Origin of the sequence: Roseomonas indoligenes (assembly GCF_017813365.1) — a bacterium.
Taxonomy (GTDB): Bacteria; Pseudomonadota; Alphaproteobacteria; order Acetobacterales; family Acetobacteraceae; genus Roseomonas; species Roseomonas indoligenes.
The window spans coordinates 374,790-429,928 of sequence record NZ_JAGIZA010000003.1; the positions used below are offsets into that span (position 1 = coordinate 374,790).

Sequence of the window (55,139 nt, forward strand, 5' to 3'; positions counted from 1 at the left end):
GGGGAGCCGATGGCGCTTGCGGGGATCTGGGAGGGATGGAAGGACCCGGAGGGGCACTGGCTGCGGACCTATTCCATCATCACCACGGAAGCGAATCCGAAGCAGGCGCCCCTGCACCACCGGATGCCGGTGATCCTGCCCAGGGAGGCCTGGGGGGGCTGGCTAGGGGAGGAGGAGGCCTCGGTGGAGACCCTGCTGGGGCTGCTGCGGCCCTGCCCGCCGGAGTGGCTGGCCTGCTGGCCGGTGAGCAAGCGGGCGAACAAGGTGTCGGAGAACGATGCGACGCTGATCCTGCGCGACCGGGAGGTATCGGCACCGCCGGGGCTGGATGACCCCTCCCCCTACGGGGGGTGAGGGTCCGAAGGTCGCCAGGCCTGTCCCGTGCGTGCTGCCATCCCCGGCGGTGTTGTGGCGGGGATCAGGCCGGCCGCCAGGGGTTGCGCGGGCGGCTGAGGGTTGGAGGGACAGCCGACCGTTGCGGCGGGCTTTTCCGGCCGGGTTGCGGCCGCGCCCGAAAGGCGCGGCCGCGTCCGCTCGGCTCAGTAGCGGGTCCGCTGGTCCGTGCTGGAGGGGAGCGGGGCGCCGCGCATCGGCTCCGTGCCGATATCCGGGACGGTGCTGCTGCGGTTGACGGCGCCGCTGCTGCCGGAGGACAGCGGGGCGCCGCGCATCGGCTCCGTGGTGATCGCCGGGGCAGGGCCGGAGACGGGCGCCTGGGAGCCGACCGGCAGCGGGGCGCCGCGCATCGGCTCGGTGGTCGGCGCAGGGGGCGGGACGGCGTTGGCGCAGGCGGCGAGGGTGGCGAGCGCGGCGATGGCCGTGACCCGCAGGAGCGCGCGTGAGTGGTGCATTGGGGGGGCTTCCCTGTGTTGTCCAGCGCCAGCTCGATCGCAGGCGCTGCGGTCAGCCTAGCTGATGTGCGGCGGGGTTCTTGTATGATTCGGGCGCATTTCCCCCAATTAATGACCGATCTTTAATGAAATCAGCTGCCCCGGTAGGTCGAGTAGGACCAGGGGGAGAGGAGAAGGGGTACGTGGTAGTGCCCCTGTCCTTCCCGCAGGCCGACGTTCAGGACCACCGTGCCGAGATAGCCGGGGTCGGCTCCGCGGGCGGCGAAGTAGGGGCCGGCCTCGAAGCGAAGCTCGTAGCGGCCGGGGGCGAAGGTCTCGGGGGGAAGGAGCGGGGCGTCGGTGCGGCCATCGGCGTTGGTGATCGTGCGGACCAGCCGCCGCGGTTCGGGCTCCATGCGCCAGAGCTCGATCGCCATGCCCTCGGCAGGGATGCCGGCGGCGGTGTCGAGGACGTGGGTGGAGAGGGCGGAGGGCTTCATGTCCGTCACTCCGCCACCAGGGCCGTTGCGGCGCCGGGAAGCTCCTGGGGGATGTCGCTCGTCAGCTCGGGCTCGTCATAGGTTAGGAGGTCCTGGAGGTGGAATTCGGCGTCTTCCTGCCAAAGGCGGCGGCAGATGCCGTCCACGAGGCGCGTGGCGCCGTACTTCATGCCGGAGATGCTGGCGCCGGAGAGACCCATCGAGGCGGTGGAGCCGTAGTTGATGATGTGGATGTGGTGCAGGAAGGGTGCGGCGCCCGGGGTCTTCTCGCGCAGGGAGAAGTCGTCGCGCAGGTAGGGGCAGGCGCCCAGGGCCGGGAATTCCAGGCCCTTGGGCGGGGTATAGGCATCGCGCCAGAGAAGGACGTGTGCCGCGAAAGGAGCGAGTTCCGGGCGGAGGGAGAGGTCGAAGGCGGTGCCGGTGCCGACGATGACGTGGTCGGTGCGGTGCTCCGCCCGGGGGGTGGTCACGACGACCTCGGCGCCCTCCTCCCGCACGGCGGTGACTGGGCTGCCCATGTGCAGCTCGAAGCGCGGGTCCTCGGCCACGCGGTTCCAGGATTCCTGCGGCGGCGGTTGGTTGAGGGCGAAGATGTGCTGCATAAAGCGCCAGCGCAGGGCGTCCGGCAGGCTGTAGAGCTGGCCGAGGAAGCCGGACTGCTCCATCCAGCGGAAGGGATTCACGCGCGGCATCTGGCGGCGGCGGACGAGCATGGTGGCGTGGGCGGCGCCGGCTTCCAGCGCGGTGGCGAGGTTGTCGAAGGCGGAGGCGCCGGCGCCGACGACGAGGATGCGCTTCCCCATCAGCGCCTCGAAGTTCACATGGCCGGAGGTGTGGGAGACGCGGGCGGGCGGCAGCGTGTCGAAGGGCGCCGGGATGGACCAGCCGCCCATGCCGTCCATCCCCGTGGCGAGGACGAGCTTGCGGGCGCGGATCACCGTCTCGCCCCCCGGGGTGGAGAAGGTGAGTTCGAGGGGCGCGCGGGCCTCGGTGCGGCCGATCCGCAGCAGGCGGTGGCCGTGGGCGACGGGGAGGTTCAGCGTTTCCTCCAGCCAGTCCAGGTAGCGCTGCCAGTCCACGCGGCCGATCTTGTGCAGGTTCTCCCAGGCGGCCTCGCCGTCCCGCGCCGTGAAGAAGGCGCGCGGCGTCAGGGCGGGGATGCCGAGGTCGGGGCCGGTGACGTGCTTCGGCGTGCGGAGGGTCCGCATGCGGGCGAAGGTGGTCCAGACGCCGGTGCCGCCCTTGGGCGCGGCGTCGAAGACCCGGACGCGCTGCACCCTTTCGCGCAGGAGGCCGTGGGCGGTGGCGAGGCCGGTCTGGCCGGCGCCGATGATGGCGACATCCAGCACGCCCTCGCCGCGCGAGGGGACCCAGGGGTGGCGGGGGTAGTCGAGGAGGCCGAGCTGGCGGCGGACCTCGGACGCGAGGGCGGCGAGGGCTTCGGGGCCGGGCGCGGGTCCGCCCATGGGCTGGGGCGCGGTCTGGGCTGGCTTGGCGTCCGGCATGGCGGCTCCCGGAGGGATCTTCTGGGGGTTTTTCTGGGTCGCGGAGCGATCCCGGCTCGGCACCGGGGTTTGCAACGGCTTAGCACGTGGCGTGCCGCCTTGCGGCAAGGACTGGGTTACCGTGCCTCTCGCGAAATCGGTGGGGCGGCGGGTTGATCTTAGGGGGGACGGCGCCGCAAATGCCGGGCGTCCCCTGCCATGGAAGGTTCCCGATGAGCGCCAGCACCGCCCCCAACCTGATCGCGGCCGTGAGTGAGGCCCGGCAATGGGACCGGCTGATGGAATTGGCGAAGCTCGGCGCCATCACCGGCACGGACGGGTCGCCGGGGGTGAACCGGGCCTGCCTGACCCCGCTGGACCGGGAGGCGCGGCGGCTGGTGATCTCCTGGGCGGAGGGGCTGGGCCTGGCCGTTTCGGTGGACGAGATCGGCAACCTGTTCCTGCGGCATGAGGGAACGGATCCGGCGGCTGCCCCGGTGCTGACGGGCAGCCACATGGACACCCAGCCCAATGGCGGGCGCTTCGACGGAATCTGGGGCGTGATCGCGGCGCTGGAGGCGGTGCAGGCGATCCGCGAGGCGGGCGTGCAGACCGTGCGGCCGATCGAGGTGGTGGCCTGGACGAACGAGGAGGGCGGGCGCTTCGCGCCGGGCTGCATGGGGAGCATGGCCTATGCGCACTACAAGCCCGCCACGGCCTGGGACGCGGTGGCGGACCATGAGGGGGTGACCTTCCGCCAGGCGCTGGACGAGCACCGCAAGGCGGAGGCGGACCTCTCCCACCGTCCGCTGGGGGGCAAGCCCTTCGCTTATCTGGAGGCGCATATCGAGCAGGGGCCGCGGCTGGAGGCCGAGGGGAAGGATATCGGCGTCGTCACGGGGATCCAGGGGAGCCGCTGGTTCATCGTGGAGGTGCGGGGGGAGACGGCGCATGCCGGGACCTCCCCCGTCTCCACCCGGCGGGACGCGGTGCAGGACATGGTGCGGGCGATCAACGCGCTGAACGCGCTGATGACGGACCCGACGGACGTGCTGCGCTTCACGGTGGGGCAGATCGAGGTGATGCCGAACACCTCCAACACGGTGGCCGACGTGGCGCGCTTCACCATCGACTTCCGGCACCCTGACAAGGAGCTGCTGATCGCCAATGGCGACGCGATCGAGCCGACGATCCGCAGCGCGGTGAAGAGCTGCGACGTGACGGTGACGGAGCGGTTCCACGCGCTGCCCGTGGAGTTCGACCCGCTGGTGACGGATGCGGTGCAGGCGGCCGCCGACGCGCAGGGGCTGGCATCCCTGGCGCTGCCGAGCGGGGCCTTCCACGACGCGCAGTTCATGGTGCCGCTCTGCCCGACGGGGATGATCTTCGTGCCCTGCCGCAAGGGGGTGAGCCACAACCCGGCGGAGTATTCCACGCCGGGGCAGCTGGCGGCGGGGGCGCGGGTGCTGGCGGCGGCGCTGGTGGACCTGGCGAACCGCTGAGGCATCTTGCGGGTCCCCGGGCCGTTGGACCGGGATCGGTGGAAGAGAGGATCTGGTCCATGAGCCGCATCGGGCTTCTTGTGGCGAGCGCGGCGCTGCTGGTGCTCTCGGCCTGCGGGCCGGTGGTGGCAGACCGGACGAATGAGGGGACGAACCCGCTGCGCCGGGACCCGAGCACCAGCCGCCTGCTGAACGAGACGCCGACGACGATCGACAGCAACCGCGGCGCGCCGCTCTGAGCGGTGAGCATGAAAAAGCCGGCGGCCCTGTGGGGGCGCCGGCTTTTCGGGCGGCCTGAAGGAGGGCGGCCTACTTCGGTGCGAGCACCATGATCATCTGGCGGTTTTCCAGCCGGGGCATGGATTCCACCTTCACGGCCTCCGCCATCTCGTTGCGGATGCGCTCCAGCACCTTGGCGCCGAGGTCCTGGTGGGCCATCTCGCGCCCGCGGAAGCGCAGGGTGACCTTCACCTTGTCGCCTTCCTCGATGAAGCTCTTCATCTGCCGCATCTTCACTTCGTAGTCGTGGTCGTCGATATTCGGACGGACCTTGATCTCCTTGATCTCCACGACCTTCTGGCGCTTGCGCGCCTCGTTCGCCTTCTTCTGCTGCTCGTACTTGAACTTGCCGAAGTCGGTGATCTTGCAGACGGGCGGATCAGCGTTCGGGCTGATCTCCAGCAGGTCCAGACCAACCTCATAGGCACGGGCCAGCGCGTCGCGCGCGGTCATCACGCCGATCATCTCGCCGTCCTGATCGATCAGCCGGACCTGGGGCGAGCGAATCTCCTCGTTTACCCGCGGTCCGTCGCGGGTCGGGAGGCTGTTGGGCATTGGGCCTCGGGCCAGGGGTAGTCTCCTGTTGTGGTGTAGGGATGGAGTTATGGTGCGCGGCGGCGGCGTCTGCAACCGTCGCGCAGAGAGGTCAAGCCGGTTTTTGCGACCGGCGGGGCGGGAGCGGGCTTGTTACGCGCCCGCACCCGTGGCCGAAGCCTAGGCTTCGGCCGTGGTCGCGAAGCTGCCGGCACGGTCCGGCGGGGCGGATTCCGCGACCAGGCGGGCGATGGCCTCCGCCAGGGGCAGGGTTTCCTGCTCGCGGCCGGGGAGACGGCGGAGGACAAGGTTGCGCTCCTCGGCCTCGCGCCGGCCGACGACGGCCAGGATCGGGACGCGGGCCTCGATGTGCTCGGCGATCTTGCGGTTGATCTTCTCGTTCCGGATGTCGGTGCTGGCGGCGATGCCGGCGGCGCGCAGGGCCTCGGCCACCTCCTCGGCATAGGGGGCGGCATCGTCCACGATGCTGGCGACGACCACCTGGACGGGGGCGAGCCAGAGGGGGAAGCGGCCGGCATGCTCCTCGATGAGGATGCCGAGGAAGCGCTCGAAGCTGCCGAGGATGGCGCGGTGCAGCATGACCGGGCGGTGCTTGGCGCCGTCCTCGCCGACGTACTCGGCGTCCAGGCGCTCCGGCAGGACGAAGTCGACCTGGAGGGTGCCGCACTGCCAGTCGCGGCCGATGGCGTCGCGCAGGACGAACTCAAGCTTGGGGCCGTAGAAGGCGCCCTCCCCCGGGTTCAGTTCATATTCCACGCCGGCGGTGGCGCAGGCTTCCCGCAGGGCGCCCTCGGCGCGGTCCCAGGTCTGGTCGGTGCCAGCGCGCTTCTCCGGGCGGTCGCTGAACTTCACGCGGAAGCTCTCGAAGCCGAAGTCGCGGTAGATGGAGGAGAGGAGCGCGACGAAGCGGACCGTCTCCGAGGCGATCTGGTCCTCGGTGCAGAAGATATGGGCGTCGTCCTGCGTGAAGGCGCGGACGCGCATGATGCCGTGCAGGGCGCCGCTGGGCTCGTAGCGGTGGCAGGCGCCGAATTCGGCCATGCGGAGGGGAAGCTGGCGGTAGCTGCGGATGCCCTGGTTGAAGATCTGCACGTGGCAGGGGCAGTTCATGGGCTTCAGGGCGAGAACGCGGTCCTTCTCGGACTCGTCCTCCACCGTGGCGATGAACATGCTCTCCCGGAACTTTTCCCAGTGGCCGGACTCGATCCAGAGCTTGCGGTCCACGAGCTGGGGGGTGCGGACCTCGTCGTAGCCGGAGGCGTCCAGGCGGCGGCGCATGTAGTCCTCCACCGTGCGGTAGAGGCGCCAGCCCTTGGGATGCCAGAAGATGCTGCCCGTGGCCTCTTCCTGCAGGTGGAAGAGGTCCATCTCCTTGCCGATGCGGCGGTGGTCGCGCTTCTCCGCCTCCTCCAGCATGGTGAGGTGGGCTTCGAGTTCCTTCGCGTCGCGCCAGGCGGTGCCGTAGATGCGGGAGAGGACGGGGTTGCGGTGGTCGCCGCGCCAGTAGGCGCCGGCGACCTTCTGCAGCTTGAAGGCGGCGCCGATGTCGCCCGTGCCGCGCATGTGCGGGCCGCGGCAGAGGTCCAGCCAATCGCCCTGGCGGTAGATGCTGATCGTCTCGCTCTCGGGCAGGTCGCGGATCAGCTCGGCCTTGAAGCGCTCGCCACGGCTCTCGAAGAAGGCGATGGCCTCCTCGCGCGGCCATTCCTCGCGCTCGAACTTCGCGTTGCGCGCGATGATCTCCCGCATCTTGGCCTCGATGGCCGGGAAGTCCTCGGGCGTGAAGGGCTCGTTGCGGGCGAAGTCGTAGTAGAAGCCGTTCTCGATGGCCGGGCCGATCGTGACCTGGGTGCCGGGGAAGAGTTCCTGCACGGCCTCCGCGAGCACGTGGGCGGCGTCGTGGCGGATCATCCCGAGGGCCTCGGGGTCCTTGCGGGTGATGAAGCGGAGGCGTGCATCGGCCTCAATGGGGACTGAGAGGTCCTTGAGGGCGCCGTTCACCTCCATGGCCAGGGCGGCCTTGGCGAGGCCGGGGCCGATGGACGCGGCCACGGTGGTGCCCGTGACAGGACCGTCGAAGGATCGAACGGAACCGTCGGGCAGCGTGATCGCGGGCATGGGGGTGGCTTGGCCTGACCTGTAGGGAAATGGGGTCGGGAGAGGTGGCACCGCCCTTCCCCGGGGTCAAGCGCGCCGCGGGCGGGGCTGGGGTGCCGACCGGACCGGGGAATGTCCGTGCCCAGCACGCGGCGTCGGTGGCGGCCATCCGACGCAGGTGAGTTTAATGCCAATATTGATTCGAAATCGAAATCAAATCATCCTCGCCCGGGCGTTCCGGGTAGCGCCGGACGGAGCTTCGGAGATGACGCCACGTGCGATGCGTCGCTGCCGGCTTCGGGTCGCCCCTTCGGGAGATCACGCTGACCCCGACGCGATCAAAGGACCGATCCCATGGCCGTAAACCTCGACAAGGCGCTTTCCTGGATGAACGCCAACGAGAGCGAGGAGGTGATGCTCCGACGGCTACAGGGGAACATCCTGAAGGGCCATGGGAGGCATCACACGGTCAACGTGTTCTTCCGGATCGATGCCGGACGGCGGGCGGAGATGCGGGCAGCCCTGCGGAGCATCGCCCGCGACCACATGATCAGCGCCCTCGACCAGCTCGACGAGGCCAGACAGTTCCATGCGGGCGGGCCGCCCGGAGGAGCTTTCGTGGCCACCATGCTGTCCGCGACCGGCTATGCCGCGCTGGACGTCGCCGCCGGCCGCGTGCCGGCCGACCCCAGCTTCCGGAAGGGCATGAAGGCCGCGCAACTCGGTGATCCGCCGGTGGAATCCTGGGACGCGGCGTTCCGCGGCCAAGTCGACGGGATGATCCTGATTGGCGGCAGGTCACCCGAGGAGGTCGCGCCGAAGCGGGTGGCGATCGTCGCGCTGCTCCGGGGCGCCGGGGGCAGCATCCTCGCCGAGCAGAAGGGGAAGGCCATCTTCGACGAGCGCGGCGAGGGTATCGAGCACTTCGGCTATGTCGATGGCCGGAGCCAGCCACTTCCCCTTCTCGAGGACTTGGCAAGGGAGGGGCACGAGGGCGGCCTGGACGAATGGAACCCCCACGCCCCACTCGGCGTGGCGCTCGTCCCGGATCCGGGCACGGACGACGGGGTGAGCTTCGGCAGCTACTTCATCTTCCGCAAGCTTGACCAGGACGTGCTGGGTTTCAAGCGCCGCGAGCAGAAGCTCGCCACCGCCCTGGGGCTGACGGGCGGGGCGCGGGAACTGGCCGGGGCCTATGCGGTGGGGCGGTTCGAGGACGGCACGCCGGTCACCCTGTCGGGCACGGCCCGAGGCGGCACGCCGCCGAACAACTTCAACTACGACCAGGACCGTGCCGGGGCGCGCTGCCCGTTCCACGCGCATATCCGGAAGACGAACCCGCGGGGGACCGGCGGCTTCGAGGAGCCCGGGGACGAGAGGAAGCACCTGATGCTACGGCGGGGGATTCCCTACGAGGACGTTCCCCGCAAGGTGGAACCGAAGGACCTGCCGGACGTCGAGTCCGAGGGGGATTTCGAGGCGCAGGTCGCGCCGAAGCTTCCTTCGCGCGATGTGGGCCTGCTCTTCATGGCCTATAATCGGGACCTCGCGGACCAGTTCGAGTTCACGCAGGTCAACTGGGCGAACAACCCGGATTTTCCGCGTAACGGTCTTCCGGAGATGCTGGACGCGCTCATCGGGCAACCGGCCGGATCGGGGCTGAAGCAGTCCTGGCCGCGACGGTACGGCGACCATGCGGCCGGGACGATCCAGTTCAGCTTCGCCGACTTCGTTACGATGCGCGGGGGAGAATATTTCTTCGCACCCAGCCTGACCTTCCTGCGGCACCTCTGACGGGGCGGCGATGACGCAGAAGCTGCGGGCGGGGGTGGGGGACGACCGGCGGGCGGGGTGACGCCCGCCGGGCTGCCCGGGCGTCAGTCCCGGAATACGACCGTGCGCGAGCCGTTCGGCAACACCCGGTCCTCGAGCCACCAGAGGAGTGCGCGGGAGAGGACGCGGCGTTCGATGTCGCGGCCCTGGCGGACGAGGTCGTCGGGCGTGTCGTTGTGGGAGATGCGCTCCACGTCCTGCTCGATGATCGGGCCTTCGTCGAGGTCGGCGGTGACGAAGTGGGCGGTGGCGCCGATGAGCTTCACGCCGCGGGCATGGGCCTGGTGGTAGGGGCGCGCCCCCTTGAAGCCCGGGAGGAAGGAGTGGTGGATGTTGATGCAGCGGCCGGAGAGCTTGGCCGCCAGCCCGTCCGACAGGATCTGCATGTAGCGGGCGAGGATCACGAGCTCGGCGCCGGATTCACGGATGACGCGCCAGACCTCCCCCTCCTGCTCCAGCTTCGTGGCCTTGGAGACGGGGAGGTGGTGGAAGGGGACGTCGGCGAAGTCGAGGTGCTGGTAGGTCTCGCGCGGGTGGTTGGAGACAATGCCGACGAGGTCCATCGGAAGCTCGCCCAGGCGCCAGCGGTAGAGGATGTCGGCCAGGCAGTGGTCGAACTTCGAGACGAGGACGATGACCTTCCGGCGGACGGCGCGGTCGCGGAGCGTCCAGTCCATGCCGAAGCGGGAGGCGACGCCTTCCAGGTCGGCGCGGAGGGCGGGGAGGTCCAGCGCGTCCTCCGGGTGGTCCAGGGTGATGCGGGCGAAGAAGCGGCGGCTTTCCGCGTCGTCGTACTGCTGGGCTTCCCGGATGTTGCCGCCCCGCTCGAAGATGGTGGTGGCGACGGCGGCCACGATGCCCGGGCGGTTGGGGCAGGTGAGGGTCAGGACGTATTCGGGCCGGATCTTGGATTCGGGGGGCATAGCGGACCTTGGGCGGACCTGTGGGCTGGGTGCCGGCGGGCCGGCGCGACAGCCCCTTGCCACCAAGGCGGAGATCGGGCCAGCCCCCATCGGGCGCGACGCCGGCCCGGACCGTTCCCGTGCCGGCCCAGGCCCCTGCCCTGCCCCGGCCGGGTCAGCCCGTGGTGACGTATTCCTTCAGGGCCTCGGCCTCGCCCACGGCCGCGTCGATGCGCGCCTTCACGAGGTCGCCGATGGAGACGATGCCGACCACCCGATCGCCGTCCAGCACGGGGAGGTGGCGGACCCGGCGGTCCGTCATCAGTTCCAGGGCCGTGGTAATGGGGGTGTCCGGGGTCACGGTATGAAGAACCTTTGTCATCGCGTCGGCGGCGGTGAGGCTGTCCACCGTGGCCTCGTCCTCCGCGAAGAGGCGGACGATGTCGCGCTCGGACAGGATGCCGAGGGGCGGGCCCTCGCCGCCGCGGACGAGGACGGCGCCGATGCGGTGGCGGACCAGGGTCCGGGCAACCTCGGGCAGGGACTGGCCGGCCTCGACGGTGGTCACCTCGCGCCCCTTGTTCCGCAGAATGGATGCGATCGTCATGACGTCCTCCTCTGGCGATGTGCCCTGGGAGGATGGTGTCATGACGGGGACGTCACGTTACAAGTGGAAACGTCCCTGTTCACCTCCGCTTGAACCCGGCGTCAGGCCGGAACGGGCGCCGGCTTCTTTGCGTCCGTGCCGGTGAGCTGGGTTTTCACCAGCTCCGCAAAGCGACCGCCCTGGGCGACCAGGTCCTCGAAGGTGCCGCGCTCCGCCACGCGGCCGAGTTCGAAGACGAGGATCTCGTCGGCGTCGCGGATGGTGGAGAGGCGGTGGGCGATGATGAAGGTGGTACGGCCGGCCATCAGGACCTTCAAGGCCTTCTGGACGCGGGCCTCCGTGGCGGCGTCGAGCGCGCTGGTGGCCTCGTCCAGGATGAGGATCGGGGGATCCTTCAACAGGGCGCGCGCGATGGAGAGGCGCTGCTTCTGGCCGCCGGAGAGAGAGGTGCCGCGCTCGCCGACCGGGGTGTCATAGCCCTGGGGCTGGCGGGTGATGAAGTCGTGCGCCTCCGCCATGCGGCAGGCCTGCTCCAGCTCCTCCTGCGTGGCCTCGGGGCGGCCGACGAGGAGGTTCTCCCGGATGGTGCGGTTGAAGAGCATGGCGTCCTGAAAGACCACGCCGACGTTGCGGCGCAGGCTTTCGAGGGAGATGTCGCGCAGGTCGTGGCCGTCGATGGTGACGCGGCCCTCGATCGGGTCCCAGAGGCGCTGGAGGAGGGACATGGCGGTGGACTTGCCGGCGCCGGTCTGGCCCACCAGGGCGACGGTCTTGCCGGGCGGGGCCTCGAAGGAGACGTCGTTCAGGATCTTGCCGCCGCCGGGATAGCCGAAGGCGACGTGCTCGAAGGCGACATGGCCGGCGGTGCGGCCGAGGTCCACCGCATCCAGCTTCTCCGGGACGGAGGAGCGGGTGTCGAGGACGCCGAAGACCTCTCGCAGGCCGGGGACTTGCATCAGCAGGCGGGAGACGAAGCCGACCGCGCCTTCCAGGCGGCCGATAAGCATGGTGGCGAAGCCCATGAAGGAGACGATCTCGCCGACCGTGGCTTCCCCGCGCATGTGCAGCCAAGTGCCGAGGACGAAGATGGTGATGACGGAGATGGTGCTGGCGGAGCGGGTGAGGACGGAGACGACCGCCCACCAGTTCAGCACGGGGAACTGGTGATCCAACACCTGGCGCATGATGTCGCCGAAGAGCTTCGCCTCCGCGGCCAGACGGGTGAAGGACTGGACGACGACGACGTTGGAGAGGGCGTCCTGCGCGTTGCCGGCGAGCTGGGATTGGAAGCCCTCGGCCTTCTCCTGCGCCTCCTGCGTGCGGGAGACGACGAAGGCGGCGACGACGATGAAGACGACCACCAGGGCCAGCAGCACGAGGGCGAGGCGCCAGTTCATCAGGAAGGTCAGCGGCAGCAGGACGAAGCCGGTGATGAAGGTGGTCAGGTGCTCCCGGAAGAAGGAGAGCCAGATGGCGAAGAGGTGGTCCGTGCCGACCAGCATGATCTTCATCAGCCGCCCTGAGGCCGTGTCCCCGTGGAAGGAGAGCGGCATGGCCAGGACGTGCTGGAAGTAGCGGTGCATCACGGCCAGCCGGTTGCGGTGCGCCATGCGGTCCGCGAGGAGGGAGACGGCGACGTTGGCGGCGATGCCGGTGATGCCGACCGCGCCCCAGACGACGAGGAGAGCGGTGGCCTGGCGCCAGACGATGTCCTGCGGCTGGCGGTCCGCGCCGGAGAGGACATCGACCACGCGGCCGAAGAGGACGGGCTCCAGGAATTGCAGGCCGGCCAGGGCGAGGGCCGCCAGCGCCAGGCCGATCGCCACCCACTTGTCCGGGGCGAGGAGCCCGAGCACGCGGGCATAGGTCCGAAGAAAGCCCATGCTGGTCCGTATCCTCATCGCAGTCAGTTGGGGCGGCCGGAGGCGCAACGCCGCAGCCGGGGAATCGGATGCAGGCGCGGGAAGAGGGATGCGCGGGGAGAGGCCGGTGTCCAGCAAAGCCTTTGTGGGGTGCGACGGGCCTTGCCACGGCGTAGGAGGCTGGGGCACCTCTTGCGCGCCGGCCGCGACTCGAAGAGGGGCAGCAGACCCCCGCGCGCGGCCGCTTCAGGAGGCCGTCCATGACCCTGTCCCGCCGCGCGGCGCTGGCTGCGCCCGCCCTTCTTCTTCCAGCCCTCTTGCGCCCTTCCCGGGCCGGTGCCCAGGGGGCCTATCCCTCGCGACCCGTGCGTGTGGTGGTACCCTTCACGCCCGCCGGGACCACGGACGTGGCGGCGCGGATCGTCTCCGAACGCCTGCAATCCCGGCTCGGGCAGCCTTTCACGGTCGAGAACCGTGCGGGCGCGGGCGGGAATTCCGGGTCCGACCTGGTCGCCAAGGGTGAGGCGGACGGATATCTGCTGCTGATGCAGACCGTCTCCTCCGGGGCGATCAACTACACCCTTTATGGCGACCGCATGCCCTACCGGCCGGACGACCTGACCGAGGTGGGGCTGGTGATCCGGGTGCCGAACGTGATCTTCGTCACCAATTCCCTGCCGGTGAGGACGCTGCGGGAGCTGGTGGCTTATGCGAAGGCCAATCCGGGCAAGCTGAACATCGGGTCCTCCGGCGTCGGCACCTCGCTCCATGTCACGGGGGAGCTGCTGAAGATGGAGGCGGGGATCCAGATGTCGCACGTGCCCTTCCGGGGCGCGGGGCCGATGATGGCGGAGGTGATGTCCGGGCGGGTGGAGGTGGCGGTGGACAACCTGCCCTCCGCCATCGGGCATATCCGGGACGGGCGGCTGCGGGCGCTGGCGGTGACGACCGCGAGCCGGACCCCTGCCCTGCCGGACTGCCCGACCACGGCGGAGGAGGGCTATCCCGGCGTGGAGGCGACGGGGTGGTTCGGCTTCCAAGCCCCGGGGCGCACGCCGCGCCCGATCGTCGAGAAGCTTGGCGCCGAGATCGACGCTATTGTGAAAGAACCGGCCACCAAGGCCCGCCTGGCGGACCTGGGTGGCATGATGCCGGGGCTGACGCCCGACGGGGGCACAAGCCCGGCCGCCTTCACCGCCTTCGTGCGGACCGAGATCGCCAAGTGGGGCGATGTGGTCCGGCGATCCGGTGCAACCGTGGAGTGAGAGTTATGACTGTCGGTTCCGCTGGCCGTTCTCCTGGCCGTTCCCCGGGCCTTTCCATCACCCGCCGGGGCGCCCTTCTGGCGGTGCCGGCCCTTGCCGCGCCTTCCCTGGCGCGGGCGCAGGGGAACGTGGCGGGCTATCCTTCCCGCGCCATCCGCATGATCGTCCCCTTCCCGGCCGCCGGGGCGACGGACCTGACCGCGCGGGTGGTGTGCGAGCGGATGGCGGCGATCCTCGGGCAGCCCGTGGTGATCGACAACCGGCCCGGCGCGGGCGGGAATATCGGGACGGAGATGGTCGCGAAGGCGGAGCCGGATGGCTACACGCTGCTGACCTTCACGATCGGCACGGCCAGCATCAACCAGTTCCTCTACACGAAGCTGCCCTTCGACCCGAACAAGGACCTGACGAGCGTCGCGCTGATCAACGAGGTGCCGAACGCCGTTGTCGTCGGCGCGGACAGCCCGTTCAGGACCTTCCAGGACCTGATGGCGGCGGCGAAGGCGAAGCCCGGCGACATCAACTTCGCCAGCCCGGGGAACGGGACCTCCGGGCACCTCTGCGGGGAGCTGCTGAAGTTCAAGACAGGGGTGAACATCACCCATATCCCCTATCGCGGCACCGCCTCCATCATCCCGGACGTGATGGCGGGGCGTTGCGACGTGGCAATCGACAACCTACCGGGCTACCTGCCGCACCTGACGGCAGGACGGATGCGGGCCCTGGCCGTGACCGCCGGCACCCGCTGGCCCGCCCTGCCGAATGTGCCGACCGTGAAGGAGTCCGGGGTGCCGGACTTCGAGGCGGTGGCCTGGTTCGGGTTCCAGGCGCCGGGGCGGACGCCGAAGCCGATCGTGGACAAGCTGGCGGAGCTGGTGACGCGGATCGTGGCGGAGCCGGCGGTGATCGACCGGCTGCGGGAGATCGGCAGCACGCCGAAGGCGCTGGGGCCGGAGGCGCTGGACCGCTACATCGCGGCCGAGAACGAGAAGTGGCAGGCGGTGGTGAAGCAGTCGGGCGCGCGGCTGGACTGATTGCCGGGAGAGAGGGCGGGATCGCCGGCGGCGATCTCGTCTTTCGGCAGGAGGCTGCCAGGACGGCGCTGGATGCCGGGCCTTCGGGACCCGCGCCTTTCTGAACCTCTGCGGACCTCGTCACAGGGTCCTGCGACCGCTTACCCTTCCGGATGGTCTTTGCGAGCTTTCTTCAATGTCTTGCCCGGGATAGCCGCGTACTCCTCGAGATATTGCCGGCCCTCACCCAGCAGAAAAACCCGGTCGCCGATGACCTTCACGGACTTTAGCAGGCCTAACGCCTCCGCCATTCGGTGGACAGAGGAGAAGACACATCTCACGGGTGGCACGCCGGCCATGAAATCGTAGTAGCCGTCGGTGTAGGCCCACTGACTTTCGGAACCGCGCCGGTGGAGGATCATCATAATGGAACCGGAAAACGCGGCGATATGATGTGCGCCGCCGCCCTGCGCGGTGACGAAGTGATAGCAGCGGCTATAAAGAACGTTTTTGAAGGTATTCAGATCCTGCAGGCCGCCCTGCTGCCGATGCCGGGTATAGAGATCGTCGAAGCTGATGATGTCGGGATATTTTTCGAGAAGCGCCCGGTCCGGAAAAATTTGCATCTCGTTCGCGTCAGTGCTGAAATTATTATCGATCGTCCCCATCCCATGGCGGATGTAAACGATCGTGAAGCTATCGCTTAGCACCTTGAACGCTTCTTCCAGCAGCCACAACCTGAGGAAATTGATGGGCCTTGCGCCCCACTCGACATTATACTTGTTGTGGATGATCAGCAGCGGCTTTTCCCGAAGATTTAGATCCGGCAAGAGCGGCAGGGCCTGGAACTTCTTCCGGAGATCCGGATAAACCAGGAATGGCGATTTGCCGCGGCCATCGAAGTCATGTTCGTCTTTTACGGGCATCCATTCAGGGCGCGCAGTCGGCGCCACCCAGGATCTTTTTTCGGGCTTTTCGATCAGCCGGCCTATCTTCATATCGTCGTAAAAGCACTTCATGCCTGCGTAGGTTACGACGGTACGGTTCCGCAAGAGGCCGACCTGCGACAGCCAATTGCAGAACGGCGTAAACAGGATGAGTTCCGCCCCAAATTCCCCGGTGTATTCCAGAGATGCCGGAAGATTTGCAATCGCGTCGAACGTATATTCAGGACCCAACCTCGTACCTTCCGACATGAGCGGCCTTCCCGTTCGACGGCCCAACCCTTATCCGCGGCACAGCGATTCGACAAGCTTGCGCAAGTCCCTGTTATTGTTCCGATGTAGAGCAGCGGCCTTTTGGGCCTGTCGAGCCGGATGCTCCAATTACCGCAGTTGGTCAGACAGAATGCTTGAAATAGACTGCCTGGATCGGCAACCAAATCGCGTCGAGAAATCCACCTCTGGCGTTCACCGGCTGGCCGCTCGTTGACGTTTCAGCTTCCGTCTTGCCAGAGACTGCAACTTGGCGACGTCCTCGGGCGTGAGCTTCTCTGCATATCGAGAGGCAATCGAGAATGTCCACCTGGGATGACGCGCGAGGCAGGCGTAAGCAAGGCCACGAATTCGGTTCGGATTTGCAGCCAATGCTGCCCGTACAACCCTTCGGACTATCAGATCGTCCAATGAGCGGCAGGCATTGAGCAGAGCATTTGCTCCCGCCGTGCTGGCGAAGGCCAGGACGGTCTCGTGGCCGGTGAATGGCACGGGAACCCGACGCAGTTCGCTGGCCGCCCTCATTACGCGCTCACCATGCGCCGTGTCGCCTCGGTGGCCTGGATCGAAGAGAATGTAACCAGGAGCCAGGCAGTCGCCGGAGGATATGGCCATCCCCGAATGCAGCGAAGGGCGAAAATGCCGGGTATATCTTGGATCCTCCCGCCCGACATCGGCCTTGTTGATCGACGACTGGGGAGAAAGGGCCACGATCGTCGTTAACCCGAGCAGGTCAGCGTATTTCACCGCGCCGTAAGCGCCCATGGAGAAGCCATATCCAACGCGCTCGGCGTATCCGGCCAAAACACTCTCAAGGTTCTCTGCCAGGACCTCCATGCTGGCTCTCGGAAACCAGTTAGGCTGTTTGGCCACAATGCCTATGGCAGCCAGATCCGACTTTCGAGCCAGAGTGTCTCCCCAGAAACGCCTGCCATCCGCGACAAAGCTCATCTCGCTGAATGTCAGGAGAAGGTAGTCGCTACCTCCCTCCAAGTAGAGCGCCTGTATGTGTTCGTCATCGTGAAGCAGTTTCGCCGGCTCTCGCTGCATCACGCCCTTGCTCGACTCCAGCCAGAGAACCTGATTGGTCACAGGCGGTCGGTCAACGCATGCGGGTTGAACCTCCACATCCCGAGCGTGGGGGAGGACTGCCACCTTAAACCGCCCCAAGGCGTGGGTCGGGTCGGTGACCGCGCGGTGCTTGGCCCCGGAGTGTGGCGCAACCCTCTACCCACAGTTCCGACGGGGAGTGCGGGATTGCTCTGACGCCTTCGCGCGTTTTCACTCCTCCCAGGGGGTCGTTAGGGCAGGACGCCTGTCGCGAATAACCCATGTTGTTAACTAGAACGACGGTCGGCTCACGAAAAATGTAATTTCAATCGAGTGCCGGAATCACCTAGGTTGCCGTTGGTCCACTCTTCCGGAGTGACCGCGGCATCCGGGGGGCCACCCCGGCTGGGGCGGAGTTGTCAACCGTGACGGTGGCTAGCATGAGGGTGAAATGACGTCGAGCGACCCTGGCCCGCTATATGACTGGCGCGAAGAGCTGGACGCTTTGCTGGAGGAACTGGTCGGCCGCTTCAACGAGCGGGATCTGGAAAGGGTCCTGCTTCGGGATGTCGGACTGGCGCTCATCCAGCGATTGGCGGCCCGCGAGGAGGTGGATGCCGTGGCAGCGGAATGGCGGGAACGCTGGCGGGAGACTGTGCGGCTGGAAAAGCTGCCGATGCACAGGCCGAACTAGGGTCTGCCGGGCCTTGGGTGGTGGGCGTAGCGGTCCCGCGGGACCGTCGCCAAGTAAGATGTTTCGGGCTCTGGATTGCCGCGGGCTGGCCTGATCCGTGTCATGGTGTGGGCTGGCCGGTCCTCGGATCGCGGTCCTCGCAGGGCATGGCGGCCGGGGCATGTTCGGCCGGTCCGGTCAGAATTCGGCGTCAACCTCCAGCTCGTGGATCGGCGGTTCCGGCTCTTCCTGGGCGGCCGCGACCCATTCGGCCATGGGAGCCCATTCCATGATCGTCCGCGCATAGGCGCCGGGGGCGCCGTCCAGACGCACGTCGTAGGTGAGGAAGCGGGTGACGACGGGGGCGTACATGGCGTCCGCGACCGTGGGGTGCTGGCCCATCAGCCAGGGGCCGCCCCAGTGGCCCTGGCATTCCCGCCATATGGAGAGGATGCGCTCGATATCCGCGCGCGGGCCGGACCAGATGCGGAAGCCCGGGCGATGGGCGCGGAGGTTCATGGGCAGCGAGGCACGGAGGGCCTGGAAGCCGGCATGCATCTCGCCGGCGATGGAGCGGCAGCGGGCGCGGGCGGCGGGGTCGGCGGGGAGCATCCGGGCTTCGGGGAAGCGCTCGTTCAGGGTTTCCGCGATGGCGGTGGTGTCCCAGATGCGCAGGCCATCCATCAGCAGGCAGGGAATGCGGATGGAGGAGGACTGGAGGAGGAGTTCGGCCCGGACGGCGGGGTCGTCCAGGTTCACCGCCTCGACCTCGACCTTCAGCCCTGCCAGGTGGCAGAGCAGAAAGCCGCGAAGCGACCAGGAGGAATAGTTGCGGCTGCTGATGAGAAGCCGGGGACGGTCCATGTCGCGTGTCCTCTCCGCCCCTTCTGCCGGGCGCGGGGTGTTCATGCCAGAACCGTTCCAGCCCGGCCACATGGCGGCTGGGCCGGGTATGGGCGGGCTTGAGGCATGCATGCAGCGGGATTCATCAGAGATTGACCCGGACCGTGCGACCTCTCACCATCAAAACCCGCGATGCCCTGGGCCGTTCCACACCTATGCGCCTGATACACACGATGCGGCCGGTATGATCTACCAGATCTGGCAGGCGCAGCAGGACCTGCAATTTCCCATGCGGGCCTTCGCCGAGAGCGCCGGGCGTATGCTCCGGCAGTGGGAGTCGGTGACGAACTCCGTGCCGCTGGCTGCCCCTTTTGTTCGCACGGCGGGCGCGGCGATGGAGCTGATCGCCCATTCGCGCACCACCCATACCCGGCCGGATTACGGCTTCCGCTCCGTGCAGGTGGGCAATCGGGCGGCGGCGGTGACGGAGGAGGTGGTGCACGAGACCCCCTTCGGCACCCTGCTGCGCTTCGCCAAGGACACGCCGGTGCAGCAGCCGCGGGTGCTGGTGGTGGCGCCGATGTCCGGGCACTTCTCCACCCTGCTGCGGGGGACGGTGGAGACGCTGCTGCCGGACCACGACGTGTACATCACGGACTGGGTGAATGCGCGGGACGTTCCCCTTTCGGCCGGCGAGTTCGCCTTTGACGACTTCACGGACCACATCATCCGCTTCCTCGAGGTGATGGGGCCGGGGAGCCACGTGCTGGCGGTGTGCCAGCCCGCGCCGGCGACCCTGGCGGCCGTGGCGGTGATGGCAGAGGCGCGGAACCGGGCGACGCCGGCGAGCATGACGCTCATGGCCGGGCCGGTCGATACGCGGGTCCACCCGACGAAGGTGAACGACCTCGCGAAGTCCAAGCCGCTCGACTGGTTCGAGACGAACCTGATCGGGACGGTGCCCGAGCGCTATGCCGGCGCGGGGCGGCGGGTCTATCCGGGGGCGGTGCAGTTGCAGGCCTTCATGTCCATGAACCTGGCCCGGCACATGAAGGCGCACCGGACGCAGTTCGAGAACATCGTGGCGGGAAAGGTGGAGGAGGCGGCGGCCCACCGGCGCTTCTACGACGAGTATTTCGCCGTGATGGACCTGCCGGCGGAGTACTACCTGCAGACCGTGCAGCGGATCTTCCAGGACCACGACCTGCCGCGGGGTGAGCTGACCCACCGGGGGCGGCGGGTGCGGCCGGAGGCCATCCGGCGGACGGCGCTGCTGACGGTGGAGGGGGAGCGGGACGACATCTGCTCCATCGGGCAGACCATGGCGGCGCTGGACCTCTGCCCGAATATCCCGCTGGGGATGCGGCACCACCACCTGCAGACGGGTGTCGGGCATTACGGTGTGTTCAGCGGGCGGCGCTGGGCGACGGAGGTTTATCCGCAGGTTCGGGCGATGATCCAGGCCAACAGCTAGGGGAGTGCGCGGGGTTAGTCCCCTCCCCTGCGGCGGCTTAGGGGCGGCGTAATTCCGCCGTCAGGAGCAGCCTGCTATAGGTGCGGTCACGACCGGCCTGTCCTTCGTGAGTCCCGGAGGGCCCACGATCCCCCGTTCCGGCCCGGCCTTCCCGGAGAGAGACCCTAGCCATTGCCCGAGCCAACCGCCCCGCGGCGCTGGACCGAAGCCGAGCGGCTGGCCGCGCTGGAGCGGACCCAGCTTCTCGATACCCCGCCGGAGCAGGCTTTTGACGACCTGGTGCGTCTGGCGGCAGAGTTGACGGGCGCGCCGATGGCGGCGATCCACCTGGTGGACCGGGACCGCCAATGGGCCAAGGCTGAGACGGGGCTGGGCGCGCGGGAGATGCCGCGGAGCGCAGCCATCTGCCCCACGGCCATGCTGGACCCGGAAGGGCTGGTGGTGCCCGACGCCTCCCTGGATCCGCGCTTCGCGGATAGCCCGGTGGTGAGGGGCATGCCGGGGATCCGCTTCTACGCGGGGGTGCCGCTGCAGTTCGAGGGAGTGCCGATCGGGGCGCTCTGCGTGCTGGATACCGCGCCGCGCGAGGGGCTGGACGGGCGGCAGAGCTTCGCCCTGCGGGCCCTGGCGGCGCAGGTGAACAGCCAGATCGCGCTGCGCCGCGCCCTGGCGGACCGGGACCGGGCCGAGCGGCTGCACCGCCAGACGCTGAACAGCGCGGCGGACTACGCGATCATCTCCATGGACATGGATGGCCGGGTGATCGGGTGGAACACGGGCGCCGAGAACGTGCTGGGCTGGAGCGAGGCGGAGATGCTCGGCGAGGACGGGCGCCGCATCTTCGTCGAGGAGGATCGGCGGGCCGGGCGGCCAGAGGAGGAGATGCGGACGGCGCTGGTGAAAGAACGCTCGCCGGACGAGCGCTGGCACCTGCACAAGGACGGGTCGCGCTTCTGGGCGAGCGGCGAGATGATGCCGCTGCGGGACGCCGATGGTGGGCATGTCGGCTTCGTGAAGGTCCTGCGGGATCGGACGGGGCAGCGGCTGGCGGCCGAGGCGCTGGAGGCGGTGAACGAGCGCTATCGCCTGGCGGCCCGTGCGACGAATGACGCCATCTGGGACTGGGACCTGCAGCGGAACGAGGTGGGGTGGAATGAGGCGCTGGGCTCCGCCTTCGGCTGGCGGCCGGAGCAGGTGGAGCCCACGGGGGAGTGGTGGATCGGGAATATCCATCCCGAGGACCGGGCGCGGATCGACGGGAGCATCCACGCCGTGATCGACGGCGGCGGGACGAGCTGGTCGGGGGAGTACCGGTTCCGCCGCGCCGATGGCAGCTACGCCGCCGTGCTCGACCGTGGCTACGTGACGCGGGATGCCGGTGGGACGCCGGTGCGGATGATCGGGGCGATGCTGGACCTGACGGCGCGGGCGGAGGCGGAGCGGGGGCAGCGCGAGGCCGAGGAGCGGCTGCGGCTGGCAGCCGATGCAGCGCGGATCGGGACCTTCGACTTCCGCGTGCGAGAGGGGGTGCTGAACTGGGATGACCGCTGCCGGGAGCTGTTCGGCCTGCCGCCCGGCGTGCCGGTGAGCTACGAGGGCAGTTTCCTGGCGGGGCTGCACCCGCAGGACCGCGCGCGGGCGGATGCGGCGGTGCAGCGGGCGCTGGATCCCGCGGGCTCGGGGCATTTCGAGGCGGAGTACCGGACGCTCGGGATCACCGACGGCGTGGAGCGCTGGGTTTCGGCGAGCGGCGAGGCGAGCTTCCGGGACGGGGCGCCGGTGCGGCTGATCGGGACGGTGCTGGACATCTCCGCCCGGAAGCGGGCCGAGGAGGCGCTGCAGCGGCTCAACGCGACGCTGGAGCAGCAGGTCGCGGAGCGGACGGCGGACCGGAACCGGCTATGGCAGCTTTCCGCCGACATCGTGATGGTGGCGCGGTTCGACGGGACGGTGACGGCGGTGAACCCGGCCCTGACGACGATGCTGGGCTGGGCGGAGGGGGAGCTGGTCGGGCAGAGCTTCCTGTCGCTGGTGCATCCGGAGGAGGAGGCGCGGGTGCGGGAGGGAATGGCCGGGCTGCGCGGGGGCGGCGCGCCGTGGCGATTCGACATCCGCGTGCGGGACCGCGAGGGGCGCTACCGCTGGATCGCCTGGGCGGCGGTTCCAGGCGGCGGCCTGGTCAATGCCGTGGGGCGCGACGTGACGGCCGAGCGGGAGGCCGCGGAGGCGCTGGCGCGGGCGGAGGAGAGCCTGCGCCAGAGCGCGAAGATGGAGGCTGTGGGGCAGCTGACCGGCGGCATCGCGCACGACTTCAACAACCTGCTGACGGGCATCACCGGTTCCCTGGAGCTGCTGGGGACGCGGATCGCGCAGGGGCGGATGAAGGACGTGGACCGCTACGTGACCGCGGCGCAGGGGGCGGCGAAGCGGGCGGCGGCGCTGACGCACCGCCTTCTCGCCTTTTCCCGCCAGCAGACGCTCGATCCCCGGCCGACCGAGGTGAACCGGCTGATCGCGGGGATGGAGGAGCTGGTGCGGCGAACGGTGGGGCCGGAGATCGCGGTGGAGGTGGTCCCGGCCGCGGGGCTGTGGCCGACGCTGGTGGATCCGAACCAGCTGGAGAACGCGCTGCTGAACCTGTGCATCAACGCGCGCGACGCCATGCCCGAGGGCGGGCGGATCACCATCGAGACGGCGAACCACCGGGTGGATGAGCGCGGCGGGGCCGAGCGCGGGCTGCCGGCGGGGCACTACGTCGCGCTCAGCGTGAGCGACACGGGCACGGGCATGGCGCCGGAGGTGGTGGCCCGGGCCTTCGAGCCCTTCTTCACGACGAAGCCCATGGGCCAGGGCACGGGGCTCGGCCTCTCCATGATCTACGGCTTCGTGCGGCAGTCCGGCGGTGGGGTGCGGGCCTATTCCGAGCCGGGCCAGGGGACGACCATGTGCCTTTACCTGCCGCGCCACGACGGCGAGACGGAGTTCGAGGTCGAGGCGGCGCGACCCGACCTGCCGCGCACGGGCGCGGGTGAGACGGTGCTGGTGGTGGACGACGAGGCCACCGTGCGGATGCTCGTTGCCGAGGTGCTGGAGGAGTTCGGCTACGCGGCGGTGGAGGCGGCGGATGGGTTTTCCGGGCTGAAGGTGCTGCAATCCGACCTACGCATCGACCTGCTGATCACTGATGTCGGCCTGCCCGGCGGGATGAACGGGCGCCAGCTGGCGGATGCGGCCAGGGCGTTGCGGCCGGCGTTGAAGGTGCTGTTCATCACCGGCTATGCCGAGAACGCGGCGCTCGGGAACGGGAGGCTGGAGCCGGGCATGCACGTGCTGACCAAGCCTTTCGCGATGGAGGCGCTGGCCACCCGCATCCGCGAGGTGATCGGCGGCGCGTGATGCGTGCGCGGCGGGATTGGGGCGGGGCTGGCCATGATCCGGCCGCCTTGCCGCATGATGCTTCCCGCCGGGCGCCGTGGAACGGAACCCTGGCACGGCCGTTTCTTTCTGTGCCGACTCTGTTGATTGGGAGATGAATGTGACGCGGACCAACGTGGCGCGCCTCGACGTGAAGCGCTTGGGCAAGTCCTGTCTGCTGGCGTTGGGGCTGGCCGGCTCGCTGGCCGCCTGCACCAACCCCTATGATCCCGGCCAGCGGGCGCTGGGCGGCGCGGCGCTCGGCGCGGGCGGCGGCGCGGCCCTGGGCGCCATTGCCGGCGGTGGCCGTGGCGCGGCGATCGGCGCGGTGGCGGGCGGCGCGCTCGGCGCGGTGACCGGCGCGGCGACGACGCCGCAGCCGGCCTATGGCTATGGCTACGCCCCGGCTCCGGTCGCGGTGGCACCGGCGCCCGGCTACTACTACGCGGCTCCGCCGCCGCCCCCGGCGCCGGGGTACTACTACTACCGGTGACAGGGTAAGGACCGTTGCCGGCGGCGCCCCGCGGGGCGTGGCCGGCGGGGCGGGCTGCGGGAGGTCCCACGGACCCGCATGACCCCGGCGGGGCGGCAGCAGTGCCGCCGCGCCGAGCGCTTATCAGGGGCGCCGAACTGCCCCTTGCGGCTGCAGCGCCTGCGCCAGCCTCACCAGCGATACGAACTCTGCCCGCCTGCCATCCGCATCCTCGCCGCGCGCACCGGCGGCCACGGCCTCGGCCTGCGGCAGTCCCCACTCGCCGAGGTAGCGGGATCGGCGGAGCGCCTGGGCGAAGCCGGCGACGGCGGTGGCGAAACGCGCATCGACGGAGGCGTCCTCGAAGCGCGTCAGCGCGTCGGCGGGCGTGACGGCGCGCTCGATCAGGCGGCTCCGCGCCTCGCCCGGCAGCTTGTAGCGGATCCGCAGGAAGGCCAGTTCCGCGCTTCTCCGGTCCGTGGCCGCGGGCCGGCGGGGGTCGGCGTAGCGGAGAGGCTCGATCGGGGCGGCGGCTTCCGCGCCGGCCGGCACAAACTCGTAGAGGGCGGTGACTGCGCGGTCCGAGCCGACCTCGCCGGCGTCCACGCGGTCATTGTTGAAGTCCTCCCGGCGCAGGGCGCGGGTCTCGTAGCCGATCAGGCGGTACTGGGAGACCTGGGCCGGGTTGAACTCCACCTGCAGCTTCACGTCGTCCGCCACGGGCACGATATTGGCCGAGAAGTCCTCCACCAGCGCGCGGCGCGCGTCCTCGAGATTGGCGGCGTAGATGGAGATGCCGTTGCCCGCCTTGGCGAGCGTGTTCAGGGTGCGGTCGTTGAGGTTGTCCAGCCCGACGCCGAGGGTGGTGAGGTAGACGCCGGTGCGGCGCCGGGCGGTGATCAGCTCCTCAAGCGCCTGCGGGCTGGAGGGGCCGAGGTTGAAGTCGCCGTCGGTGGCGAGCACCACGCGGTTCACCGCGCCCGGGTCGAAGTTCTTGGCCGCCAGCTCGTAGGCGGTCTGCAGGCCCTGGGCACCGCCGGTGCCGCCGGCCGCGTTCAGCGCAGCCAGGGCGGCGCGGATTTTCTCCTGCCGGTCGCCGGGCACGGAATCGAGAACGGTGCGGGAGCCGTTGGCGTAGGTGACGAGGGAGATCCGGTCCTCCGGGCGCAGTTGTGGGAGGAGAAGGCCGAGGGCCTTGCGAACCAGCTCCAGCCGGTCCGGCGGCGACATGGAGCCGGAGACGTCGACGAGGAAGACGAGGTTCAGCTTCGGCCGCGCGGCCCGGAGCGCGGCATAGGTCCTCAGGCCCACCTGCAGCAGCCGCTTCGTGGCGTCCCAGGGCGCGGGGAAGACGGACACGGTCGGCTCGAAGGGGCGTTCCCGAGACGACGGGGCGGCATATTCGTAGCGAAAGGCGTTGACGAACTCCTCAGGCCGGATGGCCTGGGCGGGCGGCAGGTAGCCCTCGTTGATCGCGCGCTTCGCCACGGCGTAGGACAGGGTGTCCGCGCTCATGGAGAAGGTGGAGACCGGCTCCTGCGCGACGAGGACGTAGGCGCTTTCCTCCGCGTTGCTGAAGCGAGACGGGTCCGGCAGGGCCGAGCTGTCGGAGGCGCGGACCGACCGGAGCACTATGGGACGGGCCGGTGCGGGCACGGCGGCCGGGAAGGATGGCGCCGGGGTCGGTGCGGGCGCCGGCATGGCGACCGGCGCCGCGCGCCCGGCGGATGATGCCGTCCCGGGCGGGCCGCCCTCGCAGGCCACCACCCCCAACAGGGCGGCGAGTGCCACCCGATCCCATGCCTTCACGCCGCTTCGTCCCGGTCCTTCGGGTGCGTATCGGCCGCGTGGTCGCGGTCGCGCCGATCACCCCGTTCGGCGGCAGCTTCGTGCGGGGTGACGCCGGAATTATGGCGGGTGCGGGATGTTCAGCCGTTGAAGGTGTCGCACTGGCGGATGTCGCCGCTGTCCAGCCCGCGGCGGAACCAGGTGGCGCGCTGGCGGGAGCTGCCGTGAGTGAAGCTCTCCGGGCTGATCCGGCCACCGGTGACGCGGTCGTCGCCGACGGCGGCGGCGGCGTTCAGGCCTTCCTCGATGTCGCCCTGCTCCAGGATGTGGCGGGCGCGGTTCGCCTGGTTCGCCCAGACGCCGGCGAAGCAGTCGGCCTGGAGTTCCACGCGGACCTGGAGCTGGTTGCGCTCCGGGCCGTCGGCGCGGGCCTGGGCCTGCTGGACCTGGGGCAGGACGCCCAGGAGGTTCTGGACGTGGTGGCCGACCTCATGCGCGACGATGTAGGCGGAGGCGAAGTCGCCCTGGGCGCCGAGCTGGCGCTGCAGGCGGGCCATGAATTCCAGGTCGATGTAAACCTTGCGGTCCTCGGGGCAGTAGAAGGGGCCGGTCTGGGCCTGGGCGGCGCCGCAGCCGGAGCGGGTGGCGCCGGAGAAGAGGACGAGGACGGGCTCCTCGTAGCGGCGGCCGAGGCGCTGGAACTGGTCGTTCCAGACCTGCTCCGTCTCGCCGAGGACCTGGGCGATGAAGCGGCGACCGCCATCCTCGGAGGAGGCGGAGCCGTTCTGGGGCTGGGGTTGCGCCTGCGGCCGGCTCTCGGCCTGGCGCGGGGCGCCGCCGCCGAAGGAGCCAGGGTCGAAGCGGCGCTCCTGCGGGGCGGGCTGCGGCGGGGGGGCGCCGTCGCCGCCGCCGAGGATTACGGAGGGGTCCACGCCGAAGAGAAGGCAGACGACCAGCAGGACGACCCCGCCGATCCCGCCCACGGCGATGCCGCCGCCGCGCCCCATCCCGCCACCGCCGCCGAAGCCCCCACCGAAACCTCCGCCTTGGCCGCGGCGGTCTTCGACGTTCTGGCTCTCGGGTCCGTCGAGGCGCATGGGGCGGCCCCCTCCTGAGTTATGGGCGCACGGCCAACGCGGGGTCAGGACCGGGAGTTGCGGCGGGATGGTGGCGCAGCTGCGCTCTCGTCGCGCGGGGCCGGAGGGCGGGGCTCCAGGAAGAGTGCCCGAGGTTGGGGCCCTAAAGGGCGCAGCCCTGGCGCCGAGGGGGAAACGCCAGGGCTACATCCGGCGCGGGAGGGGCGCGCCGGGAGGGTCAGGAGAGGGGCTGGGGGTTCAGGCGACGGTAAGCTTCACGTCCACGTTGCCGCGGGTGGCGTTGGAATAGGGGCAGACCTGGTGCGCCTTCTCGACCAGCGCCTCGGCCTCGGCGCGGGGGAGGCCCGGCAGGTTGACGGTGAGCTCGGCGGTGATGCCGAAGCCGCCTTCCGCGCGCGGGCCAATGCCAATCTCGGCAGTGACGGTGGTGTCGGCCGGGACCTTCGGGCCGCCCTGGGTGGAGACAAACTTCATGGCGCCCAGGAAGCAGGCGGAGTAGCCGGCCGCGAAGAGCTGCTCGGGGTTGTTGCCGGGGCCGCCGGCGCCGCCCAGCTCCTTCGGGGTGGCGAGGCGGACGTCGAGCGCGCCGTCGGCGGTGGTGGACCGGCCATCACGGCCGCCAGTGGCAGTGGCGCTGGTGCGGTAGAGGACGTTGACGGACATGGCTGTCTTTCCCTGGCGGCACCGCACCGTGCGGGCCCGCCGACGCGGTTTATATCGCGCGATAAAGGATCGCTGGCGACTGTTCCAAACGCATGGTCGCCATGCGTTAGATCGCGGGCAAAACCTTCGCTCGCGATATTAAAAGGTGCCGTTTCCCTTCCTCCCCCTCTTCTGGTCGTCCATGAGCGATTCGCTGCCCCGCCCGGCCGAGCTTCTGTGCTTTTCCGTCTATGCCGCCGCCCATGCCATGAACCGGGTCTACAAGCCGCTTCTGGACCCGCTGGGGCTCACCTATCCGCAGTACCTCGTGATGCTCACACTCTGGGACGAGGACGGGCAGACCGTCGGGCAGGTGAGCGAGCGGCTTTTCCTGGAATCCAGCACGATCACGCCCCTGCTGAAGCGGCTGGAGACGGCGGGGCTGCTGACGCGGGAGCGGGACCGGGCGGATGAGCGCGTGGTGCGGGCGCGGCTGACGGAGGCCGGGCGGGCGCTGCGGGAGAAGGCCCTGGGAATTCCCGCCTGCATCCTGGGCGCGACCGGGCTGGACATGGCGGCGGCGGTGCGGCTGCGCGACGACGTGGAGCGGCTGCGGCACTCGCTGGAGCGCGCGGCGGGCGAAGAACCGCCTTCCGGCGGCCCGTCCTAGCCTCTCCCCTCCCCTTCCAGGATGGCGGCCAGGCCCTCGCGCCAGCTCGGGTAGCGCCAGTCGATTCCGAGGGCCGCCTTTGTGCGGGCATTGGCGATCCGGCGGCTCTCCGCCCAGAAGGAGAGCGCCATGGGCGACATGGACGCGCGCGCGGTCTCGAAGGGGATGGCGGGCGGGACTGGCAGGCCGAGCATGCGCGCACCGGCCTCGGTGACCGCCGCGCTCTCCGCGGGCTCGTCGTCGGCCAGGTGGAGCACGCGGATGCCGGGCGGTCGCGGGCTGGACGCTGCGGCGAGGACGGCGCGGGCGATGTCGTCGCGGTGGATGCGGCCGAAGGCATGGCCGGGCTTGATCGTGCGGCGGGCGGTGCCGGCGCGCAGGTCGTCCAGCACGGAGCGGCCGGGGCCGTAGATGCCGGCGCAGCGCAGCAGATCGACGGCGGCACGGTCGGCGAAGGCTTCCCATTGCCGTTCCGCGGCGCGGCGCCGGATCGAGCGGGGCTGGGCGGGGGTGGGTTCGGTGGTTTCATCCACCCAGGCGCCGCCGCGATCGCCGTAGACGCCGGTGGTGGAAAGATACCCGATCCAGCGCAGGGGAGCCCCGGCCAGGGCTGCGGCATGGGCGGCAAGGACGGGATCGCCGTGCTCACCCGGTGGGGCGGTGACGACAAGGTGGGTGGCGGCGGCGAGGGCCGGGGCGGCTTCGGCGAAGGGCAGCAGGCGGATGCCGGGCGGAGGGGCCGCGGCGGGGTTCCGGGCGGTGGCGCTGACGCGCCAGCCAGAGGCGGCGGCGAGGGCCGCTATGGCGCTTCCCGTGTAGCCGAGGCCGATGACGAGCAGGTGGCGGTCCATTCCTCCTCCATGGCGGCTGCTGCGGGCGGCGGCTAGATTGTCGGGATGCGATTCGCCCCCCGCAACCTTCTGCTGGGCGCCGCCGTGGTCGCGCTGGTCCTGGCGCTTGGGGGTGCTTGGTGGTGGACCACGCCCGAGCCCGAGGGGCCCCCGCCCCCCGTGCCGGAAGCTTCGGAGGAGGTGCTGCCCCTGCCGCCGGAGCCACCGCGCGTGGCCGACAGCCCGGAATACGAGGAGTGCCTGGGCAAGCTGCGGGACGACGCGCAGGGCGCGCTGGCCTTCGCCGAGTCCTGGGAGTCCCGGGGCGGCGGGGATGGAGCACGGCACTGCTCCGCCCTCGCGCTGCTGGCGCTGGGGGAACCGGAGCGGGCGGCCTCTCGCCTTGAGAACCTGGCGGGGCGGGCCGCGGCGGGGCCGGCGGCGCGGGCGGCGGTCTATGGGCAGGCCGGGCAGGCCTGGATGGTGGCGGGGCAGGCCCTGCGGGCGAGCGGCGCCTTCACCCTGGCCCTGGCGCTGACGCCGAACGACCCGGAGCTGCTGGTGGACCGGGCGATCGCGGCGGGGATGCTCGGGCGCTTCGCGGATTCCCTGGCGGATGCCGACCGGGCCCTGGCGCAGGACGCGCAGCGGGCGGAGGCCTGGGTGTTCCGCGCCGCGGCCTTGCGACACATGGATCGCGGGCAGGAGGCGCTGCGCGACATCGAGCGGGCGCTGCAGATCGAGCCGGGGAGCCCGGAGGCGCTGCTGGAGCGGGGAATCCTGCGGCAGCTGCAGGGCGATTCGGCCGGGGCGCGGGCGGACTGGGAGAGCGTGGTGGCGAACAGTCCGGACAGCGCGGCGGCGGACCTCGCGCAGCAGAACCTGGCGCTGAACGCGGCGGGGCCGGCGCGGCGCTAGACGATCCGGATCAGAAGTCCAGGTCGGCGTAGTGCTGCGGCGGCGTGAGGCCGGAGACGCGGTCGGCGAGGACGGGGCGGAAGGACGGGCGGGACTTCACGCGGGCATACCAGTCCTTCACCGCGTCGTTCAGCGACCAGTCCACGTCGCCGATGTAGTCGAGCGTGGAGAGGTGGGCGGCGGCGGCGAGGTCGGCGAGCGAGATCTGGGATCCGGCGAGCCAGGCGCGTGTTTCCGCCAGCCAGCCGATATACTCGATATGCGGCTTGATGTTGGCGTAGCCGGCGCGCAGCGCGGAGGCATCGGGGTTGCCGAGGCCGAGGGTGCGCTTCAGCTGCTTCTCGAAATAGAGGTTCCGCGTGACCTCGCGGTCGAACTTCATGTCGAACCAGGAGACGAGGCGGCGGACCTCGGCACGCTCCGCATGGGTGCGGCCCATCAGGGGCGTGTCGGGATAGGCCTCGTCGAGATATTCGCAGATGGCGTGGCTCTCGGCGATGACGAGGCCGTTCTCCTCCTCCAGCACCGGGACGGTGCCGGCGGGGTTCATGCCCAGGAACTCCTCGCGCCGCTCCCAGATGCGCTCCGCGCGCAGCTCGAAGGGAATGCGCTTCTCGTGAAGCGCGAGCCGCACCTTGCGGCAGAAGGGCGAGAGCGGGATGTGATGGAGAATGCGCACGGTACCGTGTTTCTGCCACCGGGCCGGTCGCGCGGCAAGGCAGAGGGCGGATGAAGAGCGGCGCCCAAATCCTTGTTGCGGTTAACTTTGCCCCTGGCGTGACAGGAACGTCACGCAGGGCTGCGGGAGGCCGGCCGGTCGGGGCCGGCCTCCGCGCGCGGGCTACTCCGCGGCGAGGAGCTGGTCGCTCATCGGCTGCGGCAGGAGCTTGGCGTAGTCCTTCGGCACGACGTGCCAGAAGGCGTTGCGCTCCTCGTTCCAGTCGTTGAGGAGCCGGGCGGCGAGGCGCGAGCCCGTCTCCGCCACGTGCCGGGCGATGAGGCTCCGCAGGATCCCCTCCCAGTGGGAGGAGGCGAGGCGGGACCAGAGGAGGGTGTCGGGGTTCAGGCGGTGCTCGAAGGTGCGGTCGGCGTCCCAGACGAAGGCGTGGCCGCCGGTGAAGCCCGCGCCGAAGTTGTCGCCGACGGCGCCGAGGATGACCACCGTGCCGCCCGTCATGTACTCGCAGCCGTTGGCGCCGATGCCCTCCACCACGGCGGTGGCGCCGGAGTTGCGGACGGCGAAGCGCTCACCCCCCTGCCCTGCCGCGAAGAGCTCGCCCGCCGTCGCGCCGTAGAGGACGGTGTTGCCGACGATGGTGTTCTCCTCCCAGACGAAGTTGGCGCTGGGGCCGGGGCGGACGGTGATGGTGGCGCCGGACAGGCCCTTGCCGACATAGTCGTTGGCGTCGCCCAGCACCTCCAGCTTCAGGCCACGGACGCCGAAGGCGCCGAGGGACTGGCCAGCGGAGCCGCGCAGGCGGACCGTGAGGTGACCGGGCTGCAGGCCGGACATCCCGAACTGGCGCACGATCATCGAGCTGGTCTTGGTGCCGATGGCGCGGTGCGTGTTCTGGATGTTGTACTGCAGCTGCATCTTCTCGCCGCGCGAGAAGAGGGCGGCGGCGTCGCGGATCATGTCCGCATCCAGCGTCTCCGGCACCTCGTTGCGGCCTTCCAGCGTGCAGTGGGCAGGGTGGCCGCCGGCATCGGCCTGGACCAGCAGCGGGTTCAGGTCGAGGTCGTCCAGGTCTTCCGCGCCGCGGGAGACCTGCTTCAGCAGGTCGGTGCGGCCGATCACGTCCTCCAGCTTGCGGAAGCCGAGGGAGGCGAGGATCTCGCGCACTTCCTCCGCCACGAAGGAGAAGAGGGAGATCACCTTCTCCGGGCTGCCCGTGAACTTCGCGCGCAGGGCTTCATCCTGCGTGCAGACGCCGACGGGGCAGGTGTTGGAGTGGCACTGCCGGACCATGATGCAGCCCATGGCGACGAGCGAGGCCGTGCCGATGCCGAACTCCTCGGCGCCGAGCATGGCGGCGACCACGACGTCCCGCCCGGTCTTCATGCCGCCATCCGTCCGCAGCTTCACGCGGTGGCGGAGGCGGTTGAGGAGCAGGACCTGGTGGGTCTCGGAGAGGCCCATTTCCCAGGGGAGGCCGGCATACTTGATGGAGGTGACGGGGGATGCGCCGGTGCCGCCGGAATGGCCGGAGATGAGGATGGCATCGGCCTTCGCCTTCGCCACGCCCGCCGCGATCGTGCCGATGCCGCTGCGCGAGACGAGCTTCACGCAGACGGTCGCCTCGGGGTTGATCTGCTTCAGGTCGTAGATGAGCTGGGCCAGATCCTCGATCGAGTAGATGTCGTGGTGCGGCGGGGGGGAGATGAGCGTCACGCCGGGGGTGGAGTGGCGCAGCTTGCCGATCAGTTCCGTGACCTTGAAGCCCGGGAGCTGCCCGCCCTCGCCGGGCTTGGCGCCCTGGGCGACCTTGATCTCGATCTCCCGGCAGTTGTTCAGGTACTCGGCGGTGACGCCGAAGCGGCCCGAGGCGATCTGCTTGATGGCGGAGTTGGCGTTGTCGCCGTTCGCGCGGGGCTTGGCGCGCGCGGGGTCCTCGCCGCCCTCGCCGCTGTCGGAGCGCGCGCCGATGCGGTTCATGGCGATGGAGAGGGTCTCGTGCGCCTCGGGCCCGAGGGCGCCGAGGGAGATACCGGGCGCGAGCAGGCGCTTGCGGATCTCCGTGATGCTCTCGACCTCCTCCAGCGCGATCGGCTTCACGGCCGGGGCGCGGAAGTCCAGCAGGTCGCGCAGCGCGACCGGGGGCTGCTGGCGCACGGCGTGGCTGTAGCGCTTGAAGGTCTCGTAGCTGTCGCTGTCCACCGCCTTCTGCAGCAGGTGGATCAGGCTGCCCTCGAAGGCATGGGCCTCGCCGCGGCGGCGGAGCTTGTAGAGGCCGCCGACGGGGAGGACGACGGTGCTGGGCTCCCAGGCCGCCTTGTGCATGGCCAGCACGCGCTGTGCGATGCCGGTGAGGCCGATGCCGGAGATGCGGGACTGGGTGCCCGGGAAGAACTCCGCGACGAGCGCGCGGGAGAGGCCGATGGCCTCGAAGTTCATGCCGCCGCGATAGGAGGAGAGGACGCCGATGCCGATCTTCGACATTGTCTTCAGCAGGCCCTTGTCGATGGCCTTGCGGTACTTCTCCACGCACTCCTCGAGCGACTTGCCGGGGAAGAGGCCGCGGCGGTGGCGGTCCGCGATGCTCTCCTGCGCGAGGTAGGCGTTCACCGTGGTGGCGCCGGCGCCGATGAGGACGGCGAAGTAGTGCACGTCCATGCATTCCGCGCTGCGGATGTTGAGGCTGGTGAAGGTGCGCAGCGAGTGGCGCACGAGGTGGGTGTGGACGGCGCCGACCGCGAGGATCATCGGGATGGCGGCGCGCTCAGCGCCCTGCGCCTCGTCGGAGAGGATGACGTGGGCGTTGCCGGAGCGGACGGCCTCCTCGGATTCGCGGCGGATGCGCTCCAGCGCGCGGCGCAGGCCGGCCTCGCCGTCAGCCACGGGGAAGGTGCAGTCCACCTCCGCGGCCGTGCGGCCCATATAGGCGCGCATGGCCGCGAATTCGGCGTTGGACAGCACGGGGCTGTCCAGCATGAGCATGTCGCACTGGGTCGGGTCCTCGTCGAGGATGTTCCCGAGATTGCCCAGGCGAGTTTTGATGGTCATCACCCGCGTTTCGCGCAGGCTGTCGATCGGCGGGTTGGTGACCTGCGCGAAGGCCTGGCGGAAGTAGTGGTGCAGCCCGCGGTACTGGCGGGAGAGGACGGCGATGGGCGTGTCATCGCCCATCGAGCCGATGGCTTCGGCCCCGTCCTCCACCATAGGGTGCAGGATGGCCTCCAGGTCCTCCAGCGTGAATCCCATGGAGAGCTGGCGGCGGCGGAGGGACTCGCCTTCCAGCGTCGCGGCCTCGGCGCTGTGGGACTTGACGATCTCGTCGATGCGCGTGGTGCGCGCGGTCCAGTCGCCCCAGGGCTTGCGGCCGGCGAGCAGGTCCTTGAGCTGGCCGTCGTCGTAGAACTGGGCCTCGTTCAGGTCCACGCCGATGCACTGGCCCGGGCCGAGGCGGCCGCGGGCGAGGATGCTGTCCTCGGGGAAGCGGACCATGCCGGTCTCGCTGCCGACGACGAGCATGCGGTCCGCGGTGATGGTGTAGCGCATGGGGCGCAGGCCGTTGCGGTCCAGGCCGGCGACGACCCAGCGGCCATCGGTGGCGGCGATGGCGGCCGGACCGTCCCAGGGCTCCATCACGGCGTTGCAGTAGAGGAAGAGGTCCCGGTGCGCGGCGGGCATGGTGGCGTTGCTGCCGATGCTCTCGGGGATGAGCATGGCCTTCGCCATCGGCGCGTCACGGCCGGCACGCACCAGCAGCTCGAAGACGTTGTCGAGGCTGGCGGTGTCGGAGTTGCCGGCCTGGATGACGGGCTTCACGTCCTCCATGTAGGCGTCGAGCGAGGGGTGGGAGAGCCGGGTCTCGTGGCTCTTCATCCAGTTCTGGTTGCCGTGCACCGTGTTGATCTCGCCGTTATGGGCGAGGGTGCGGAAGGGCTGGGCCAGGCGCCAGGTGGGGAAGGTGTTGGTGCTGTAGCGCTGGTGGTAGATGGCGAAGCGCGAGACGAAGCGCGGGTCCAGCAGGTCCGGGTAGAAGACCGAGAGGCTCTCGGCCAGGAACATGCCCTTGTAGATGATGGACCGGCAGGAGAGCGTGCAGAGGTAGAGATCGGGGATCTGCGCGGCGATGGACTGCTTCTCGATCCGGCGGCGGATGACGTAGAGGTCGCGCTCGAAGACCTCCTCGTCCCGCTGCTCCGGGTCGTAGATGAGGATCTGCTCGATTTCCGGCCGGGTGGCGTTGGCCTTCTCGCCGATGCAGGTGACGTCGATGGGGACCTGGCGCCAGGAGTAGATGCCGTAGCCGGCGTTCAGGACCTCCGTCTCCACGATGGAGCGGCAGCGCTCCTGCGCGCCGAGGTCGGTCTTGGGCATGAAAACCATGCCGACGCCGATGCGGCCGGGGCGCAGGCGGTCGCCGCCATGCTCCACGACCTCCGCGAAGAAGTCCTGCGGGATCTCGACATGGATGCCGGCGCCGTCGCCGGTCTTGCCATCGGCGTCCACGGCGCCGCGGTGCCAGACGGCCTTGAGGGCGTTGATGCCGGCTTCCACCACCTCGCGGCGGGCGCGGCCGTCCAGCGCGGCGACGAGGCCGACGCCGCAGGCATCGTGCTCGGTGATGTCGATATGGGCGGCGTCGCGCAGCAGGGCGGCGTTCGCGGCCTGGGCGGCGAGGTAGGCGGGGCCGTTGAAGGTCTCGGTCATGGCGTGCGTCCCGGCGGGGGAATGAGGACGGAGGGAGTGGCGGCGGGAGGCTTCGGCATTCATCGCCGCAGGCCTTCCCGTTCGATGCCGCGGGTGATCTCGGGGCGGTTGGCCTGCATCATCTCGCTGATCCAGCCCTCGACGGCGGCCTCCATGGCGGGGTCGGCGCGGGAGATGCCGGCGCGGACGTTCTCGTGCGCGCCGGTGCGGGTCCGGTCCACGACGTCCTGGAGTTGCTCCGGGGTGAGGGTGCTGGTGAGGATATCCAGCAGACGCTCCTCCAGTGCCGGACGGTTGCGCTGGAAGATCGGAAGGACGGTGCTGTCGGCCAGCCGCTCGGTGGCGGCTCGGTCGTGGCCGCGCTCGACGAGGGAGTTCACGAAGGACTCGCGGAAGGAGTCCCAGAAGGTCTCGAAGACGCCCTCGATGAAGCCGGTCCGGAGGTTTTCGCGGGCAGCGGCGCGGACCCCTTCGGGAGCGGAGGCGCTGCTGTTGCCGGGCGCGGGAGAGGTATCGCCGGTGGGGGCGGGCTTGCCGGACGGCGCGGCACCGGCCGCGGCAGGGGGTACGGGGTCGGGCTTGCCGCTCCCGGCGGCGGCGCCGGTGGCGAGGGCGGCGACCGCGAGGAACGCGAGGGCGACGGGGCGGGCGCGGAGCATCAGGGGCTACTCCGCGGCGCGGGCGACACTGTCGCGCGCCGCGACGTACTCGGCGATGCGCTCGGCGGCGTCGCGGCCGTCGCGGATGGCCCAGACGACCAGGGAGGCGCCGCGGACGATGTCGCCGGCGGCGAAGACGCCGGGGAGGCTGGTCTGCATCGTCTTGCGGTCCACGGTGAGGGTGCCCCAGCGGGAGACCTTCAGCGCGGGCTCCTCGAACATGCCCGGCAGGTCCTCGGGGTCGAAGCCGAGGGCCTTGATGACGAGGTCGGCGCCTTCCACGAAGCTGCTGTTCGGGATCGGCTCCACCTGCTGGCGGCCGGTGGCGTCGGGCAGGCCGAGATGCATCTTCGTGACGCGGACGCCGGTGACCTTGTCATCCCCCTCGAAGCCTTCCGGCGCGGTGAGCCAGGCGAAGCGGACGCCCTCCTCCTCGGCGTTGTGCACCTCGCGCATGGAGCCGGGCATGTTGGCCTTGTCGCGGCGGTAGAGGCAGGTGACGGAGGCGGCGCCCTGGCGGATGGAGGTGCGGAGGCAGTCCATGGCCGTGTCGCCGCCACCGATGACGACCACGCGCTTGCCCTCAGCATTCAGGGCGCCGCTGTCGAATTCCGGCACCGCGTCGCCCAGGCCCTTGCGGTTGGAGGCCGTGAGGAAGGTCATGGCGGGGATGACGCCGGCGAGGTGTGAGCCGGGGACCTCGATGTCGCGGGCCTTGTAGACGCCGGTCGCGATGAGGACGGCGTCGTGCTTCTCGCGCAGTTCGGCGACCGTGACGTCGCGCCCGATCTCGCAGTTCATGTGGAAGGTGATGCCGCCTTCCTGGAACTGCGCGGTGCGGCGGGTGATGACATCCTTCTCCAGCTTGAAGTTGGGGATGCCGTAGATCATCAACCCGCCGGCGCGGTCGTAGCGGTCGTAGACATGGACCTGCCAGCCGATGGAGCGAAGGCGCTCGGCCGCGGCGAGGCCGGCGGGGCCGGCGCCGATGATGCCGACGGAGTGGGACAGCTCGCGCGGGGGCTTGGGCGGCTTGACCCAGCCCTTCTCCCAGGCGGTGTCGTTGATGTAGCGCTCCACCGCGCCGATCGTGACGGCGTCGAAGCCCTTCTCGATGACGCAGTTGCCCTCGCAGAGGCGGTCCTGCGGGCAGACGCGGCCGCAGATCTCGGGGAAGGTGTTGGTGGCGGAGTTGACCTCGTAGGCCTCCTCCAGCCGGCCTTCGGCGGTGAGCTTCAGCCAGTCCGGGATGTTCTGCTGCAACGGGCAGTGGACGGAGCAGAAGGGCACGCCGCACTGGGAACAGCGGCTGGCCTGCTCCGAGGCGCGGGCGGGGTCGAAGCGTGCGTAGATCTCGTCGAAATCCTCGCGCCGGACGGTGGCCGGGCGCTTCTCCGGCGTCTGCTGGGAGAGGCGGACAAACTGCAGCATGCGCTCGGCCATGGCGCGGTCCTTGCTTCGATGGAACGAGTCCATCCGTGCGATGGGTGGACGTGGTGGGGCCTTGCGGCCCTTTCGCGGCCTTTTGCCACGCCGAATAACGTTCCGCGAGGCAAAAACGCGACATCGGTCAGGATGGATGTCCTTTTGGCACTCAGGTTTCCGCCACGGGTGATGCGATTGGATCTCAACACGGGTTATTAGGTCCGATTCGGACCTAGTGCCAGGGAGGACCGCTTTCGACGCTGGGTGACGAAAACACGACTGGGGCGCCTTGACGGGTCTGCCGGGCCCTCATAGAAGGCCGCCCACGCCGCTGGACATCAGAGGCGGCCGGCCCCCTTGCCCAGGTGGCGGAATTGGTAGACGCGCTGGCTTCAGGTGCCAGTGACCGCAAGGTTGTGAAGGTTCGAGTCCTTTCCTGGGCACCACTCTCCCGCCGGTTGCGGGAGACATCGCCGGCGGAGCGGCCCTGAGTATGAGGGAGACGCTCTTCATGCCGAATGCCGCCATCCATCTTCACAGGCACGACCTGCCGGACGGGCTTCTGCTCGGTCCCGTGGTGGCCGTCGATACCGAGACGATGGGGCTGGACCCCCGGCGGGATCGGCTCTGCCTCGTGCAGCTCTCCTCCGGCGATGGCACCGCGCATTGCGTGCAGATCGTGCCGCCATCCCTCGGCGGACGCGGGGCGGATTGCCCGAACCTCAAGGCGCTGATGGCCGACCCCGGGACGGTGAAGCTGTTCCACTTCGCGCGATTCGACGTGGCGATGCTGCGGCACGCGCTGGGGGTGGAGTGTGCGCCGGTGCGCTGCACGAAGATCGCCTCGAAGCTCGTGCGGACCTACACGGACCGGCACGGGTTGAAGGACCTCTGCCGGGAGCTGCTGGGGGTGGACATTTCCAAGCAGCAGCAGAGCAGCGACTGGGGGGCGGCGGAGCTTTCCCCGGAGCAGCTGGCCTATGCGGCCTCGGACGTGCTGCACCTGCACGCGCTCTGGGCACGGCTCGAGGGGATGCTGCGGCGGGAGGGGCGGATGGAACTGGCGGAGGCGTGCTTCCGCTTCCTGCCGGCGCGCGGTGCGCTGGACCTGCTGGGCTACTCGGAGACCGACATTTTCGCGCACTGAAATTGCGGCACAAGCTGGCACGATTCTTGATAGTTGGCCCTGCTCATCCGCGTTGACCACTCCGGCAGGCGGCCCCATACAGGGGGCGTGACCCTCCGTGCCACCCTGCCTGCCAAAGCCGCTCGTCCGGAAGGGGCCCCGGACCTCGATGGGGCGCGCCCTGTTGGCATGGGGGCGGATGCCGAGGCGGAGATGCAGGGCTGGGACGACCGGCCGGTCCCCTCCCGCGCGCGGCGGCCCTATACGCGCGGCTCCATGCTGCGTCGCCGATGGGCGGTGCGGCTGCTGAAGTATCTCCTGCCCGCGGGGGCGCTGGCGCTGCTGGCCGCGATCGTGCTGTGGCCGGAGTTCGAGCGGACGGGGGAGAATGCGCGGCTCTCCTTTCGCCGCATGAGCCGGGCCGCGCCGGAATCCGTGCGGGTGGTGGACCCGCGCTACCAGGGCGTGGACGAGCAGGGACGCCCCTATAACGTGACGGCCTTCACGGCGATCCAGCAGGGCAGCACCAATGTGGTGGACCTGGAGGCGCCGCGCGGCGACCAGATGCTCTCGGGCGGGGGCTGGATGCTGGTGGAGAGCAAGACGGGCCGCTTCGACCGGGATGCGAACATCCTGGACATGAAGGGCGACGTGACGATCTGGCAGGATGACGGGACCTTGATCGAGACCCAGGAGGCAAGGGTGGACGTGAAGGGCGGCAATGCCGAAGGCGACCGCCCGATCGCGGCGCAGGGCACCTTCGGGACGGTGACGGGAGACGGCTTCCGGCTGCGGGACCGGGGCGCGGTGGTGATCTTCACCGGGCGTGCCCGCGCGGTGCTGGAGGGCGGCCAGTGAAGGATTGTGTGAGGGATGGCGTGAGCGGCTTCGCGGGCGCGGGGCGGAGCGGGTTCGACGGCGCACGGCGCCTGACGCTCGCGGCCTTGGTGATGGCGCCTTTCGCCGGGATTCCCCTGGGAGCGGTGGCGCAGCCGCTGGACCTTTCCGGCGGCGGGCCGGTGGAGGTGACGGCGATCGACGGGATCGAGTGGCGCCAGAACGAGCAGGTGGTGGTCGCGCGCGGCAGCGCGAAGGCCGTGCGCGACGGCGTGACGGTGGATGCCGCGCGCCTGATCGCCCGTTATCGCCCGCGCGGCGGGGCGGCGGCGCAGGCCGCCCAGGCGGCGCAGGGATCGGGCGGGGAAAGCCCGCTCTCCGGCGGCGAGATCTGGCGGCTGGAGGCCGAGGGCGACGTGCGGATCAGCACGGAGACCGACAAGGCGCAGGGCGACCGGGCCGTCTACGACATGGATCAGGCCGTGATGGTGCTGACCGGGCGCGATCTGCGGCTGACCACGCCGAACGACACCATCACCTCCCGCGACACGCTGGAGTACTGGTCCCAGCGGCGCATGGCGGTGGCCCGTGGCGCGGCGAAGGTGGTGACGAGCGACAACCGCCAGATCACCGGGGACACCCTGGTGGCCTACTTCCTGGAGAACGCGCCGGCGGTGCAGCCCGTGGCGGCGCGGCCCCCGGCGGCGGCCCCGGCGGCCGGCGCGGTGCGCGTCCCCGGCGGGGGTGCCGCCCCTGCCCCCGGCACGGCCCGCCGCGTTCCCGGCGAGGGATCGAAGCTCGACCGGGTGGAGATCTTCGGCAATGTCGAGATCCGGACCGAGACCGAGGTCGTGCGGGGGGACCGGGCTGTCTACAGCCCGGTGACGGGCATGGCGCGGGTGCTGGGCAGCGTGCGGATCACGCGCGGGCAGAACCAGCTGCAGGGGCAGGAGGCGATCGTGAACCTGCGAAGCGGGATATCGCGCCTGGTCTCCGCGCCCGGGCAGCGGGTGCAGGGGCTGGTGCTGCCCAATTCCGGTCAGGAGAACGCGCCCGCCGGCGGCGGCGCGGCGCGGCCGGCGCAGCCCGCGCAGGGGCGGCCGCGATGAGCGGGGCGGTGATGGCCGGGGAGGCGACCCGGGCGCCTTCCACCGATTCCGGGCTCGTCGCGCGCGGTCTGGGCAAGCGGTACAAGAAGCGGCCGGTGGTGAAGGGCGTTTCCCTCTCGCTCCGGCGCGGGGAGGCGGTGGGGCTGCTAGGGCCGAACGGCGCGGGCAAGACCACCACCTTCTACATGATGACCGGCCTGGTGCGGCCGGACGAGGGGCGCGTGTTCCTGGACGGGCACGACGTGACGATGCTGCCCATGTATCGCCGCGCGCGGCTGGGGCTGGGCTATCTTCCGCAGGAGGCCTCGATCTTCCGGGGGCTGTCCGTGGAGGACAACATCCGCGCGGCGCTGGAGGTGGTGGAGCCGGAGCGCGAGCAGCGGGAGACGATGCTGGACTCCCTGCTGGCGGAGTTCGGCATCGCGCATCTCAGGCGGGCGCCGGCGCTGGCGCTTTCCGGCGGCGAGCGGCGGCGTTGCGAGATCGCGCGGGCGCTGGCCACGCACCCTGCCTATATCCTGCTGGACGAGCCGCTGGCGGGCATCGACCCCATCGCGGTGGGCGAGATCCGCGACCTGGTGAAGCACCTGAAGAACCGCGGGATCGGCGTGCTGATCACCGAGCATAACGTGCGGGAGACGCTGGCCATCATCGACCGCGCATACATCCTGCATGACGGGCAGGTGCTGATGGAGGGCGAGCCGGAGGAGATCGTCGCGAACGAGGCGGTGCGCCGCGTCTATCTCGGCGAGAAGTTCAGCCTGTGACGGCAGCGGGAGGCACCATCCCCGACGGGGCGGTTCCCCTGCCCTGCCCCGCGCGACCGACGGCTGCATGCGCGGAGCGCGCCGCATAGATGGTCTCGCTCGCGCCTCGGCTGGATTTCCGCCAGACGCAGCAGCTGGTGATGACGCCGCAGCTGCGGCAGGCGATCAAGCTGCTGCAGTCCAGCAACCTCGAGGTCTCCGCCTTCGTGGAGGAGGAGCTGGAGCGGAACCCGATGCTGGAGCGGGAGGAGAGCAGCGCGCCCGCCGAGCCGGTCCAGGTGGAGCGGGACTCCTTCGAGGCGGCATCCGCGACCACCATGGGGGAGGACGGGACGGGGCCGCTGGAGGCGGACTGGTCCTCCTCCTACGAGAGCGGTGAGGCGCTCTATCCCTCCTCCCGCGGAGCGCGGGCGGATAGCTGGGACGAGGACGGGCGCAGTCTGGAGGAGATCGCGGGGGAACGGCCCCGGTCCTTGCGGGAGCTGCTGACGGAGCAGGCGCGGCTGGCCTTCGGGGATCCGAAGGAGCGGCTGATCGCGGGGCAGCTGATCGCGCTGATCGATGGGGCGGGGCGGCTGACGGTGCCGGATTCGGCCATCGCGGATGCGCTGGGCTGCGATGTCGGGCTGGTCTTCGGCGTGCGCTCGCGGATGCAGCGCTTCGAGCCGACGGGGCTGTTCTGCGCGGACCTGCGGGAATGCCTGGCGGTGCAGCTGGCGGAGCTGAACCGGCTGGACCCGGCGATGCAGGCGTTGCTGGACAACCTGGAACTGCTGGCGCGGCGCGACACGGCGGGGCTGCTGCGCGTCTGCGGGGTGGATGCCGAGGACCTTTCGGCCATGGTGGCCGAGATCCGGCGGCTGAACCCGAAGCCGGGCGTCTCCACGGATGGCGAGCAGGCGCCGCTGGTGGTGCCGGACGTGCTGATGCGGCGCCTGCCGGACGGGACCTGGCTGCTGGAGCTGAACCCGGAGACGCTGCCGCGCGTGCTGGTGAACCGGGGCTTCCATGCCACTTGCCAGACCGGGGCGCGGACGAAGGAGGACAAGGCCTTCGTGGCGGAGAAGCTGCAGGCGGCCAACTGGCTGGTCCGCAGCCTGGAGCAGCGGGCGAACACCATCCTGCGCGTGGCGGCCGAGATCGTGCGCCGGCAGGAGGGGTTCTTCCGCCACGGGGTGGGGCATCTGCGGCCGCTGATCCTGCGGGACGTGGCGGACGAGCTGGGGATGCACGAGAGCACCGTCTCCCGCGTCACGGCGAACAAGTACATGGCGACGCCGCGCGGGACGCTGGAGCTGAAGTACTTCTTCACCACGGCGATCGCGGGGACGCGGGGCGGCGAGAGCTTCTCGGCGGAGGCGATCCGGCACCGGATCCGGGACATGGTGGATGCGGAAACGGCGGAGGATGTCCTTTCCGACGACGCCATCGTGGAGCGGCTGCGGGCGGAGGGGGTGGATATCGCGCGGCGCACGGTGGCGAAGTACCGCGACGCGCTGAGGATCCCTTCCTCGGTGCAGCGCAAAAGGGAGAAATCGGTCCCCGTTCTCTGAATCGCCCCCTTTAAACCACGTTAACCGGGCCTCAGGTCAGTTTGGTTACAAGGTCATGTAAGGGAGTTGCTCCATGCACATCACGGTCGCCGGCAAGGGCGTTGAGACCGGTGAGGCGCTGAAGACCCATGTGACGGACGGGCTGACGCAGGTCACCCGCAAGTATTTCGACCATGCCATCGATGCGCATGTGACCTTCCGCAAGGATCGCGCCTTCTTCGCCTGCGACATCAACCTGCGCGCCGGGCGCGGCCTGAACATGCGGGCAGAGGGCGAGGGCACGGACGCGCACCGCGCGTTCAGCGACGCCGCCGAGCACATCGCCAAGCGCATGCGCCGCTACCGCCGCCGCATGAACGAGCATTCCCGGAGCATGGCGGAGGAGCGCGAGGTGCCGCTGGAGCCGGCGCGGGATGTGGTGCTGCGCCCGGAGGAGGATGAGGACGACGCGGCGGAGGCGGCCGCCCCCGCCACCGACGGGGTGGTGTCGCCCGACAGCTACACGGACGGGGCCGTGGTGGCGGAGCGGCTGACGGAGATCAGCCGGCTGACCGTGCGCGAGGCGGTGATGCGGCTCGACCTTTCCCAGGAGCCGGTGCTGATGTTCCGCAATCGGGAGAACGGCGTGATGAACGTGGTGTACCGCCGTGCGGACGGGCATGTGGGGTGGATCGACCCGCGGAAGGCGTGACTTTCGGGGATTGGGAGGTCTTCCCCCCCTCCCCCGGGCCACCCTCACGCCACGCGGCGTGAGGGTGCCAGGCTCCGTCCGGTGACCCAGGCGAGCGTCATGGCCGCGAGGGCCATGGCCAGCCGCACCGGGTCGGGGAAAACGGGGACGAAGGCCGCCACGAGGCCGGCGGTTCCGAGGATGACGCGCGGCACCGGCCCGATGGACGAGACGAAGTAGCCCGCATAGGCGGCGGTGATCGCGACGAGGGCCGCGACCTGGATCGCTGTGGCGAGGAGGATCTCGTAGAGCCCGCCGCGCATCATGATTCCGGGGTCGTAGATGAAGGCGAAGCCCACGGTGAAGCCGGCGATGCCCAGCCGCGTGCCGTGCAGGGCGGTGATGGTCGGTCCTGACTTGGCGATGGAGGCGGCGGCGAAGGCGGCTGCCGCGACGGGCGGGGAAACATCCGCCAGCACGGCGAAGTAGAACAGGAAAAGGTGCGCGGGCAGCACGTCCACGCCCATGGCGATGAGTTGCGGCACGCCGATGGCGGCGGCGATGATGTAGCTCGGGGTGGTGGGCAGGCCCATGCCGAGCACCAGCACGGTGAGCGCGAGCAGGACCAGCAGGATTGGCAGGGAGCTGCCCGCGAGATCCTTGATGATGCCGCCGAAGGCAACGACCATGCCGGTGGCGGTGAGGGCGGAGACGACGATGCCGGCGCCGGCGATCGCGACGGCGAGCGGCGCCATGGTGAGGCCGGCATTCACCAGGCTGTCGAAGATCGTGCGCGGCGTCATCCGCGTGCGGCCGCGCAGCATGGAGACGGCGACCATGGCGACGGTGGCGCAGAAGGCCGCGAAGTTGCCGGACCAGCGCTCCATCATCAGGTAGACGAGCAGCGCCATGGGGAGGACGAGGTGGGTGTCCGCCAGAACCTCGCGCCAGGGCGGGATCTCCGCCTTCGCCATCGGGGCCATACCCGCCCGCTTCGCCTCGAAATGCACGGCGCAGAGGATGGCGAAGTAGTAGAGGACGGCGCCGAGCGTGGCGGCGACGACGATCTCGCCGTAGGGGATGTTCGTGATCTCGGCCATGACGAAGGCGGCGGCGCCCATGACGGGCGGCATGATGGCGCCGCCGACGGAGGCCGCGCTCTCGATCCCACCGGCGACGGCGGGCCTGTAGCCGATCTTCTTCATCAGCGGGATCGTCATCGCGCCTGTCGTGATGACGTTGGAGACGGAGGAGCCGCTCATCGTGCCGAAGAGGCCGGAGGTGATGACGGCGACCTTCGCCGGGCCGCCGGTGAAGCGGCCGGCGGCGGCGGCGCCGAGATTGCTGAAGAGCCGCCCCGTGCCGCTGCCGCCCATGAAGGAGCCGAAGATGATGAAGACGGCGATGGTGGTGGCGACGATGCCGGTAAGCGGACCGTAGACGCCGCCGGCAGTGGGAACGAGCCAGGAGGCTTCGAGGATTTCCTCCACCGAGAAGGGGCGCGTGTTCAGCACGCCCGGGAGGAGGTGGCCGAAGGCCATGTAGGCGAGGCTGATGATCACCATCCAGGCGAGGCCCGGCTCCACCGCACGCCGCGTCGCTTCCAGCAGCGTGACGATGCAGAGGATGGCCATGCCGGACATGACCGGCGTCCACTCGTCCACGTACTCCATGCGGTCGGAGACGGCGCCGGCGTTGATCCAGACCCAGACATGGGGCGCGGCGGCGGCGGCGAACCAGAGCCAGTCCGCGAGGGTGGGCTTGTCCGCCGGGGCCTTCTTCCCGGCGGGCCAGAGGAGGAAGATCGGCGGGACGAAGGCGAGCAGGTGGAAGGCCCGCATGGCGATCGGCTCGGGGAAGCCGACGCCACCGAAGTAGAGATGAACCGCCGCCGCGAGGGCGAGCCAGGCCGATAGGATCGGGCCCAGCGGCCCCTTCAGCGTGCGCAAGTCGGTGTCCTCAGGCCGGCGGCATCACGCCGGCCTCGCGGTAGGCGCGGGCGGCACCGGGGTGCAGCGGCGCGCCGGCATACTTCCAGGCCACCTTCGGGTCGTAGGCGGCCATGGAGGCGTGGATCTGCGTCATCCGCGCGCCGGTCGCGCCGATGAGCACCTTGGTGAGCTTGTAGGCGACCTCGTCCGGCACCGTCTCATGCACCACGATCACGCTGTCCATCGTCGTCACCGGCACGTCGGCGGATTGCAGCGTGGGGTAGGCAGCGGCGGGGATGATACCCTGGTTGTAGGCGTAGGTGTCGATCAGGTGCTTCCGCACGTCCTCGGGGAAGGCCACCAGCTTCGCGGTGCGGCGGCCCTGGCCGAGTTCGGTGAGAATGGCCGCGGGCTTGGCGAGGGCGAAGTAGACGCAGTCCACCTGCCCGTCGCCGAAGGCGGCCGCGACGTCGTTGTAGGAACCGTTGAGGTAGGTGCCGCCATTCGCGCGAATCTGCTCCGGCGAGGTGCCGTAGAACTTCAGGATGCGCTGCAGAGTCATCTCGTCGGTGGAGGAGCGCTGGGGGCAGCCGATGCGGAGGCCGCGCTGCGTCAGCAGGGCGCGCATGTCGTCGCTGCCCTTGTCCGTCGCGCGGACGAGGTTGTGCTCGGTCGGGGAGTAGCCGGTGCCGAGGGTGCGGATCTTGTCGTGCTTGGCGCGGTAGGGTTCTTCCCCGCGCACCGCGGCGGCGGTGAAGGCATCGATGCCCCAGCCCATCTGGGACTGGCCGTTGTTGATGCGGGTGGGATTGGCGAGGCCGCCGCCGGGGACGACGCGGATCTGCAGGTCGGCCTCGTCCTTCGCCAGGGCCGCGATGCCGGCGCCCATGGTGTACCAGCCTCCGCCGAGGGAGCCCGCCACGAACTCGAAGGTCTGCTGGGCGGAGGCGGTGCGGATGAAGGGCATCGCCAAGGCGCTGCCGAGCAGGAGGCGCCGGTTCACGACGGGACGAAGGATCGGGAGCATCGGGGCCTCCAGGGGGCGGGTCTGTGTCGGGCGATGTTGGGGCCGACGGCGCTTCAGCCGCAATGGGCCTGCAATGGGCGTGCCGCTCCCGGAGGGGTTCGTCAGCAGGGCTGGGCGAGGAAGACGCGGGAGGGGGTGACGAACTCCTCCTGCGCCTCGACCGTCAGGATCTCCCGCGCGCCGGCTTCCGAGGTGCGGCGGAGCAGGCCGTAGATCGAGGAGGAGGCGGCGGAGAGGGCAAGGCGCGGGTCGCCCCAGCGCAGGCGGTGGAAAAGGAATAGGGCGGCCATGGCGTCGCCGGCGCCGTTGATGGAGATGGGCAGGCGCGGCGTGCGGAGACGCCAGAAGGAGCCGCCCTCGGCGACGAGGAGGTCCACGGAATCCTCCGGGGTGTCCTCCACCTGGAGGCTGGTGACGAGGACGGTGGTGGGGCCTTTCGCCTGGAGAGCGGCGGCGGCGGTCTTGGCGTCGCCGAGCGAGGAGACCTGCCGGCCGGTGAGCCATTCCAGTTCGAACTGGTTCGGCGTGACGATCGTGGACTGGGGGACGGCGCGGTCCCGCATGAATTCGGGGATGCCCGGGCGGACGAAGATGCCGCGCCCGACATCGCCGATCACCGGGTCGCAGCACCAGATGGCGGCGGGGTTCACGGCGCGGACGCGGGCGGCGGCACCGAGGATGGCCTCCCCGATCGCGGCATCGCCCATATAGCCGGAGAGGACGGCATCGCAGCGGGCGAGCACGCCGCGCTCCTCGATTCCCTGCACCAGGTCGTTGATGAGGTCGGCACCGAAGACCTGACCGCGCCAGGCGCCATAGCCCGTGTGGTTGGAGAACTGGACGGTGTTCAGCGCCCAGACCTCGGCGCCGAGGCGCTGGAGCGGGAAGACGGCGCTGGCGTTGCCGACATGGCCGTAGGCGACCCAGGACTGGATGGAGAGGATGTTCATCGCGGCATCCGCCCCGCCGGAGGCCCGGAAGAAGCCGCCCGGGCGGGGAACGGGGACGGCCGATCCGTCCTAGAGCAGATCGCGCCGCGCCGGAATCGCCGGCGCGGCGTATTTCTGATCAGGCGGTGCGCCCGCCATCGACCGGCAGCAGGACGCCGGTGATGAAGGAGGAGGAGTCCTCGGCGAGCCAGACGCAGGCATTGGCGATGTCGGCGGGGGTGGAGAGGCGGCCGATGGGGATGGTGGCGAGGAAGCGGCCGCGGTTCTCCGGCGTGTCCTCCACCCCCATGAAGGCGGAGGTGAGGCCGGTGACGCCCATGACCGGGCAGACGGCGTTCACCCGCACGTTGTCCTTCGCCCATTCCTGGGCGAGGGATTGGGTGAAGACGTTCACCGCGCCCTTGGTGCCGTTGTACCAGGTGAGGCCGGGGCGCGGGCGGAGGCCGGCGGTGGAGGAGACGGTGATGAAGCTGCCGCCGCCCCGGGCTTTCAGGGCGGGGTAGGCCGATTTCGCCATCAGGAAGACGGACTTCACGTTGATGGCGAAGACCCGGTCGAACTCCTCCTCCTCGACGTCGAGTGAGGGCTGGTTGCGGTAGGTCCAGCCGGCGTTGTTCACGACAATGTCGAGGCCGCCGAGGGCGGAGACGGTGCCTTCCACCATGGCCTGGATGTCGGCGGCGCGGGCGACGTCTCCGCCGAGCGCGATCCCGCCGATCTCATCGGCGACGCGGCGGGCGCCCTCCAGGTTCAGGTCGGCCACGGCCACCTTCGCGCCCTGGGCGGTAAATTCCCTGGCAATTCCCTCGCCGAAGCCGGAGGCGGCGCCCGTGACGAGCGCGACCTTGCCTTGCAGGCGCCCCTGCTGACCCATGTTCCCGTTTTCCCAGCCGTTTCCGGCGGCAGTCTGGGAAGGGCGGCCTGGGGGGTCAATGCGCCGGCGGCGCGGGGTGGCCGTTCGCATTCCGGTTGCGCCGGCGGCCAGGGGCAGGTAAACGCGCGCCCTCGCGCTTCCGGTCGGCATCGGCGGCGCCACAAGCCATGGAACCCGCCCGATGAAGTCCGATATCCATCCCGACTACCACGAGATCAACGTGATCATGACGGACGGGACGACCTATAAGACCCGCTCCTGCTACGGCCAGCCGGGCGACACGCTGCGCCTGGACATTGATCCGAAGTCCCACCCGGCCTGGACCGGCGTGCAGCGCATCGTGGACACGGGCGGCCAGATCGCGAAGTTCAACAAGAAGTTCGCGGGCATCGGCGCGCGCAAGGGCTGAGCTGCTGCCGCTGCAAGGCTGGCATGCACATACTGCATACTAAGGAGGGCTCCGGGGCTTGAAGCTCTGGAGCCCTTTTCTCATTTATCGGCTGTCAACGGCGCCCGTACGGGGCCGGTGACGCGAGGCGAGCGGTCGCACGGCCCGATCGGGGGTGCACAAGCCGCAAGCCATTGCAAACGCAGACGACAACCTTGCTCAAGCAGGAGGTTTTTCGTGAACGCTCTCGACTTCTCTCCCCTTTTCCGTACCGCCATCGGCTTCGACCGTCTGGCCCGTCTTGCGGACACCGCCCGCGCGGCCGCCGAGGCGCCTTCCTATCCCCCGTACAACATCGAGCGCACGGCGGATGACAGCTACGTCCTGACCATGGCCGTGGCGGGCTTCTCGCAGTCCGACATCGAGATCACCGCGCAGGACAACGTCCTTCTCGTCTCCGGCAAGGCGCCGCAGGCGAATGACGAGGGCCGCTACCTGCACCGCGGGATCGCCGGCCGCGCCTTCGAGCGGCGCTTCGTCCTCGCCGACCACATCCGGGTCGAGGGTGCGTCGCTGGAGAACGGGCTGCTGCACGTCTCCCTGCGCCGCGAGGTGCCGGAGCAGCTGAAGCCGCGCCGCATCGAGATCTCCCAGGGCGCCCCGCAGCGCCCGGCGATCGAGGGCCGCGTGGAGGCCGCGAACACCCAGGAGGGTTCGGCCCAGGCGGCCTGAGGGCTTCGGCCCGATCGCCTCGGTCTCTACCCTTCGCCGGGATGAGTGAGTGGGGGGGCCGGCGGAGCGATCCGCCGGCCCTTCCCTATTCCGGCTTGCGGAAGAAGGCGTCGGCCGCCGAGCGCTGGGCCGCCCGCGCGGCGATGGCCGCCTCGGCCCTGGCGATCTCGGCCCGCAGTGCCGCGACATAGCCTCGGAGCGTCTCCTCGGACCAGCTGGCCAGGGCGGCGGGGGTGAAGCCCCCTGTGGCCGGGCTGCGTCTTTCCTCGTCTTCGAACATCTGACCTCCTTCGGGGCTTTGACCGCCCCCTCCCCCCTCTCTATATCCCGACCCAACAGCCCAAGGGGGCCCCCGGCTCCCGCCGACCAGCCCCACGGGGCCGCGCGAGGTTCCCAATATGCCTACCCCCCTCATGCCGAAGGCCACCGCCGTGTGGCTGATCGACAAGACCTCCCTCACCTTCGACCAGGTGGCCGATTTCGTGGGGATGCACCCGCTGGAGGTTCAGGCCATCGCCGACGGCGAGGTGGCGCAGGGCATCGTCGGCTACGATCCCGTCGCCAATTCGCAGCTGACGCGGGAGGAGATCATCCGCTGCGAGGCCGATCCGAAGGCCCGGTTGAAGATGATGGAGAGCGCTCTTCCCCAGCCGAAGATGCGGGGCAAGGGGGCCAAGTACACCCCCGTGGCGAAGCGCAACGACCGGCCGGACGGGATCGCCTGGCTGCTGCGGAACTACCCGCAGCTGACGGACGCGCAGGTGGCGAAGCTCCTCGGCACCACGAAGGAGACGATTGCCAAGGTGCGGGACCGCAGCCACTGGAATGCCGCGAACATCAAGCCGCGCGATCCGGTGATCCTCGGGCTTTGCAGCCAGTCCGACCTGAACGCGTTGATCGTCTCCATCGGGGCGGAGCCGGCGCCGACGGCGGTCGAGGACGACGCGGCTTGAGCCCCTTCCCTTCGGGGGGCTGAATTTTCTGGGTGAGTGTGTCGGGGAGGGCAAGGGGGACCCTTTCTCCTCTCCGGCCATGTCGCCCGCTGATTTTTGTTATGGTTCGTCCCGGCCCGCTTCGGCTGGGTTGAACGGCCGATGCCCGCTCGCGGGACCGGACAGCAAAAGGGCGGGTCCCCTCCTGGGAACCCGCCCTTCGTCGTCAGCTGGGACCTGGTCGGCCCCGGGAGATTACTGAGGTCGGCGGCGCTGTGCCTCGAACCGCTCCATCTCCTCCTTGAGTCGTAGCTTTTCCCGCTTCAGGCGCGCCAGTTCCAGGTTATCCGGAAGGGGCCGGGCGTCCTCCTCAAGGATGCGCGTATCGATCGCGGCGTGACGGTCCTTGAGCGACTGCAGCCGGTGCGGGTTCAGCATGCGCTTGAGCCTCCTGCTAGTTCGTCCGGAAGATGCGGCCCCTGGGTGACTCCTGTCGGCGCCCGTCCCCAGGGCCTTGCGCGGCGTCTGTCACCGCCGCGCCCAACATGATATGGCAATCGCGAGCCCGGGCGCGACAACTCTCACGCCCTTATCAACTCTCAACCCGCCCGTTCGCCGCCTACCGCGGGACGCAACGGGCCGCCCGATCCATCCGGGGGACCATGCTCGCCGAACGTGACAGCCTCCTGCGTCGCCTACACGAGATGCGGAGCGAGCACCGCGACCTGGACACGGTGATCGCCCGTCTCGAGGACAGCCACCACGACCAGCTGCAGCTGCAGCGGCTCAAGAAGCGCAAGCTGAAGCTGAAGGACGAGATCTCCTCGCTGGAGAGCCGCCTCGTGCCGGATATCATCGCGTGAGCGGGGCCGCGCTGCGCGCCCTGCCGCCCGTGGTCGGCATCATCATGGGCTCCCGGTCCGACTGGGAGACGATGCGGCACGCCTCCGAGATGCTGGAGGGTCTGGACGTGCCCCATGAATGCCAGGTGGTCTCCGCGCACCGGACGCCGCGGCGCATGGTGGACTACGCGGAGGGCGCGGCCGGCCGCGGGCTGAAGGTGATCATCGCCGGGGCCGGCGGCGCCGCCCACCTGCCGGGGATGACGGCGAGCCTGACCACCCTCCCCGTCCTCGGCGTGCCCGTGGAGAGCCACGCGCTGAAGGGGCAGGATTCGCTTCTCTCCATCGTGCAGATGCCGGCCGGGATCCCCGTGGGGACGCTGGCCATCGGGCGAGCCGGGGCGGTGAACGCGGCGCTGCTGGCCGCTTCCATCCTTGCCCTTTCCGATCCGGCCCTGGCCGACCGGCTGGGCGCCTATCGCCGCGCGCAGACAGAGGGCGTGCCGAGGAGCCCGGCGTGAGCGAGGGGCCCCTGCCACCGGGCTCCACGATCGGCATCCTCGGCGGCGGCCAGCTCGGGCGGATGACGGCGCTGGCGGCGGCACGGCTGGGTTACCGGTGCCATGTCTTCTCCCCGACCGCCGGCGAGCCGGGGACGCTCGTCGTCGCGGAGAGCACGATCGCGGCCTACGACGATCAGGACGCGCTGGGGCGCTTCGCCCGCTCCGTGGACGTTGTGACCTTCGAGTTCGAGAACGTGCCCGCCGCCACGCTGGACCATCTGGCGGCGATCGTGCCCTGCCGGCCGGGCATCCGGGCCCTCTCAATCTGCCAGGACCGGCTGGTAGAGAAGGCGTTCCTGGAGAAGGCCGGCGTGCCGGTGGCGCCCTGGGCGGCCGTGCATTCGGCGGCGGACCTGCCGGGCGCCCTGGCGAAGGTCGGGCTGCCCGCGGTGCTGAAGACGACGCGGCTGGGCTATGACGGCCGGGGCCAGGCCGTGGTCCGCACGGCGGAGGAGGCGGAGGCGGCGCTGGCGCGGCTCTCCCCCCACCCGCTGATCGCGGAGGCCTTCGTGCCCTTTTCCGCCGAGATCTCCGCGGTGGCGGCGCGGAGCGTGGACGGGACCACGGCGACCTACGACGCGGTGGAGAACCGCCACGCCCATCACATCCTCGACCTCTCCTTCGCGCCGGCGCGGCTGCCGGCCGATTCGGCGCGGCTCGCAAGGCGCCACGCGGCGGCCGTGGCGGAGGCGCTGGAGCTCGTCGGGGTTCTGGCCGTGGAGTTCTTCCTGCTGCCGGACGGCACGCTGCTGGGCAATGAGATCGCGCCGCGGCCCCACAACTCCGGGCATTGGACGATCGATGCCTGCGGCGCGAGCCAGTTCGACCAGCATGCCCGCGCCGTGGCCGGGCTGCCGCTGGCCTCGACCGAGCGCCATGCGGACGCGGTGATGCGGAACCTCGTCGGGCCGGAGGGGATGGCGCGCTGGCCGGGAATCGCCGGGGCGCCGGGTGTCTTCACCCATCTCTACGGCAAGGCGGAAGCCCGGCCGGGCCGGAAGATGGGGCATGCGACGCGGGTGCTGCCCCTCGGCAGCCTCAGCATCGAAAGCGAATCGGACCTCCTCAAGGGCATGTGACCGAAATGCCAGGGTTGGCTGTGGCGATCCCGCCACACCGTCCCGAAACCCTTGTGCTGCGCGGTCTGGCGCGATGCGCGGGTGCCCTGGGGGTGGTAATGAAACTCACGCGGCGCCGGACTCGGGAGCTACCTGACTCCCGCGCCAGCGCCCTGGTGGATCGGGAGTTCACATCATGAGCCTGAAGAAGGCCCTTCTGGCGGCGACGATCCTGTCGCTTCCCCTCGCCGCGCAGGCCCAGCCTGTCACCGGCCTCTACATCGCTGGCGGCGCCGGCTTCAACTGGCAGCAGGACAGCAAGGACACGATCGGCGGCTCCGCCGGCGCGTTCCTCGGCCCGAACAGCAACCGCGTCCGCGTCGAGTCCGATATGGGCTGGGTCGGCGTCGGCAGCATCGGTTTCGGCTTCGGCAACGGCCTCCGCATCGAGGCCGAGGGCAACTACCGCGAGAACGACATCTCCTCCGTCCGCTTCGGCGCCGTGGAGAACCGCTTCCAGTCCGGTCGTACGCGCAGCTACGGTGCCATGGGCAACGTGCTGTTCGACTTCAACATCCCCGGCATCCCCGTTGCCCCGTATGTCGGTGGTGGCGTCGGCTACATCTGGACGCAGTACGACAACGTCCGTGGCACCGACTACCGCTTCCCGAACGGCAGCCGCCTGCTGATCGACGACACGGACGGCCAGTTCGCCTACCAGGGCATCGCCGGCCTCTCCTTCGGCCTCGGCGTCCCCGGCCTCGCGCTGACCGCCGAGTACCGCTTCCTCGGCACGCTCTCCCCTGAGCTGACCGGCCGCGTGCAGACGCAGACCGGCGCCCAGGCGCTGAACAACGGCCGCACCACGGTCGGCACGGGCCGCTTCGAGGCCGACAACTTCAACCACTCCGTGCTGATCGGTCTGCGCTACGCGTTCAACGCGCCGCGCCCGGCCCCGGCTCCGGTGGCTGCTCCGGCTCCGGCCGCTGCTCCGGCTCCGGCCCGCACCTACCTGGTGTTCTTCGACTTCGACCGCGCCGACCTGACGGACCGCGCCCGCCAGATCATCGCCGAGGCCGCCCAGGCCGTGTCCTCCACGGGCACGACCCGCATCGAGGTGGCCGGCCACGCCGACCGCTCCGGCACCCCGCAGTACAACCAGCGTCTCTCCATGCGCCGCGCCGAGGCCGTCGCTGCCGAGCTGACGCGCCGCGGTGTGCCCCGCTCCGCCATGTCCATCCAGGCCTTCGGCGAGAGCCGCCCCCTGGTGCCGACCGCGGACGGCGTGCGCGAGCCGCAGAACCGCCGCGTCGAGATCGTCCTGCGCTGAGCAGCACGATCCCGGTCACGGGACTTGGAAGGGGGCGGGACCGAAAGGTCCCGCCCCTTTCTTTTGCCCGGCGTTCAGACCAGGGCTTGTCGGCCCGATATTCGTTGTGGGAAGGAAAGGAAATCCGGCGTCCGATGACGCCCGGCACCGAAGCGGATCCGTCATGGGGGCTTGGCCATGCGTGCGGAGCATCTCCTCCCCTTGCTTCTCCTGTCCGGTCTTTCCATGGCTGGCTGCGGCGCCGCGCCGCGCGAACCGGCCCTGGCCGGCTACCTCCATATTTTCGAGACGGCCAGGAATGCCCGCCAGGCCTGCGCGGGGCTCCTCCCGGGCTGCACGGCGGACGGCCTGGAGCAGCACCTGACCCGGGCGGAGGAGGCGGCTCCCCGCGAGCTCTTCGTGCCGCAGCGGGACGCCGGGGAGGACCGCCTTCTCGCGCGGACGGCGCTGGAGGCGGCGGATGCGGATTGCCGGGTGCGGCGCCTCCGCCCTGGCTCGGCGCGCTGGGACAGCTGCTTGTTGGACCGTGGCGTCGCCCGGCTGCGGGAGGCGGCGGGCGGGCGCGGCGGGGTGCCGGAAACGACGAAGGGCGCCTCGCGGCGCCCTTCTGAACCCTCGGTGTGAGCGGTCGGCTCAGCGCGCGTTGGTGGAGACCCGACGGATGGCCGTGCGGCGCTCCGGCTTCTCCGGCGCGGAGTTCGCGGCGGCCGGGGTGGTCGCACCGCACTCGCTGCGGCCATGCGGGTTGGACAGGCCGTTGGCGACGGCGAGCTGGGCCAGGCCCTCGGTGCTCTTCGGCGCGGCCATGGCGGCGCTGAAGAGAGAGGCGACGTTGGCGCAGAAGGCGGTGCCCTGGCGGCTGCCGTCCATCTGCTGGACGTTGGCCAGCTCGGTCACGAAGTTGTCGCGCACCCGCACGCCGGTGTTGCCGTTGGCGCGGCGGTAGTAGGTGGACATGCCCTCCCAGGCGGAGGAGAGCTGGCCCTGATAGCTGCGCACGAAGGTGTTGTACTGCTCGTCCTGCTTGCAGATCAGGGCGGCCACCATCAGCTGGCTCTGCAGGGCGCGCACGTCGAAGGCGGCCTTGTCGGCGGGGCGCATGCAGGTCTGCGCCATGGCAGGGGCGGCGGCAACGACGGCCACAAGACCGGCGGCGAGGAATCGGATCGGCGACA

Annotated in this window: 52 protein-coding genes and 1 tRNA gene (2 of these 53 cut by a window edge); 27 read left to right on the forward strand and 26 right to left on the reverse strand. The window is 70.1% G+C overall.

What is annotated here, in order from left to right; genetic code table 11:
- Nucleotides 1–354, forward strand: partial view of an SOS response-associated peptidase gene (locus J5Y10_RS06895; RefSeq protein WP_209372087.1) — the final stretch only. Its footprint begins 402 nt before the window's first position; only the last 354 of its 756 coding nucleotides appear in the window; the start codon falls outside the window, past its left edge; it ends in the stop codon at nucleotides 352–354.
- Nucleotides 355–539: 185 nt separating this feature from the next.
- Here the strand turns inward: J5Y10_RS06895 and J5Y10_RS06900 are convergent, their stop codons facing one another.
- The 3 genes from J5Y10_RS06900 to J5Y10_RS06910 all read right to left on the reverse strand — a co-directional run bounded on the left by J5Y10_RS06900 (nucleotide 540) and on the right by J5Y10_RS06910 (nucleotide 2,835).
- Complete coding sequence (locus J5Y10_RS06900) at nucleotides 540–851, reverse strand: hypothetical protein (protein ID WP_209372089.1); 312 nt, start codon at nucleotides 849–851, stop codon at nucleotides 540–542.
- A 131-nt stretch (nucleotides 852–982) separates the two neighbouring features.
- Nucleotides 983–1,330: a hydroxyisourate hydrolase gene (gene uraH, locus J5Y10_RS06905; protein ID WP_209372091.1), complete on the reverse strand. Its 348-nt coding sequence runs from the start codon at nucleotides 1,328–1,330 to the stop codon at nucleotides 983–985.
- A gap of 5 nt (nucleotides 1,331–1,335) precedes the next feature.
- A complete protein-coding gene (locus tag J5Y10_RS06910) occupies nucleotides 1,336–2,835 on the reverse strand; it encodes a SidA/IucD/PvdA family monooxygenase (RefSeq protein ID WP_342452860.1) in 1,500 nt (499 codons plus the stop codon).
- Nucleotides 2,836–3,047: 212 nt separating this feature from the next.
- Here J5Y10_RS06910 and J5Y10_RS06915 point away from each other — a divergent pair, with 212 nt between their 5' ends.
- Complete coding sequence (locus J5Y10_RS06915) at nucleotides 3,048–4,316, forward strand: M20 family metallo-hydrolase (RefSeq protein ID WP_209372092.1); 1,269 nt, start codon at nucleotides 3,048–3,050, stop codon at nucleotides 4,314–4,316.
- Between the two features lie 59 nt (nucleotides 4,317–4,375).
- Nucleotides 4,376–4,555 (forward strand): hypothetical protein, encoded by a 180-nt coding sequence (locus J5Y10_RS06920; protein WP_209372094.1) that lies wholly within the window; start codon nucleotides 4,376–4,378, stop codon nucleotides 4,553–4,555.
- A 70-nt stretch (nucleotides 4,556–4,625) separates the two neighbouring features.
- Here the strand turns inward: J5Y10_RS06920 and infC are convergent, their stop codons facing one another.
- Together infC and thrS are read right to left on the reverse strand one after the other, a co-directional pair.
- Nucleotides 4,626–5,150 (reverse strand): translation initiation factor IF-3, encoded by a 525-nt coding sequence (gene infC / locus J5Y10_RS06925; protein WP_209372096.1) that lies wholly within the window; start codon nucleotides 5,148–5,150, stop codon nucleotides 4,626–4,628.
- A 159-nt stretch (nucleotides 5,151–5,309) separates the two neighbouring features.
- Complete coding sequence (gene thrS, locus J5Y10_RS06930; RefSeq protein WP_209372098.1) at nucleotides 5,310–7,268, reverse strand: threonine--tRNA ligase; 1,959 nt, start codon at nucleotides 7,266–7,268, stop codon at nucleotides 5,310–5,312.
- Between the two features lie 333 nt (nucleotides 7,269–7,601).
- Here thrS and J5Y10_RS06935 point away from each other — a divergent pair, with 333 nt between their 5' ends.
- Nucleotides 7,602–9,041, forward strand: a complete 1,440-nt coding sequence (locus J5Y10_RS06935) for a Dyp-type peroxidase (protein ID WP_209372100.1) — start codon at nucleotides 7,602–7,604, stop codon at nucleotides 9,039–9,041.
- A gap of 83 nt (nucleotides 9,042–9,124) precedes the next feature.
- Here J5Y10_RS06935 and purU read toward each other — a convergent pair whose 3' ends face one another.
- From purU to J5Y10_RS06950, 3 genes are all read right to left on the reverse strand, one after another.
- Entirely contained in the window at nucleotides 9,125–10,003 is an 879-nt protein-coding gene (gene purU, locus J5Y10_RS06940; RefSeq protein ID WP_209372102.1) for a formyltetrahydrofolate deformylase, read from the reverse strand.
- Nucleotides 10,004–10,157: 154 nt separating this feature from the next.
- Nucleotides 10,158–10,589, reverse strand: a complete 432-nt coding sequence (locus J5Y10_RS06945) for a CBS domain-containing protein (protein ID WP_209372104.1) — start codon at nucleotides 10,587–10,589, stop codon at nucleotides 10,158–10,160.
- A 101-nt stretch (nucleotides 10,590–10,690) separates the two neighbouring features.
- Nucleotides 10,691–12,472 (reverse strand): glucan ABC transporter ATP-binding protein/ permease, encoded by a 1,782-nt coding sequence (locus J5Y10_RS06950; protein WP_209372106.1) that lies wholly within the window; start codon nucleotides 12,470–12,472, stop codon nucleotides 10,691–10,693.
- Nucleotides 12,473–12,711: 239 nt separating this feature from the next.
- Here J5Y10_RS06950 and J5Y10_RS06955 point away from each other — a divergent pair, with 239 nt between their 5' ends.
- Both J5Y10_RS06955 and J5Y10_RS06960 read left to right on the forward strand, forming a co-directional pair.
- The gene (locus J5Y10_RS06955) at nucleotides 12,712–13,716 is read left to right on the forward strand and encodes a Bug family tripartite tricarboxylate transporter substrate binding protein (protein ID WP_209372108.1); all 1,005 of its coding nucleotides are present in this window, start codon (nucleotides 12,712–12,714) and stop codon (nucleotides 13,714–13,716) included.
- Nucleotides 13,717–13,721: 5 nt separating this feature from the next.
- Entirely contained in the window at nucleotides 13,722–14,750 is a 1,029-nt protein-coding gene (locus J5Y10_RS06960) for a Bug family tripartite tricarboxylate transporter substrate binding protein (protein WP_209372110.1), read from the forward strand.
- A gap of 140 nt (nucleotides 14,751–14,890) precedes the next feature.
- Here J5Y10_RS06960 and J5Y10_RS06965 read toward each other — a convergent pair whose 3' ends face one another.
- Both J5Y10_RS06965 and J5Y10_RS06970 read right to left on the reverse strand, forming a co-directional pair.
- Nucleotides 14,891–15,925 (reverse strand): hypothetical protein, encoded by a 1,035-nt coding sequence (locus J5Y10_RS06965; protein ID WP_209372112.1) that lies wholly within the window; start codon nucleotides 15,923–15,925, stop codon nucleotides 14,891–14,893.
- 213 nt (nucleotides 15,926–16,138) lie between these two features.
- Nucleotides 16,139–17,035: a hypothetical protein gene (locus J5Y10_RS06970; RefSeq protein WP_209372114.1), complete on the reverse strand. Its 897-nt coding sequence runs from the start codon at nucleotides 17,033–17,035 to the stop codon at nucleotides 16,139–16,141.
- 409 nt (nucleotides 17,036–17,444) lie between these two features.
- On the opposite strand from J5Y10_RS06970, the gene J5Y10_RS06975 reads away from it, so the two are divergent.
- Nucleotides 17,445–17,687 carry a hypothetical protein gene (locus tag J5Y10_RS06975; RefSeq protein WP_209372116.1) on the forward strand — a complete coding sequence of 81 codons (243 nt, stop codon included), beginning with the start codon at nucleotides 17,445–17,447 and terminating at the stop codon, nucleotides 17,685–17,687.
- Between the two features lie 177 nt (nucleotides 17,688–17,864).
- On the opposite strand, the gene J5Y10_RS06980 is transcribed toward J5Y10_RS06975, so the two are convergent.
- Entirely contained in the window at nucleotides 17,865–18,530 is a 666-nt protein-coding gene (locus J5Y10_RS06980; RefSeq protein ID WP_209372117.1) for a glutathione S-transferase, read from the reverse strand.
- Nucleotides 18,531–18,753: 223 nt separating this feature from the next.
- Between J5Y10_RS06980 and J5Y10_RS06985 the strand changes: the two genes are divergently transcribed.
- The 3 genes from J5Y10_RS06985 (at nucleotide 18,754) to J5Y10_RS27770 (ending at nucleotide 23,890) form a co-directional block, all read left to right on the forward strand.
- Nucleotides 18,754–19,983 (forward strand): polyhydroxyalkanoate depolymerase, encoded by a 1,230-nt coding sequence (locus tag J5Y10_RS06985; protein ID WP_209372118.1) that lies wholly within the window; start codon nucleotides 18,754–18,756, stop codon nucleotides 19,981–19,983.
- 171 nt (nucleotides 19,984–20,154) lie between these two features.
- Entirely contained in the window at nucleotides 20,155–23,379 is a 3,225-nt protein-coding gene (locus J5Y10_RS28380) for a PAS domain S-box protein (RefSeq protein WP_209372119.1), read from the forward strand.
- 139 nt (nucleotides 23,380–23,518) lie between these two features.
- Nucleotides 23,519–23,890: a YMGG-like glycine zipper-containing protein gene (locus J5Y10_RS27770; RefSeq protein WP_342452861.1), complete on the forward strand. Its 372-nt coding sequence runs from the start codon at nucleotides 23,519–23,521 to the stop codon at nucleotides 23,888–23,890.
- A gap of 123 nt (nucleotides 23,891–24,013) precedes the next feature.
- Here the strand turns inward: J5Y10_RS27770 and J5Y10_RS07000 are convergent, their stop codons facing one another.
- The 3 genes from J5Y10_RS07000 to J5Y10_RS07010 form a co-directional block, all read right to left on the reverse strand.
- Nucleotides 24,014–25,678 carry a vWA domain-containing protein gene (locus J5Y10_RS07000; protein ID WP_209372120.1) on the reverse strand — a complete coding sequence of 555 codons (1,665 nt, stop codon included), beginning with the start codon at nucleotides 25,676–25,678 and terminating at the stop codon, nucleotides 24,014–24,016.
- Nucleotides 25,679–25,797: 119 nt separating this feature from the next.
- Nucleotides 25,798–26,754, reverse strand: a complete 957-nt coding sequence (gene ypfJ / locus J5Y10_RS07005) for a KPN_02809 family neutral zinc metallopeptidase (protein ID WP_209372121.1) — start codon at nucleotides 26,752–26,754, stop codon at nucleotides 25,798–25,800.
- A 237-nt stretch (nucleotides 26,755–26,991) separates the two neighbouring features.
- Nucleotides 26,992–27,417 (reverse strand): organic hydroperoxide resistance protein, encoded by a 426-nt coding sequence (locus J5Y10_RS07010; RefSeq protein ID WP_209372122.1) that lies wholly within the window; start codon nucleotides 27,415–27,417, stop codon nucleotides 26,992–26,994.
- Between the two features lie 181 nt (nucleotides 27,418–27,598).
- Here J5Y10_RS07010 and J5Y10_RS07015 point away from each other — a divergent pair, with 181 nt between their 5' ends.
- Nucleotides 27,599–28,066: a MarR family winged helix-turn-helix transcriptional regulator gene (locus J5Y10_RS07015; RefSeq protein WP_209372123.1), complete on the forward strand. Its 468-nt coding sequence runs from the start codon at nucleotides 27,599–27,601 to the stop codon at nucleotides 28,064–28,066.
- Here the strand turns inward: J5Y10_RS07015 and J5Y10_RS07020 are convergent.
- Nucleotides 28,063–28,917: a Rossmann-fold NAD(P)-binding domain-containing protein gene (locus J5Y10_RS07020; RefSeq protein ID WP_209372125.1), complete on the reverse strand. Its 855-nt coding sequence runs from the start codon at nucleotides 28,915–28,917 to the stop codon at nucleotides 28,063–28,065. The two genes, J5Y10_RS07015 and J5Y10_RS07020, sit on opposite strands and share 4 nt — an antisense overlap.
- Before the next feature lie 45 nt (nucleotides 28,918–28,962).
- On the opposite strand from J5Y10_RS07020, the gene J5Y10_RS07025 reads away from it, so the two are divergent.
- A complete protein-coding gene (locus J5Y10_RS07025) occupies nucleotides 28,963–29,814 on the forward strand; it encodes a tetratricopeptide repeat protein (protein ID WP_209372127.1) in 852 nt (283 codons plus the stop codon).
- A gap of 10 nt (nucleotides 29,815–29,824) precedes the next feature.
- Here J5Y10_RS07025 and fzlA read toward each other — a convergent pair whose 3' ends face one another.
- The 4 genes from fzlA to J5Y10_RS07045 all read right to left on the reverse strand — a co-directional run bounded on the left by fzlA (nucleotide 29,825) and on the right by J5Y10_RS07045 (nucleotide 37,293).
- Nucleotides 29,825–30,493: an FtsZ-binding protein FzlA gene (gene fzlA, locus J5Y10_RS07030; RefSeq protein ID WP_209372129.1), complete on the reverse strand. Its 669-nt coding sequence runs from the start codon at nucleotides 30,491–30,493 to the stop codon at nucleotides 29,825–29,827.
- A 162-nt stretch (nucleotides 30,494–30,655) separates the two neighbouring features.
- Nucleotides 30,656–35,191, reverse strand: coding sequence for a glutamate synthase large subunit (gltB, locus tag J5Y10_RS07035; RefSeq protein ID WP_209372131.1), 4,536 nt, complete (start codon nucleotides 35,189–35,191; stop codon nucleotides 30,656–30,658).
- Nucleotides 35,192–35,250: 59 nt separating this feature from the next.
- Nucleotides 35,251–35,850, reverse strand: coding sequence for a hypothetical protein (locus J5Y10_RS07040; protein ID WP_209372133.1), 600 nt, complete (start codon nucleotides 35,848–35,850; stop codon nucleotides 35,251–35,253).
- Between the two features lie 6 nt (nucleotides 35,851–35,856).
- Entirely contained in the window at nucleotides 35,857–37,293 is a 1,437-nt protein-coding gene (locus tag J5Y10_RS07045) for an NAD(P)-dependent oxidoreductase (RefSeq protein ID WP_209372135.1), read from the reverse strand.
- A 341-nt stretch (nucleotides 37,294–37,634) separates the two neighbouring features.
- Here J5Y10_RS07045 and J5Y10_RS07050 point away from each other — a divergent pair.
- From J5Y10_RS07050 to hpf, 7 genes are all read left to right on the forward strand, one after another.
- Nucleotides 37,635–37,721 (forward strand) — tRNA-Leu (locus J5Y10_RS07050).
- A gap of 47 nt (nucleotides 37,722–37,768) precedes the next feature.
- Entirely contained in the window at nucleotides 37,769–38,422 is a 654-nt protein-coding gene (locus J5Y10_RS07055) for a ribonuclease D (protein ID WP_209372137.1), read from the forward strand.
- Between the two features lie 168 nt (nucleotides 38,423–38,590).
- Entirely contained in the window at nucleotides 38,591–39,259 is a 669-nt protein-coding gene (gene lptC, locus J5Y10_RS07060) for an LPS export ABC transporter periplasmic protein LptC (RefSeq protein WP_245214370.1), read from the forward strand.
- Nucleotides 39,260–39,279: 20 nt separating this feature from the next.
- Complete coding sequence (locus J5Y10_RS07065) at nucleotides 39,280–40,347, forward strand: LptA/OstA family protein (protein ID WP_342452862.1); 1,068 nt, start codon at nucleotides 39,280–39,282, stop codon at nucleotides 40,345–40,347.
- The gene (lptB, locus tag J5Y10_RS07070) at nucleotides 40,344–41,114 is read left to right on the forward strand and encodes an LPS export ABC transporter ATP-binding protein (RefSeq protein WP_245214372.1); all 771 of its coding nucleotides are present in this window, start codon (nucleotides 40,344–40,346) and stop codon (nucleotides 41,112–41,114) included. The genes J5Y10_RS07065 and lptB overlap by 4 nt, the downstream gene beginning before the upstream one ends.
- Before the next feature lie 89 nt (nucleotides 41,115–41,203).
- Nucleotides 41,204–42,667: an RNA polymerase factor sigma-54 gene (rpoN, locus tag J5Y10_RS07075; protein ID WP_209372139.1), complete on the forward strand. Its 1,464-nt coding sequence runs from the start codon at nucleotides 41,204–41,206 to the stop codon at nucleotides 42,665–42,667.
- Nucleotides 42,668–42,740: 73 nt separating this feature from the next.
- Nucleotides 42,741–43,358, forward strand: coding sequence for a ribosome hibernation-promoting factor, HPF/YfiA family (gene hpf, locus J5Y10_RS07080; RefSeq protein ID WP_209372141.1), 618 nt, complete (start codon nucleotides 42,741–42,743; stop codon nucleotides 43,356–43,358).
- A 44-nt stretch (nucleotides 43,359–43,402) separates the two neighbouring features.
- Here the strand turns inward: hpf and J5Y10_RS07085 are convergent, their stop codons facing one another.
- The 4 genes from J5Y10_RS07085 to J5Y10_RS07100 form a co-directional block, all read right to left on the reverse strand.
- Complete coding sequence (locus J5Y10_RS07085) at nucleotides 43,403–45,286, reverse strand: TRAP transporter permease (protein WP_209372143.1); 1,884 nt, start codon at nucleotides 45,284–45,286, stop codon at nucleotides 43,403–43,405.
- Between the two features lie 10 nt (nucleotides 45,287–45,296).
- Nucleotides 45,297–46,295 carry a TAXI family TRAP transporter solute-binding subunit gene (locus J5Y10_RS07090; protein ID WP_209372145.1) on the reverse strand — a complete coding sequence of 333 codons (999 nt, stop codon included), beginning with the start codon at nucleotides 46,293–46,295 and terminating at the stop codon, nucleotides 45,297–45,299.
- 101 nt (nucleotides 46,296–46,396) lie between these two features.
- Nucleotides 46,397–47,245 carry a pyridoxal kinase PdxY gene (pdxY, locus tag J5Y10_RS07095; RefSeq protein WP_209372146.1) on the reverse strand — a complete coding sequence of 283 codons (849 nt, stop codon included), beginning with the start codon at nucleotides 47,243–47,245 and terminating at the stop codon, nucleotides 46,397–46,399.
- Nucleotides 47,246–47,363: 118 nt separating this feature from the next.
- On the reverse strand, nucleotides 47,364–48,119 hold the full coding sequence (locus J5Y10_RS07100) for a glucose 1-dehydrogenase (RefSeq protein WP_209372148.1): 756 nt from the start codon (nucleotides 48,117–48,119) through the stop codon (nucleotides 47,364–47,366).
- A gap of 181 nt (nucleotides 48,120–48,300) precedes the next feature.
- On the opposite strand from J5Y10_RS07100, the gene rpmE reads away from it, so the two are divergent.
- Together rpmE and J5Y10_RS07110 are read left to right on the forward strand one after the other, a co-directional pair.
- Nucleotides 48,301–48,528: a 50S ribosomal protein L31 gene (gene rpmE / locus J5Y10_RS07105; RefSeq protein ID WP_209372150.1), complete on the forward strand. Its 228-nt coding sequence runs from the start codon at nucleotides 48,301–48,303 to the stop codon at nucleotides 48,526–48,528.
- Between the two features lie 216 nt (nucleotides 48,529–48,744).
- Nucleotides 48,745–49,239 carry an Hsp20 family protein gene (locus tag J5Y10_RS07110; RefSeq protein WP_209372152.1) on the forward strand — a complete coding sequence of 165 codons (495 nt, stop codon included), beginning with the start codon at nucleotides 48,745–48,747 and terminating at the stop codon, nucleotides 49,237–49,239.
- An 85-nt stretch (nucleotides 49,240–49,324) separates the two neighbouring features.
- On the opposite strand, the gene J5Y10_RS07115 is transcribed toward J5Y10_RS07110, so the two are convergent.
- The gene (locus J5Y10_RS07115) at nucleotides 49,325–49,519 is read right to left on the reverse strand and encodes a DUF1192 family protein (protein WP_209372154.1); all 195 of its coding nucleotides are present in this window, start codon (nucleotides 49,517–49,519) and stop codon (nucleotides 49,325–49,327) included.
- 118 nt (nucleotides 49,520–49,637) lie between these two features.
- Here J5Y10_RS07115 and J5Y10_RS07120 point away from each other — a divergent pair, with 118 nt between their 5' ends.
- Nucleotides 49,638–50,192 carry a DUF1013 domain-containing protein gene (locus J5Y10_RS07120; protein WP_209372156.1) on the forward strand — a complete coding sequence of 185 codons (555 nt, stop codon included), beginning with the start codon at nucleotides 49,638–49,640 and terminating at the stop codon, nucleotides 50,190–50,192.
- 234 nt (nucleotides 50,193–50,426) lie between these two features.
- Here J5Y10_RS07120 and J5Y10_RS07125 read toward each other — a convergent pair whose 3' ends face one another.
- Nucleotides 50,427–50,609, reverse strand: a complete 183-nt coding sequence (locus tag J5Y10_RS07125) for a YdcH family protein (protein ID WP_209372158.1) — start codon at nucleotides 50,607–50,609, stop codon at nucleotides 50,427–50,429.
- 224 nt (nucleotides 50,610–50,833) lie between these two features.
- Here J5Y10_RS07125 and J5Y10_RS07130 point away from each other — a divergent pair, with 224 nt between their 5' ends.
- From J5Y10_RS07130 to J5Y10_RS07150, 5 genes are all read left to right on the forward strand, one after another.
- Nucleotides 50,834–51,034 carry a DUF465 domain-containing protein gene (locus J5Y10_RS07130; protein ID WP_209372160.1) on the forward strand — a complete coding sequence of 67 codons (201 nt, stop codon included), beginning with the start codon at nucleotides 50,834–50,836 and terminating at the stop codon, nucleotides 51,032–51,034.
- A gap of 44 nt (nucleotides 51,035–51,078) precedes the next feature.
- Nucleotides 51,079–51,534: a 5-(carboxyamino)imidazole ribonucleotide mutase gene (gene purE, locus J5Y10_RS07135; RefSeq protein WP_209372275.1), complete on the forward strand. Its 456-nt coding sequence runs from the start codon at nucleotides 51,079–51,081 to the stop codon at nucleotides 51,532–51,534.
- Nucleotides 51,531–52,655 carry a 5-(carboxyamino)imidazole ribonucleotide synthase gene (locus tag J5Y10_RS07140; protein ID WP_209372162.1) on the forward strand — a complete coding sequence of 375 codons (1,125 nt, stop codon included), beginning with the start codon at nucleotides 51,531–51,533 and terminating at the stop codon, nucleotides 52,653–52,655. The genes purE and J5Y10_RS07140 overlap by 4 nt, the downstream gene beginning before the upstream one ends.
- 175 nt (nucleotides 52,656–52,830) lie before the next feature.
- Entirely contained in the window at nucleotides 52,831–53,964 is a 1,134-nt protein-coding gene (locus J5Y10_RS07145; protein WP_209372164.1) for an OmpA family protein, read from the forward strand.
- Nucleotides 53,965–54,141: 177 nt separating this feature from the next.
- Nucleotides 54,142–54,588, forward strand: coding sequence for a hypothetical protein (locus tag J5Y10_RS07150; RefSeq protein ID WP_209372165.1), 447 nt, complete (start codon nucleotides 54,142–54,144; stop codon nucleotides 54,586–54,588).
- 9 nt (nucleotides 54,589–54,597) lie between these two features.
- Here J5Y10_RS07150 and J5Y10_RS07155 read toward each other — a convergent pair whose 3' ends face one another.
- On the reverse strand, nucleotides 54,598–55,139 hold the 3' portion of the coding sequence (locus tag J5Y10_RS07155; protein WP_209372166.1) for a hypothetical protein. 1 nt of this gene lie beyond the right edge of the window; only the last 542 of its 543 coding nucleotides appear in the window; only part of the start codon is in view: it crosses the right edge, with 2 bases visible at nucleotides 55,138–55,139; the stop codon is at nucleotides 54,598–54,600.

Coding starts and splice junctions, on each gene's coding strand:
- pdxY (WP_209372146.1), bottom strand. CDS start 47,245: ATGAACATCCTCTCCATCCAGTCCTGGGTCGCCTACGGCCATGTCGGC.
- J5Y10_RS07125 (WP_209372158.1), bottom strand. CDS start 50,609: ATGCTGAACCCGCACCGGCTGCAGTCGCTCAAGGACCGTCACGCCGCG.
- J5Y10_RS06965 (WP_209372112.1), bottom strand. CDS start 15,925: ATGTCGGAAGGTACGAGGTTGGGTCCTGAATATACGTTCGACGCGATT.
- infC (WP_209372096.1), bottom strand. CDS start 5,150: ATGCCCAACAGCCTCCCGACCCGCGACGGACCGCGGGTAAACGAGGAG.
- J5Y10_RS07040 (WP_209372133.1), bottom strand. CDS start 35,850: ATGCTCCGCGCCCGCCCCGTCGCCCTCGCGTTCCTCGCGGTCGCCGCC.
- uraH (WP_209372091.1), bottom strand. CDS start 1,330: ATGAAGCCCTCCGCCCTCTCCACCCACGTCCTCGACACCGCCGCCGGC.
- J5Y10_RS07020 (WP_209372125.1), bottom strand. CDS start 28,917: ATGGACCGCCACCTGCTCGTCATCGGCCTCGGCTACACGGGAAGCGCC.
- J5Y10_RS07010 (WP_209372122.1), bottom strand. CDS start 27,417: ATGTCCGTCAACGTCCTCTACCGCACCAGCGCCACTGCCACTGGCGGC.
- J5Y10_RS06975 (WP_209372116.1), top strand. CDS start 17,445: ATGACGTCGAGCGACCCTGGCCCGCTATATGACTGGCGCGAAGAGCTG.
- J5Y10_RS06920 (WP_209372094.1), top strand. CDS start 4,376: ATGAGCCGCATCGGGCTTCTTGTGGCGAGCGCGGCGCTGCTGGTGCTC.
- J5Y10_RS06985 (WP_209372118.1), top strand. CDS start 18,754: ATGATCTACCAGATCTGGCAGGCGCAGCAGGACCTGCAATTTCCCATG.
- J5Y10_RS07120 (WP_209372156.1), top strand. CDS start 49,638: ATGCCTACCCCCCTCATGCCGAAGGCCACCGCCGTGTGGCTGATCGAC.
- J5Y10_RS06950 (WP_209372106.1), bottom strand. CDS start 12,472: ATGGGCTTTCTTCGGACCTATGCCCGCGTGCTCGGGCTCCTCGCCCCG.
- purE (WP_209372275.1), top strand. CDS start 51,079: ATGGGCTCCCGGTCCGACTGGGAGACGATGCGGCACGCCTCCGAGATG.
- J5Y10_RS06910 (WP_342452860.1), bottom strand. CDS start 2,835: ATGCCGGACGCCAAGCCAGCCCAGACCGCGCCCCAGCCCATGGGCGGA.
- J5Y10_RS06955 (WP_209372108.1), top strand. CDS start 12,712: ATGACCCTGTCCCGCCGCGCGGCGCTGGCTGCGCCCGCCCTTCTTCTT.
- J5Y10_RS07145 (WP_209372164.1), top strand. CDS start 52,831: ATGAGCCTGAAGAAGGCCCTTCTGGCGGCGACGATCCTGTCGCTTCCC.
- J5Y10_RS06935 (WP_209372100.1), top strand. CDS start 7,602: ATGGCCGTAAACCTCGACAAGGCGCTTTCCTGGATGAACGCCAACGAG.
- rpmE (WP_209372150.1), top strand. CDS start 48,301: ATGAAGTCCGATATCCATCCCGACTACCACGAGATCAACGTGATCATG.
- J5Y10_RS06915 (WP_209372092.1), top strand. CDS start 3,048: ATGAGCGCCAGCACCGCCCCCAACCTGATCGCGGCCGTGAGTGAGGCC.
- hpf (WP_209372141.1), top strand. CDS start 42,741: ATGCACATCACGGTCGCCGGCAAGGGCGTTGAGACCGGTGAGGCGCTG.
- J5Y10_RS06980 (WP_209372117.1), bottom strand. CDS start 18,530: ATGGACCGTCCCCGGCTTCTCATCAGCAGCCGCAACTATTCCTCCTGG.
- J5Y10_RS07055 (WP_209372137.1), top strand. CDS start 37,769: ATGAGGGAGACGCTCTTCATGCCGAATGCCGCCATCCATCTTCACAGG.
- J5Y10_RS07045 (WP_209372135.1), bottom strand. CDS start 37,293: ATGGCCGAGCGCATGCTGCAGTTTGTCCGCCTCTCCCAGCAGACGCCG.
- ypfJ (WP_209372121.1), bottom strand. CDS start 26,754: ATGCGCCTCGACGGACCCGAGAGCCAGAACGTCGAAGACCGCCGCGGC.
- purU (WP_209372102.1), bottom strand. CDS start 10,003: ATGCCCCCCGAATCCAAGATCCGGCCCGAATACGTCCTGACCCTCACC.
- J5Y10_RS07115 (WP_209372154.1), bottom strand. CDS start 49,519: ATGTTCGAAGACGAGGAAAGACGCAGCCCGGCCACAGGGGGCTTCACC.
- lptB (WP_245214372.1), top strand. CDS start 40,344: ATGAGCGGGGCGGTGATGGCCGGGGAGGCGACCCGGGCGCCTTCCACC.
- J5Y10_RS06945 (WP_209372104.1), bottom strand. CDS start 10,589: ATGACGATCGCATCCATTCTGCGGAACAAGGGGCGCGAGGTGACCACC.
- rpoN (WP_209372139.1), top strand. CDS start 41,204: ATGGTCTCGCTCGCGCCTCGGCTGGATTTCCGCCAGACGCAGCAGCTG.
- thrS (WP_209372098.1), bottom strand. CDS start 7,268: ATGCCCGCGATCACGCTGCCCGACGGTTCCGTTCGATCCTTCGACGGT.
- J5Y10_RS06960 (WP_209372110.1), top strand. CDS start 13,722: ATGACTGTCGGTTCCGCTGGCCGTTCTCCTGGCCGTTCCCCGGGCCTT.
- J5Y10_RS07015 (WP_209372123.1), top strand. CDS start 27,599: ATGAGCGATTCGCTGCCCCGCCCGGCCGAGCTTCTGTGCTTTTCCGTC.
- J5Y10_RS07130 (WP_209372160.1), top strand. CDS start 50,834: ATGCTCGCCGAACGTGACAGCCTCCTGCGTCGCCTACACGAGATGCGG.
- J5Y10_RS06900 (WP_209372089.1), bottom strand. CDS start 851: ATGCACCACTCACGCGCGCTCCTGCGGGTCACGGCCATCGCCGCGCTC.
- J5Y10_RS07150 (WP_209372165.1), top strand. CDS start 54,142: ATGCGTGCGGAGCATCTCCTCCCCTTGCTTCTCCTGTCCGGTCTTTCC.
- J5Y10_RS07025 (WP_209372127.1), top strand. CDS start 28,963: ATGCGATTCGCCCCCCGCAACCTTCTGCTGGGCGCCGCCGTGGTCGCG.
- lptC (WP_245214370.1), top strand. CDS start 38,591: ATGGGGGCGGATGCCGAGGCGGAGATGCAGGGCTGGGACGACCGGCCG.
- gltB (WP_209372131.1), bottom strand. CDS start 35,191: ATGACCGAGACCTTCAACGGCCCCGCCTACCTCGCCGCCCAGGCCGCG.
- J5Y10_RS07090 (WP_209372145.1), bottom strand. CDS start 46,295: ATGCTCCCGATCCTTCGTCCCGTCGTGAACCGGCGCCTCCTGCTCGGC.
- J5Y10_RS07100 (WP_209372148.1), bottom strand. CDS start 48,119: ATGGGTCAGCAGGGGCGCCTGCAAGGCAAGGTCGCGCTCGTCACGGGC.